Annotated in this window: 46 protein-coding genes, 2 tRNA genes, 2 pseudogenes and 1 riboswitch (1 of these 51 running past the window's edge); of the genes and pseudogenes, 26 read left to right on the top strand and 24 right to left on the bottom strand. The window is 34.1% G+C overall.

Annotated elements, in window-relative coordinates; genetic code table 11:
* From thiH to BOW57_RS03985, 11 genes are all read right to left on the bottom strand, one after another.
* A protein-coding gene (gene thiH / locus BOW57_RS04035) for a 2-iminoacetate synthase ThiH (protein ID WP_129053118.1) crosses the window boundary here: on the bottom strand, positions 1–543 show its start. The gene continues 594 nt to the left of window position 1, outside the view; 543 of the gene's 1,137 nt are visible here — the first part of the coding sequence; the start codon lies at positions 541–543; its stop codon lies off the left edge, out of view.
* Positions 544–581: 38 nt separating this feature from the next.
* Positions 582–959 (bottom strand): GxxExxY protein, encoded by a 378-nt coding sequence (locus tag BOW57_RS04030; RefSeq protein ID WP_089052676.1) that lies wholly within the window; start codon positions 957–959, stop codon positions 582–584.
* A 152-nt stretch (positions 960–1,111) separates the two neighbouring features.
* Positions 1,112–1,888, bottom strand: coding sequence for a thiazole synthase (locus tag BOW57_RS04025; RefSeq protein WP_089052677.1), 777 nt, complete (start codon positions 1,886–1,888; stop codon positions 1,112–1,114).
* Entirely contained in the window at positions 1,869–2,507 is a 639-nt protein-coding gene (locus tag BOW57_RS04020) for a thiamine phosphate synthase (protein ID WP_129053117.1), read from the bottom strand. Before BOW57_RS04020 ends, BOW57_RS04025 begins: the two co-directional genes overlap by 20 nt.
* The gene (locus BOW57_RS04015; protein ID WP_129053116.1) at positions 2,497–3,252 is read right to left on the bottom strand and encodes a hydroxymethylpyrimidine/phosphomethylpyrimidine kinase; all 756 of its coding nucleotides are present in this window, start codon (positions 3,250–3,252) and stop codon (positions 2,497–2,499) included. The genes BOW57_RS04020 and BOW57_RS04015 overlap by 11 nt, the downstream gene beginning before the upstream one ends.
* Complete coding sequence (locus BOW57_RS04010; protein ID WP_371413510.1) at positions 3,219–3,815, bottom strand: thiamine phosphate synthase; 597 nt, start codon at positions 3,813–3,815, stop codon at positions 3,219–3,221. The genes BOW57_RS04015 and BOW57_RS04010 overlap by 34 nt, the downstream gene beginning before the upstream one ends.
* A 37-nt stretch (positions 3,816–3,852) precedes the next feature.
* Positions 3,853–5,676, bottom strand: a complete 1,824-nt coding sequence (thiC, locus tag BOW57_RS04005; RefSeq protein WP_129053114.1) for a phosphomethylpyrimidine synthase ThiC — start codon at positions 5,674–5,676, stop codon at positions 3,853–3,855.
* A gap of 155 nt (positions 5,677–5,831) precedes the next feature.
* Entirely contained in the window at positions 5,832–6,038 is a 207-nt protein-coding gene (gene thiS, locus BOW57_RS04000; protein WP_053472622.1) for a sulfur carrier protein ThiS, read from the bottom strand.
* A gap of 65 nt (positions 6,039–6,103) precedes the next feature.
* A riboswitch (TPP riboswitch) is annotated at positions 6,104–6,200 on the bottom strand.
* A gap of 98 nt (positions 6,201–6,298) precedes the next feature.
* Entirely contained in the window at positions 6,299–6,868 is a 570-nt protein-coding gene (locus tag BOW57_RS03995) for a DNA-3-methyladenine glycosylase I (RefSeq protein WP_129053113.1), read from the bottom strand.
* Entirely contained in the window at positions 6,868–7,548 is a 681-nt protein-coding gene (locus BOW57_RS03990) for a hypothetical protein (protein WP_129053112.1), read from the bottom strand. Before BOW57_RS03990 ends, BOW57_RS03995 begins: the two co-directional genes overlap by 1 nt.
* A gap of 14 nt (positions 7,549–7,562) precedes the next feature.
* On the bottom strand, positions 7,563–8,228 hold the full coding sequence (locus tag BOW57_RS03985) for a queuosine precursor transporter (protein WP_089052684.1): 666 nt from the start codon (positions 8,226–8,228) through the stop codon (positions 7,563–7,565).
* Positions 8,229–8,399: 171 nt separating this feature from the next.
* Between BOW57_RS03985 and BOW57_RS03980 the strand changes: the two genes are divergently transcribed.
* Positions 8,400–10,520, top strand: coding sequence for a M3 family metallopeptidase (locus BOW57_RS03980; RefSeq protein WP_089052685.1), 2,121 nt, complete (start codon positions 8,400–8,402; stop codon positions 10,518–10,520).
* A 109-nt stretch (positions 10,521–10,629) separates the two neighbouring features.
* Here the strand turns inward: BOW57_RS03980 and tsf are convergent, their stop codons facing one another.
* The 6 genes from tsf to BOW57_RS03950 form a co-directional block, all read right to left on the bottom strand.
* Entirely contained in the window at positions 10,630–11,592 is a 963-nt protein-coding gene (gene tsf, locus BOW57_RS03975; protein ID WP_089052686.1) for a translation elongation factor Ts, read from the bottom strand.
* Positions 11,593–11,730: 138 nt separating this feature from the next.
* A complete protein-coding gene (rpsB, locus tag BOW57_RS03970; protein WP_089052687.1) occupies positions 11,731–12,510 on the bottom strand; it encodes a 30S ribosomal protein S2 in 780 nt (259 codons plus the stop codon).
* A 176-nt stretch (positions 12,511–12,686) separates the two neighbouring features.
* Positions 12,687–13,073: a 30S ribosomal protein S9 gene (gene rpsI, locus BOW57_RS03965; RefSeq protein ID WP_017497947.1), complete on the bottom strand. Its 387-nt coding sequence runs from the start codon at positions 13,071–13,073 to the stop codon at positions 12,687–12,689.
* Positions 13,073–13,528, bottom strand: coding sequence for a 50S ribosomal protein L13 (gene rplM, locus BOW57_RS03960; RefSeq protein WP_026983738.1), 456 nt, complete (start codon positions 13,526–13,528; stop codon positions 13,073–13,075). Before rplM ends, rpsI begins: the two co-directional genes overlap by 1 nt.
* 194 nt (positions 13,529–13,722) lie before the next feature.
* Positions 13,723–14,535 (bottom strand): ferritin-like domain-containing protein, encoded by an 813-nt coding sequence (locus BOW57_RS03955; RefSeq protein ID WP_129053111.1) that lies wholly within the window; start codon positions 14,533–14,535, stop codon positions 13,723–13,725.
* 26 nt (positions 14,536–14,561) lie between these two features.
* Positions 14,562–15,308 carry a ferritin-like domain-containing protein gene (locus BOW57_RS03950; RefSeq protein WP_089052689.1) on the bottom strand — a complete coding sequence of 249 codons (747 nt, stop codon included), beginning with the start codon at positions 15,306–15,308 and terminating at the stop codon, positions 14,562–14,564.
* Positions 15,309–15,502: 194 nt separating this feature from the next.
* Here BOW57_RS03950 and BOW57_RS03945 point away from each other — a divergent pair, with 194 nt between their 5' ends.
* Positions 15,503–16,528, top strand: a complete 1,026-nt coding sequence (locus tag BOW57_RS03945; protein WP_129053110.1) for a LacI family DNA-binding transcriptional regulator — start codon at positions 15,503–15,505, stop codon at positions 16,526–16,528.
* Positions 16,529–16,562: 34 nt separating this feature from the next.
* Here BOW57_RS03945 and BOW57_RS03940 read toward each other — a convergent pair whose 3' ends face one another.
* The 3 genes from BOW57_RS03940 to polA are packed head-to-tail and all read right to left on the bottom strand — an operon-like array spanning position 16,563 to position 21,684.
* Positions 16,563–17,681, bottom strand: a complete 1,119-nt coding sequence (locus tag BOW57_RS03940; RefSeq protein WP_129053109.1) for a hypothetical protein — start codon at positions 17,679–17,681, stop codon at positions 16,563–16,565.
* Positions 17,682–17,705: 24 nt separating this feature from the next.
* Entirely contained in the window at positions 17,706–18,833 is a 1,128-nt protein-coding gene (locus BOW57_RS03935) for a hypothetical protein (RefSeq protein WP_129053108.1), read from the bottom strand.
* Positions 18,834–18,843: 10 nt separating this feature from the next.
* Positions 18,844–21,684: a DNA polymerase I gene (polA, locus tag BOW57_RS03930; protein WP_129023973.1), complete on the bottom strand. Its 2,841-nt coding sequence runs from the start codon at positions 21,682–21,684 to the stop codon at positions 18,844–18,846.
* A 300-nt stretch (positions 21,685–21,984) separates the two neighbouring features.
* On the opposite strand from polA, the gene BOW57_RS03925 reads away from it, so the two are divergent.
* The 7 genes from BOW57_RS03925 (at position 21,985) to BOW57_RS03895 (ending at position 26,716) form a co-directional block, all read left to right on the top strand.
* Positions 21,985–22,236: a hypothetical protein gene (locus BOW57_RS03925; protein ID WP_241687376.1), complete on the top strand. Its 252-nt coding sequence runs from the start codon at positions 21,985–21,987 to the stop codon at positions 22,234–22,236.
* Between the two features lie 22 nt (positions 22,237–22,258).
* Entirely contained in the window at positions 22,259–22,441 is a 183-nt protein-coding gene (locus tag BOW57_RS03920; protein WP_089052694.1) for a hypothetical protein, read from the top strand.
* A gap of 186 nt (positions 22,442–22,627) precedes the next feature.
* Positions 22,628–23,302, top strand: a complete 675-nt coding sequence (locus BOW57_RS03915; protein WP_089052695.1) for a response regulator transcription factor — start codon at positions 22,628–22,630, stop codon at positions 23,300–23,302.
* Between the two features lie 9 nt (positions 23,303–23,311).
* Positions 23,312–24,646, top strand: coding sequence for a cell wall metabolism sensor histidine kinase WalK (locus BOW57_RS03910; RefSeq protein WP_241687375.1), 1,335 nt, complete (start codon positions 23,312–23,314; stop codon positions 24,644–24,646).
* A gap of 106 nt (positions 24,647–24,752) precedes the next feature.
* Positions 24,753–24,884 (top strand): hypothetical protein, encoded by a 132-nt coding sequence (locus tag BOW57_RS20955; RefSeq protein ID WP_256371861.1) that lies wholly within the window; start codon positions 24,753–24,755, stop codon positions 24,882–24,884.
* Positions 24,885–25,106: 222 nt separating this feature from the next.
* Complete coding sequence (locus BOW57_RS03900) at positions 25,107–26,342, top strand: metallophosphoesterase (RefSeq protein WP_129053107.1); 1,236 nt, start codon at positions 25,107–25,109, stop codon at positions 26,340–26,342.
* A 71-nt stretch (positions 26,343–26,413) separates the two neighbouring features.
* The gene (locus BOW57_RS03895) at positions 26,414–26,716 is read left to right on the top strand and encodes a co-chaperone YbbN (protein WP_089052699.1); all 303 of its coding nucleotides are present in this window, start codon (positions 26,414–26,416) and stop codon (positions 26,714–26,716) included.
* A gap of 22 nt (positions 26,717–26,738) precedes the next feature.
* On the opposite strand, the gene BOW57_RS03890 is transcribed toward BOW57_RS03895, so the two are convergent.
* Both BOW57_RS03890 and BOW57_RS03885 read right to left on the bottom strand, forming a co-directional pair.
* Positions 26,739–27,374 (bottom strand): polysaccharide deacetylase family protein, encoded by a 636-nt coding sequence (locus BOW57_RS03890; protein ID WP_089052700.1) that lies wholly within the window; start codon positions 27,372–27,374, stop codon positions 26,739–26,741.
* Positions 27,375–27,468: 94 nt separating this feature from the next.
* Entirely contained in the window at positions 27,469–30,750 is a 3,282-nt protein-coding gene (locus tag BOW57_RS03885) for a DUF2723 domain-containing protein (RefSeq protein WP_129053106.1), read from the bottom strand.
* A 245-nt stretch (positions 30,751–30,995) separates the two neighbouring features.
* Here BOW57_RS03885 and BOW57_RS03880 point away from each other — a divergent pair.
* Both BOW57_RS03880 and BOW57_RS03875 read left to right on the top strand, forming a co-directional pair.
* Positions 30,996–31,066 (top strand) — tRNA-Gln (locus BOW57_RS03880).
* A gap of 108 nt (positions 31,067–31,174) precedes the next feature.
* Positions 31,175–31,245: transfer RNA gene (locus tag BOW57_RS03875), tRNA-Gln, on the top strand.
* A gap of 83 nt (positions 31,246–31,328) precedes the next feature.
* Here BOW57_RS03875 and BOW57_RS03870 read toward each other — a convergent pair.
* Positions 31,329–32,153, bottom strand: a complete 825-nt coding sequence (locus tag BOW57_RS03870; RefSeq protein ID WP_129053105.1) for a universal stress protein — start codon at positions 32,151–32,153, stop codon at positions 31,329–31,331.
* A gap of 174 nt (positions 32,154–32,327) precedes the next feature.
* On the opposite strand from BOW57_RS03870, the gene rimP reads away from it, so the two are divergent.
* The 3 genes and pseudogenes from rimP (at position 32,328) to infB (ending at position 36,997) form a co-directional block, all read left to right on the top strand.
* A complete protein-coding gene (gene rimP / locus BOW57_RS03865; protein WP_164973666.1) occupies positions 32,328–32,792 on the top strand; it encodes a ribosome assembly cofactor RimP in 465 nt (154 codons plus the stop codon).
* Between the two features lie 13 nt (positions 32,793–32,805).
* Positions 32,806–34,058, top strand: a pseudogene (gene nusA, locus BOW57_RS03860) (transcription termination factor NusA).
* Positions 34,059–34,117: 59 nt separating this feature from the next.
* Positions 34,118–36,997, top strand: coding sequence for a translation initiation factor IF-2 (gene infB / locus BOW57_RS03855; protein WP_129053104.1), 2,880 nt, complete (start codon positions 34,118–34,120; stop codon positions 36,995–36,997).
* A 575-nt stretch (positions 36,998–37,572) separates the two neighbouring features.
* Here infB and BOW57_RS03850 read toward each other — a convergent pair.
* Positions 37,573–37,962 (bottom strand): SPOR domain-containing protein, encoded by a 390-nt coding sequence (locus BOW57_RS03850; RefSeq protein WP_089052706.1) that lies wholly within the window; start codon positions 37,960–37,962, stop codon positions 37,573–37,575.
* Positions 37,963–38,181: 219 nt separating this feature from the next.
* On the opposite strand from BOW57_RS03850, the gene BOW57_RS03845 reads away from it, so the two are divergent.
* The 12 genes and pseudogenes from BOW57_RS03845 to BOW57_RS20950 form a co-directional block, all read left to right on the top strand.
* On the top strand, positions 38,182–39,510 hold the full coding sequence (locus BOW57_RS03845; protein WP_129053103.1) for a c-type cytochrome: 1,329 nt from the start codon (positions 38,182–38,184) through the stop codon (positions 39,508–39,510).
* Positions 39,511–39,542: 32 nt separating this feature from the next.
* Complete coding sequence (locus BOW57_RS03840; protein WP_129053102.1) at positions 39,543–42,596, top strand: TAT-variant-translocated molybdopterin oxidoreductase; 3,054 nt, start codon at positions 39,543–39,545, stop codon at positions 42,594–42,596.
* Between the two features lie 34 nt (positions 42,597–42,630).
* Positions 42,631–44,034 carry an NrfD/PsrC family molybdoenzyme membrane anchor subunit gene (gene nrfD, locus BOW57_RS03835; RefSeq protein WP_089052709.1) on the top strand — a complete coding sequence of 468 codons (1,404 nt, stop codon included), beginning with the start codon at positions 42,631–42,633 and terminating at the stop codon, positions 44,032–44,034.
* The gene (locus BOW57_RS03830; protein WP_089052710.1) at positions 44,027–44,551 is read left to right on the top strand and encodes a DUF3341 domain-containing protein; all 525 of its coding nucleotides are present in this window, start codon (positions 44,027–44,029) and stop codon (positions 44,549–44,551) included. Before nrfD ends, BOW57_RS03830 begins: the two co-directional genes overlap by 8 nt.
* Before the next feature lie 8 nt (positions 44,552–44,559).
* Complete coding sequence (locus BOW57_RS03825; RefSeq protein WP_089052711.1) at positions 44,560–45,105, top strand: cytochrome c; 546 nt, start codon at positions 44,560–44,562, stop codon at positions 45,103–45,105.
* Between the two features lie 27 nt (positions 45,106–45,132).
* Positions 45,133–46,527 (top strand): quinol:cytochrome C oxidoreductase, encoded by a 1,395-nt coding sequence (locus tag BOW57_RS03820; RefSeq protein WP_129053101.1) that lies wholly within the window; start codon positions 45,133–45,135, stop codon positions 46,525–46,527.
* A gap of 19 nt (positions 46,528–46,546) precedes the next feature.
* Positions 46,547–47,737, top strand: coding sequence for a cytochrome c oxidase subunit II (locus BOW57_RS03815; protein WP_089052713.1), 1,191 nt, complete (start codon positions 46,547–46,549; stop codon positions 47,735–47,737).
* Positions 47,738–47,767: 30 nt separating this feature from the next.
* On the top strand, positions 47,768–49,570 hold the full coding sequence (locus tag BOW57_RS03810; RefSeq protein ID WP_089052714.1) for a cbb3-type cytochrome c oxidase subunit I: 1,803 nt from the start codon (positions 47,768–47,770) through the stop codon (positions 49,568–49,570).
* 104 nt (positions 49,571–49,674) lie between these two features.
* Entirely contained in the window at positions 49,675–50,697 is a 1,023-nt protein-coding gene (ruvB, locus tag BOW57_RS03805; protein WP_089052715.1) for a Holliday junction branch migration DNA helicase RuvB, read from the top strand.
* A gap of 5 nt (positions 50,698–50,702) precedes the next feature.
* Positions 50,703–52,052 carry a cytochrome P450 gene (locus BOW57_RS03800; RefSeq protein WP_129053100.1) on the top strand — a complete coding sequence of 450 codons (1,350 nt, stop codon included), beginning with the start codon at positions 50,703–50,705 and terminating at the stop codon, positions 52,050–52,052.
* Positions 52,046–52,972, top strand: coding sequence for a tRNA epoxyqueuosine(34) reductase QueG (gene queG, locus BOW57_RS03795; protein WP_164973665.1), 927 nt, complete (start codon positions 52,046–52,048; stop codon positions 52,970–52,972). The genes BOW57_RS03800 and queG overlap by 7 nt, the downstream gene beginning before the upstream one ends.
* 552 nt (positions 52,973–53,524) lie before the next feature.
* Positions 53,525–57,671 (top strand): annotated as a pseudogene (locus BOW57_RS20950) (hypothetical protein); the annotation flags it as partial.

The raw sequence follows: 57,671 nt of genomic DNA, 5'->3' as shown, positions 1-57,671 counted from the left end.
ATAAACCAAAACAGAATATACACCAGCATTGTGCAATCTTTCATAATCTTCTGTAGAAAGCGGTTGCACTTCAACAGAAATGATCGAAAAATTGTTTTTGATAAGATTTATCGCATTTAGAAAATAATTAATGTTTACAGTATAATTAGCTTCACCTGTAACGAGTAAAACGTGGTCAAAACCTATATTTTTTAAAGCTTCGACTTCGAGTTTTATTTCGGTATCAGATAATGTTTTTCTTTTGATTTTATTGTCTAAACTAAATCCGCAATAAGTGCAAATGTTTTGACATTCGTTGCTTAAATAAAGCGGCGCATACATTTGGATGGCTTTTCCGAAGCGTTTTTTAGTGATTTCATGGCATTTTTGCGCCATTTCTTCCAGATAATTTTGGGCAATAGGAGAGATCAAAACCAAGAAATCATCGAGACTGTATTTGGTTTTAGCCAAAGTTCGCTCGATATCTTTTGACGTGGTTTGGTATATTCTGGACTGGATATCATCCCAATTATATTGCTCAAAAATAGATTTGAATGTTTTCATTTTATTTTTTTTATTTCATGCAGATTTTCATGAATATATCAGATTTTGTTTGCGACTCGATGTATATTATCTAGGATGTTTATACAATTAAAATTGACTAATAATCCGAGTTTTTTGTTTGTTAGTTTTAAATAGGTATTTAGTTGTTTAAAGTGAATAGATTTAAGCTCTTCAACGGATTTTAATTCAACAATTACTTTGTGTTCGACTAGTAAATCTATTCGGAAAGTGATATCTAATTCTACATTATTATAATTAACCGGAATATTAACTTGTTTGATGGTATTTAATCCATCTTTATTTAATTGATAATATAAGGCGCTTTCATAAACTGATTCTAATAGTCCGGGGCCTAGGGTGTTGTATACTGTAAAAATAGCACCTCTAACTTTATATGAAATTTCATTTTCTGACATAATCGGGATTTTAATTTTGAATCAAATTTAACGAAATTTCCTACTTTTAAAGTGTTTTTCTCGCAGATTTGGCAGATTAAGCAGATTATTTTTTGAGCATTTTTTATCCAAATAAATCTGCTTAATCTGCCAAATCTGCGAGAGATTAAAAATTAATCATATAAAAATGAAGTCAAAGGACTAGAGGCCACAGCATAGTTTTGTTGATTAGCAATTTTGGCTTCAAAAGCTTTTCTTCCTGCAATAACCGCTTCTTTAAATGCTTCAGCCATTAATTTTGGGTTTCCTGCAACGGCAATTGCGGTATTTACCAAAACGGCATCAGCGCCAATTTCCATTGCTTTTGCAGCATCAGATGGAGCGCCAATTCCTGCATCAACAATAACCGGAACATTGCTTTGTTCGATTATAATTTCTAAAAAATCAATTGTTTTTAAGCCTTTATTACTGCCTATTGGTGACCCTAATGGCATAACTGCTGAAGTTCCTGCGCTTTCTAAATGTTTGCACAATACAGGATCAGCGTGAATATAAGGCAGTACAAAGAAACCTAGTTTAGCCAGTTCTTCTGTCGCCTTTAAAGTCTCGATGGGATCAGGCAGTAAATATTTTGGATCTGGATGAATCTCCAGTTTGAGCCAATTTGTTTCTAAAGCTTCACGGGCCAATTGTGCAGCAAAAACGGCCTCTTTTGCATTTCTTGCGCCAGAAGTATTGGGTAATAAATTGATATTTGGATGTTGTAAATGCAATAAAATGGCATCAGTGTCGGTTTCGAGATCAATGCGCTTTAAGGCAACCGTAACTAACTCACTTTCTGAAGCTAAAATAGCATCTTCCATTTCCTGATTGGAACCAAATTTTCCTGTTCCTAGAAATAAACGCGATTTAAAGGATTTGTCTCCAATATTAAACAATGACGTTTGCATATAATTTTTCGTTTAATTGTTGAATTAATAGTTCTTTTTCATCACTTTTTGTGATGATACCTGAAACTGCAATTCCGTGAATTCCAGTTTCAATCAACGGATTTAAATCTTTCAAGGTGATTCCTCCAATTGCATAAATTGGAATTTCAATGTTATTTTTTTTCAATTTTTCAAGGATATCATAGTAACCAGATAAGCCTAATATGGGACTTAATTTTTCTTTTGTATTAGTAAATCTAAAAGGGCCCAAACCAATATAATCGCAGCCATTTTTTGCATGATTTACTATGTCTTCAAATGTATTTGCAGTTCCGCCAATAATTTTTGTAGCACCTAAAATTGCCCTTGCTTCATCGATTTTCATGTCTGATAAACCTAGGTGAACGCCATCGGCAGCAATTTGCTGAGCGAGATATAAATTATCATTTACAATAAAGTTGGCGAGATATTCTTCGCATAAAAATTTTACAGCTTCTGCCAAAGCAAAGCTGTTTTTTGCAGTCTGATTTTTAAATCGCATTTGTATCCAGTCGCATCCAGCATCTAAAGCTTGATGAATGTTGTACAATTGTTGTTCGATCGTTTTTCCTTGTGAAATGTATTGCAGTTTATTGTACATGATGATATCCGATTAAAGTTGATGTTGAACTCAGGTATTTTTCTATGTAGGTTTTAGCATTTTTACAAGCTTCATATAAAGTTTGGTTTAATGCAAGATTTGAAGCAATCGCAGATGATAAGACACAGCCTGAGCCATGTTTTTCAGAACATTTTTTACCTGTAGGAAGCAAATCAAAAACTTCATTTTTTAGAAATAAATGATCTGTTCCAATGGCTTTTTTGTTATGCCCGCCTTTCAATAAAATATTGGTGGGAATTTCGTTTTGCAACCAAAGTTTCTTTGAAATAAACCCAGGATATAAAACTTCAATTTCATTATAATTGGGTGTGATTAGATCGATTTTTGATAAAATTTTGTTTAGATCTGAATAATCGTTAATTGAAAGAAATTCAAATTTTGTCGTTGATTTTAAAACAGGATCCCAAACTATTTGTGTAGTTGGAGATAACAGTTTTATGGTTGATAGAATTCGATTTAAATAATGTGCAGAAGGAACAATTCCGATTTTGACCACGCTGATTTTATAACTCAAAAAAAGAGTTTCAATTGAACGAATCACAAAACTTAAATCCGTCCACTGGATTTCATAAAATGTATCTTCAGTTTGAATAGTATTGGCAGTAATAACTGCAAAACCATTGACTTTATGCTGCTCAAAAGTTTTGATGTCGGCAAGAATACCAGCTCCTCCCGAAGGGTCAAGGCCGGCTATTGTAAGTGCGAAAGGACGATTTGCTGACATAATTTAAATTCTTTTACAGGGTTTATATTGCTCCAAACAGCACCTAAAAGTGCGATGTTATCAAAACCATTTTCGAGCGTTTTTCGAATATTTTCAGAATGAATTCCGCCTAAAGCAATGATTTTTGTTTTATAGTTTGTTCTAGATTTTAATGCTTTAAAGAGATCTGTTTTTGACTCATAATTTTCTTTTGAAATACTTTTAAAAACCGGACTTAAGAATGCATAATCGAAATCATTTTCCAGAGAATTAAAATCTTCTATAGAATGCGTTGATGTTGATATAAACTGGTTTTTACATTCACAAGGTTTTGAAAATCTTGAAGGAGAATTTCTGTCTTTTTTAGAAAAATGAATTCGATTAATACCAAAGTCTTTTGCCAAATCATGATGACTGTGTAAAACCAGTTTCGATCTAAATTCCATTTTTATCGGATTAATAAAATGCGCCATTTCCAAATTAGAAAAATCAGGTTTTCGAATGTGAAGCAAACACAATCCCTCTTCAAATAAAGAATGAATTATCTTGATTTCATCTTCAATAAAAGAAGGATTCGTAATCATAATCATAACTTTCTTATTGTTTCTTTTATCTTTTCACTTAAATATAAATCTCTTTTCCCTGCTCAATAAATTCTTCTGATTTTTCTTGCATTCCTTTTTCTGCGGCAGCGACATCTCTAATTTCCTGAGATATTTTCATAGAGCAGAATTTTGGTCCGCACATCGAACAAAAGTGTGCTACTTTTGCACCATCGGCAGGAAGTGTTTCATCGTGAAATTCTCTCGCTGTATCTGGATCTAAGGCTAGGTTAAATTGATCTTCCCAACGGAATTCAAAACGGGCTTTACTTAAAGCATTATCACGATACTGAGCTCCTGGATGACCTTTTGCTAAATCTGCGGCATGTGCCGAAATTTTATAGGTGATTACGCCATCTTTAACATCTTTTTTATTAGGTAAACCAAGATGTTCTTTAGGTGTTACATAACACAACATAGCACATCCGTACCAGCCTATCATTGCGGCTCCAATTGCTGATGTTATATGATCGTAACCCGGCGCAATATCTGTTGTTAAAGGACCTAAAGTGTAAAATGGAGCTTCATGACAATGTTCTAATTGTTTGTCCATGTTTTCTTTAATCATGTGCATTGGTACGTGTCCTGGACCTTCAATAAAAACCTGAACATCATGTTTCCAAGCAATTTTGGTTAATTCACCTAAAGTTTCTAATTCGGCAAATTGTGCGGCATCATTAGCATCTGCAATTGAACCTGGGCGTAAACCGTCTCCTAAAGAAAAAGCAACATCGTATTGTTTCATAATCTCGCAGATTTCCTCAAAATGAGTATACAAGAAGTTTTCTTTATGATGAAATAAACACCATTTTGCCATAATTGATCCACCTCGAGAAACGATTCCCGTTACACGATTTGCTGTTAAATGAATATAACGAAGTAAAACTCCAGCATGAATTGTAAAGTATGAAACACCCTGTTCTGCTTGTTCTATTAAAGTATCACGGAAAATTTCCCAAGTTAAATCTTCTGCAATTCCTTTTACTTTTTCTAAAGCCTGATAAATAGGAACGGTACCGATTGGGACTGGTGAATTTCGAATAATCCATTCTCTGGTTTCATGAATGTTTTTTCCTGTAGATAAATCCATGATCGTGTCAGCTCCCCAGCGGCAGGCCCAAACTGCTTTTTCAACTTCTTCTTCAATACTTGATGTTACAGCGCTGTTGCCAATGTTAGCATTAATTTTTACCAAGAAATTACGCCCAACAATCATAGGTTCACTTTCAGGATGATTAATGTTGTTTGGGATAATAGCTCTCCCGCATGCCACTTCAGAACGGACAAATTCGGGTGTTATTTTACTTTTTGGAGTATTTGCACCAAAACTATTTCCGCCGTGCTGGCATTGCATTGCTTTTGTTTGCTCATTTAAAAGCTCGATACGTTGGTTTTCGCGAATAGCTATGTATTCCATTTCAGGAGTAATAATGCCTTGTTTCGCATAATATAACTGCGTTACGTTTGCGCCTTTTTTAGCACGTTTTGGCTGATGAAGATATTCAAAACGAAGATGATTCAGGTTTTCGTCGCGCAATCGGCTTTGACCGTAATCTGAAGAGATTTCATTTAAAATTTCGACATCATTTCTATCTAAAATCCAACTTTCACGTAAGCGCGGCAGTCCTTTTCTAATATCAATTTTAACATTTGGATCGGTATAAGGACCTGATGTGTCATAAACGGTTACGGGAGGATTTTTTTCAATTCCTCCGTTTGAAAGTTTGGTGTCGCTAAGATGAATCTCGCGCATAGCTACTTTTATCGGATGAATTTCTCCGTCGATGTAAACTTTCTTAGAATTAGGAAATGGTGTTCTAGATATTTGTTCTTCTGTAGTCATAATATTTTTGTTTCAAGTTTCAAGTTTCAGGTTTCAAGTTTCAAGTTGATTCTGATTGTGTTTGTCTCACAAAGTTTTTCTGTAGAGGCGCACAACAGTGCGTCTACGCCCAGTATATAATAGGAATTTGGATATAAAAAAATTGAATTTAAATCTTAACCTCCCTGCGTAGCAGAAATAATTAAAATTTCGTCAGTTTCTTGTACGAGGAATTCGTTCCATTTGGTTTTTGGAACAACGGTGTTGTTAATAGCAACGGCGATTCCGTTTTGTTTGTGCGGAATTTCGAGATCGAGCAATGATTGAACGCTTAGCGATTCAGCATTGAAATGTTTGGTTTGTTGATTGATTTTTAGTTCCATTCCTTCTTGAATTAGTATAGAGTTATACTTTAGGAATGGCTGTAAGAACGCAAAAAAATGCGCGCAGTAGTCATCTTACTTTTCCCTACGCTAGTATGAACTAGATCAGGTTCAGAGGGTAAAATCTCAGCCTGCAAATTGCAGACACCCCTAAAGTGTGAAGCAAATGTAATAAAATTTGTTTAGAAGTTTCGGGTTTTAAGTTTCAAGTTTTTTGAAAAACGAAAACTGTGACTGAAAACTACGATTGTAATTGAAAGCTATTTAGTTCTCGTCCAGCAATCTTCAATATGATCGTTGACCATTCCTGTGGCCTGCATATGAGCATAGATAACGGTTGAGCCAACGAATTTAAAACCGCGTTTTTTTAGATCTTTGCTGATTGCATCAGAAATTGGAGTTGTTGCAGGAACATCTTTTAGAGTCTTTGGATTATTGTCAATAGGTTTCCCGTCTGTGAATTTCCAGATATAATCAGAGAATGTTCCAAATTCATCCTGAATTTTCATAAAGGCCTGAGCATTTGTAACTGCTGATCTAATTTTGAGTTTGTTTCGAATGATTCCCGTATTTTGAAGTAATTCTTCGATTTTATCTTCAGAATAGCTGGCGATTTTTTTATAATCGAAATTGTCAAAAGCTGTTTTGAAATTTTCTCTTTTGTTTAAAATTGTAATCCAGCTCAATCCGGCCTGAAAGGTTTCCAGAATTAAAAATTCAAATAGAGTAGGGTCGTCATAAACAGGAGTTCCCCATTCTTCATCATGATATTTTTTGTATAAATCGCTTGAGCTGCACCAGCCGCAGCGAATGATGTTTTCGTTTTTCATTATTTTCCAATTTGCCAGCTGTAGCCTTTTACAGTTGGTATGTAAGCCGAACGCCCTATTATAACTAAATTATTATAGATTTTTTTGTTGTATTTAATGCCAATTGCATTACCGGAAGTATATAGTTTATTTTCTTTAAATACCACTTTTAATCGCCCGTCTTGAAGTTTAGCATCAGATATTTTTTCAATAAACCAAGTTGAATGCCATTTAACTTCGATTTCATTTTGGGCAGTTTTGGTTACGCTTTTAACAAGTTTGACTGCTTCTTTTTGAATTTCAAAGTTTTGAGTAAGCTCTTTTTGAGTTAAGGTTTGACCAATTTTACAGTTACTTAATATTTTATGAAGGTTTGTAAAGCTTAATAATTTATTTTCGGTTGGGTCTTTTTTTTGTTCAGAAGCGGCGGTGCTAATCAGTGTTTTTGATTCTTGAGTACGCTTGTTAATTTTGATTGGCTTTTTTACAGCAAAAATATTTTTTCTACTAGAAAGGGAGTCAGTAAGAATTTCTTTCTGTACAATGGTTTTTGAAGAAGCAGAGGAAATTTCTTTTAGCGGTGCCGTTTTCAAAGAATTAACAGGGGAGACTTTTTTCTTAGGCTGTTTTTTCTCGTCATTTCCGCAGCCGAAAAAAAGGAAAGCGATAAGGAATACTAATATCGTATAGTTTTTTTTCATGGCTTCATTTTGGTTTATCCTTTGTGAGATGAGCCTTCCTCGTCCAAATATTTTTTTATCAAATGATGCCCCGCATAGATTAATGGGGTTAGTAAAATTGCAATTGATAATTTAAAGGTATATCCAATTAATGCGGAAGAAAGAAAAGTATCAAAATCAATTTTTCCAGGCAGCCAAAAAGCAATTCCAAGAACAATAAATGAGTCAAATAATTGCGAAACTACGGTTGAACCGGTTGTTCTAAGCCAAATTTTTCGCTCACCTGTACGTCTTTTAAAAAACCAAAAAATCCATACATCAATTAATTGCGATGCCATAAAAGCAATTAAACTTCCAACAATAATCCACATACTTTGTCCAAAAACAGCTTGAAATTGCTCATCGTTTACAGGACTTATCCCTTTTGCAGCAGGAATTACTATTGCCATAAACAGAATTAGAAAAGCATAAGCGATCAAACAAGCAGTTATAAAAGAGAGTTTTTTCACTCCTTTTTCTCCAAAATATTCATTAATCAAATCGGTCGTTAGAAAAACAACAGGCCATGGCAAAATTCCAATGCTCATTACAAAAGGGCCAATTTGAATTAGTTTTCCACCAATAAGTTCTGCAACAACTGCATTCGTTATAAATATTCCGGCAAGGACAACAAAAACAATTTCTTTTCGGGTTTTAAACATCTTAATTTGGTAAATGATGTTTCAAATTTAAACTATTTCTTTATAACTTAAAAAGGATTGATTTTAAATTAAGCTGTTGCATTTAAGAGAATCGGAAAGTTAAAATTCTATTTTGAACGCTGATTTTAGTTACATTTGGAACAATAATATATTAGTTAAAAAATAATGATAATGAAAAAATTAATGACAATTTTTCTCATGGGAACAACTTTTTTTGCGGCCACCGCACAATCAAATTCAGATAACCCATTGCTCAAAAATTGGACAGGGCCATATGGCGGAGTTCCTGCGTTTAATGAGTATAAGGTTGCGGATTTTAAGCCGGCAATTCAGTTTGCAATTCAAGAAAAACTGAACGAGATTGATGCTATTGCTAATAATCCGAAGGCACCGACTTTTGAAAATACAATTGCTGAGCTGGAACGTTCTGGAAAAACAATTACTAGGATTTTGACAGTATACGGAATTTACAGATCGAATTTGAGCACACCTGAGTTTAGTGCTGTAGATCGCGAGATGTCTCCTAAGTTTTCGGAATTCTCTGATAAGATCAATCAGAATAAAAAACTTTTTACAAGAGTTGAGGCTTTGTACAATTCTAAAGAAAGTAAAAAACTGACCAGTGAACAGCAACGTTTAATCTGGTTGTATTATACTGATTTTGTACGTGAAGGAGCTAAATTGAATGCGGCAGACAAAGAAAAAGTAGCTGATATTAATAAAAAATTGGCAAGTCTTTTTACTAAATTCAGTCAAAATTTATTAGCCGAAGAAAATAATCAATATGTAGCCTTAAAGACAGAAAGTGATTTTGATGGTTTACCGTTAGAAGTAAAAAATGCTGCTATTGCTGAAGCAAAGGAGAGAAAACTTGATGTTTTGGGCTGTATTGCCAATACACGTTCTTCAATTGAACCATTTTTAACTTTCTCGAATCGTAGAGAATTAAGAGAAAAAGCTTTCGATATTTTTGTGAAACGCGGTGATAATGGAAATGCAAATGATAATAACGCGACTTTGGTTTCTATTTTGCAATTGCGTACTCAAAAAGCGAAATTATTAGGATTCCCAACTTTTGCAGATTGGAGTTTGTCTAATAAAATGGCAAAAGATCCTAAGAAAACATTGGATTTGATGATGTCAGTTTGGGAACCTGCAGTTGAGAAAGTACATCAAGATGTTGCCGAAATGCAGAAAATTGTAGATGCCGAAGGTGGGAAATTTAAGATTCAGCCGTGGGATTATCGCTATTATGCTGAAAAAGTTAGAAAAGCAAAATATGATTTAGATCAAAATGAGGTTAAGCCTTATTTGCAATTAGAGAATTTACGTGAAGGAATGTTTTGGGTTGCTGGAGAATTATTTAATTTAAGTTTCAAACAAGTTACAAATGTTCCTGTTTATCATCCAGATGTTCGTGTTTGGGAAGTGAGCAACAAATTAACGGGTAAAACAGTAGGGTTGTGGTATTTTGATCCTTATGCACGTACAGGAAAACGTTCTGGTGCTTGGATGAATGCATATCGTGATCAGCAAAAAATGGATGGTGAAGTGCTTACAATTGTATCTAATAACTGTAATTTTATTAAAGGTGCAGCAAACGAACCTGTTTTGATTTCTTGGGAAGATGCAACTACATTGTTTCATGAGTTTGGACATGCGCTTCACGGATTATGTTCTAATGTAACTTATCCTAGTTTAGCAGGAACATCTGTGGCTAGAGATTATGTAGAGTTCCCGTCGCAATTATTGGAGCATTGGCTGGCTACACCAGAAGTGTTGAATAAATTTGCATTGCATTATAAAACAAATCAGCCATTACCTCAATCATTAGTGGATAGAATTGAGAAAGCGGCTAATTTTAATGAGGGGTTTGCTACTGTCGAAACAATTTCTAGTTCTTTAATAGATATGAAACTGCACTTGGCAACTACAACTATTGATCCTCATAAATTTGAGAAAGAAACTTTAGATGCGCTTCATATGCCGTCAGAAATTGTAATGAGACATAGAATCCCTCAATTTGGACACATTTTCTCTGGTGATGGTTATGCGGCTGGATATTACAGTTATTTATGGGCAGACGTGATTAATGCTGATGCTTGGGAGGCTTTTACAGAAGGAAAAGGACCTTATGATAAAGAAGTAGCTAAGCGTCTTTATGATAATGTTTTTAGTGTAGGAAACACTATAGATCAGGAGAAAGCATATGAGAATTTTAGAGGCAGAGCTCCAAAATCTGATGCGTTAATGCGTGCTAGAAATTTTCCAATTGTAGAAAAGAAAAAGTAAAAATACTTTGCAATTATAATAGGCGCACTGCGGTGCGTCTTTATAATTTGACAAACATAAAAAAGCCCGAATAAATTAATATTCGGGCTTTTTCTATTGAAATAATATATTAACCTAAAGTAACTCTTTTGAAACCTGTAATTTCAACGTTGAATCCTTTAACGTAATCACCAACTTTTTTACTGTCATCTTTGATGAAGTTTTGATCAAGTAAAGCTTTTTCTTGATCTAAAGTAGTGTTGTCAGAAATGAAACGTTGTACTTTTCCTGGAATAATTTTGTCCCAGATTTGTTCTGGTTTACCTTCTGCTTTTAATTCAGCTTTAGCATCTTCTTCAGCTTGTTTTAAAACTTCTTCAGTTAATTGAGAGAAAGAAATATATTTAGGAACATTTTTTAAAGTTTTTCCTAAACGTTTTGCTTCTTCGTTATCTTTTTCGATTACAGCAATACGAGCAGCAAGTTCAGATTCAACAAAAGCAGGATCAAAATCTTTGTAAGATAATGTATCAGCTCCCATAGAAGCAACTTGCATAGAAACATCTTTAGTTAAAACGTCAGCGTTAGGAATTGCAGCAGAAATTGCAGTTAATGCAGCGATTTTGTTAACGTGAACATAAGATCCAACGAAAGCACCTTCTAAAATTTCAAAACCACCGATTTCGATTTTTTCTCCGATAACTCCAGTTTGCTCGATTAATTTTTCAGCAACAGTAATTCCGTTGAAATCTGAAGCTAAGAATTCTTCTTTAGAAGAGAAATTGATAGCTCTTTCTACTAAATCTTTAGCTAAAGTTACGAAAGCTTCATTTTTACCGACGAAGTCAGTTTCGCAGTTTAAAGTGATGATAGCTCCTTTAGTGTGATCTGCATTGATAAAAGAAACAGCAGCTCCTTCAGAAGACTCACGGTCAGAACGGTTAGCAGCAACTTTTTGTCCTTTTTCTCTAAGGATTTGTATAGCTTTATCGAAATCTCCTTCAGCTTCAACTAAAGCTTTTTTACAGTCCATCATTCCGGCACCTGTAGATTGTCTTAATTTATTTACGTCTGCAGCAGTAATTGTTGCCATAATATTTTGAATTTTAATGTTAAAAGTAAAAATTCCATCTTCTAAATCCCAAACTCCAATTTTATTAAATTATCAACATAACGTTTTTAATTTTGTATTTGGAGTTTGGAATTTAAAATTTGGAATTTAAAATTTGATTTATTCTTCAGTTGCAGGAGCAGCTTCAGCAGCTGGTGCAGCTTCAACAGCAGCAGGAGCTTCTTCAGTAGCTTCAGTTTCTTTTTCAGAACCTCTGTCAGAAAGACCTTCGATAACTGCAGTAGTTACTAAAGATAAAATTTTGTCAATTGATTTAGAAGCATCATCATTTGCTGGAATTACGTAATCAACCTCTCTTGGGTCAGAATTCGTATCAACCATTGCGAAAACTGGAATGTTTAATTTTTGTGCTTCTTTTATTGCGATGTGTTCAGCTTTGATATCTACTACGAACAATGCAGCTGGTAGTCTAGACATGTCAGCGATTGAACCTAAGTTTTTCTCTAATTTAGCACGTAAACGATCAACTTGCAAACGCTCTTTTTTAGATAACGTCATGAAAGTACCATCTTTCTTCATTTTATCAATAGAAGACATTTTTTTAACTGCCTTTCTGATAGTTACAAAGTTAGTTAGCATTCCACCAGGCCATCTTTCAGTGATGTAAGGCATGTTTGCAGCTTTTGCTTTATCAGCAACGATGTCTTTTGCTTGTTTTTTGGTAGCTACGAATAAAATTTTTCTACCTGATGCAGCGATTTTTTTCAAAGCTTCGTTAGCTTCTTCGATTTTAGCTGCAGTTTTATATAGATTGATAATGTGAATACCATTACGCTCCATATAAATGTAAGGAGCCATGTTTGGATCCCATTTTCTAGTCATGTGTCCGAAGTGAACACCTGCTTCTAGTAATTCTTTTACTTCTATTTTGTTTGCCATTTTTGTACTAGTTTACGTTCTGTTGATTAGCAATGTATAAATGGCGATTTCTCTGGCTTTATACATTTAGATGCTAAACTATTTCCTACCTCGGTAGGAGAGCAACAATAACTGTGTTTTTTAATTTCAATAAATAATTGATAATGTCTTGTCCCATTTGAACAAGACAGGTAATATTAACGTTTAGAGAATTGGAATCTCTTACGAGCTTTCTTCTGACCGAATTTCTTACGTTCAACCATTCTTGGATCTCTTGTTAATAAACCTTCTGGTTTCAAGATAGCTCTGTTTTCGATGTTCACTTCACACATTACACGTGCTAATGCCATTCTTACAGCTTCTGCTTGACCAGTTGAACCACCTCCGTAAACGTTTACTTTTACATCAAAGTTACTTGCATTTTCTGTCATAGATAATGGTTGTAAAACTTTGTATTGTAAAGTTGCAGTTGGAAAGTAAGTTGCGAATTCTTTTTTGTTTACAGTGATTTTACCTGTTCCTTCAGAAACATATACACGTGCAACAGCGGTTTTTCTTCTACCGATTTTGTGAATAACTCCCATTACTTAAGATCGTTTAGGTTAACAGTTCTAGGTTTTTGAGCTCCGTGAGTATGCTCAGCACCTACAACAACATTTAGATTTCTAAAAAGTTCAGCTCCTAATTTGTTTTTAGGTAACATTCCTTTTACAGCTTTTTCTACTAATAATGCAGGGTTTTTAGATTGCAATACTTTAGCAGTTAAAGTTCTTTGTCCTCCTGGGTAACCTGTATGACGCATGTAAATTTTGTCATTCATTTTTGTACCTGTAAGGTTAATTTTTTCTGAGTTGATAACAATTACGTTATCTCCACAGTCAACGTGCGGTGTGTAACTTGGCTTGTACTTACCTCTTAAGATCATCGCAACCTTTGAAGCAAGACGTCCTAAGTTGTGACCTTCTGCATCAACAACAATCCACTCTTTAGTTACAGTGGCTTTGCTAGCTGAAATTGTCTTGTAGCTTAATGCGTCCATAATATTATTTTAATTAAACATTCCATCCCCAATAAAGGGGATGCAAAAGTACAATTAATTATTTTAAAACCAAATACCTTAAAAGAATATTTTATATCCTGAAAATCAGGCTCTCAGTTTTTATTTTTAAAACTAAAAAAAAACCAGCTTCACATTAAGGCGAAGCTGGTTTAATTTGTGGAGTGTTTTTGTTATTAAACAATAAAAATATTGGCAATATCTACAACTTGCTGCGTTGTTAAAGGTTCATCGTAAGCTTCTGATCCTGCGGAAGCTCCGAAGGCTGCAGCGGTATTGAATCCCGCTTGAGTGGTAACTCCTTCGCCATCGTAAACCGCTTGAGTTGCCGGCGGCATTCCCGCTCCTCGATCAGCATTCGAAATCCAGCCTTTTAATTTGCGGAGCCTTCGCACTTCAGATGCGTGACGTGCTTCGACAGAATGTATTTGCAGAGCTGCAGTTAATAAATCTGGTGTAGTTATTAAGTTTGCAGCTTGTCCTTTGTAAGCTCTTACGCCGGTATCTTCAAAAGCTTGTGCTAAGGCAAGAAAGGTTGGGTAATCATGAAAAGGGTCAAATGTACCGCCCACCGTAAAGTCAAAAGTAGGTTTAGCAACGAAGTTAGCACTTCCTGGGCCGCCTAATCCTGCGATTAAAAATTTAACGTGACTTGACTCATGAGCTGCTATTTGTTGAAAGACTTTTAAATCTCGTCCGCCATTTTCTAAAGCTGGAATGACACCAGAATCCAGCGCCATGGCATAAAACTCATTTTCTAGATATTCTAGTGTTAAGGCAAATTGTAAAGCCCCGATTGGGGTAGCGGGTGTTGGGGTGATATCTTTTGCTATTGCTTTATTTGCCAATGCTGATAATCCAAAAGGAATTGATGCCAGCGCCAGATTTTTACTGATATTTCCAAATTGTGAAAAACTGTCTCTTCGTGAACCTGTACTATTCATTATACTATCATCAGTAAAGGTTTCTATAAATTTTAAAATATTCATAATTTCTAAGTTTTAGCTCGTTAAGATTAAGGTAAATATTTGGCAGTAAATTTTGTAGTAATAAATCCGCCGGCAATTGGTAGGATTTTAGAAGGATCTTTTGCGACATCTAAACCGTTTGAAGGGTTTACAATATCGTCGCCTGCAAAATCTTTAGAGTTTGGATTGATCAAGCTTCTTATTGCAGAAGCGTGTCTGGCTTCAACCGAAACAATTTTTCCTGCCAGTAATAAATAATCTGGGCTTTTAATTAATCTGCCTGCGCCGTTATAAGCAGCAACGCCTGTATCTTCTAGTGCTTTTGCGGTGGCTAAAACTTCATTATGGCTGTTAAAATTTAAAGAGCCATAGTTGAAAGCTAAGGAAGGAAGTAATTGAGAGCTTGGATCGGGAAGCGCTCCAGTCAAGGCAGCTTTAAAAAAATCTCTATGAACTACTTCATGATGGTATAAATCTGTTAAGACTTGACGCTCAATGTCATTAAATACGGTATTGAAATTTGTTGAATTTACAACTTTAGTATAAAAATCAGCTTCTAACTGTTCTAAGGCGTAAGCATATGTAAGTACGCCAAAATCTCCAGAACCTAAATCAAAAACGCCATTTTTTATTCCGGGTAAGGAGTTGTCCTCCATATTATTATCGTTGTCATTGTCGCTGCAACCAGCTAAAACCAAACCTGCGGTAACTAATGTTAGTCCACTGAGCTTAAGGAAGCTCCTTCTGTTATTCAGTGAAGGATCAACTTCATGAATTTTAACTTCGTTTTTCATAATCTAGGTTTTTATTAAGGTTAATAACATGCTATTAAGTTATTAACGAAATTTTAGCACTAGTGGTTTTAAATAATCAATGTTTTTGAATATTATTTCGAAAAGACCTTGTGATTTCAAATAGTAGCAGCAGTTTTTTGTTTTATTTTCGGTAATTCTACTATATTTGTATTAATTACATAAAATATTAATAGATGAAAGCTAAAGCAACTCTAAAACAAATTGCGAAAGAACTTGGTGTTTCTGTATCTACGGTGTCTAAGGCGCTAAATGACAGTCCGGAAATAAGTGAGCAGACGAAGGTGAAGATTAAGGAGTATGCCAAACTCAAAAATTATAAACCAAATGTTATTGGTCTGAATTTAAAGAATCGTAAGACTAAAACGATTGGTGTAATTATACCTAATATTTTAAACTCTTTTTTCGCAAAAGTTTTTAGCGGAATCGAAAAAGTGGCAGATAAAAAAGGATATAACGTAATTACTTGTATTTCTAATGAATCTTTAGAGAAAGAAGTTCATACACTTGAAATGTTAAGCAACGGAACAATTGATGGTTTTATTCTTTCGGTTTCTGAAGAAGCGCAAAAACTTCAAGATTACAATCACTTTTCTGCTATCATAAATGACGGAACTCCAATTGTAATGTTTGATCGTATTGCTGATGAAGTAGAATGTGATAAAGTTGTTGTAGATGATTTTGATTCTGCTTTAAACTCAACTCAGCATTTAATTAATTTAGGATGCAAAAACATTGCTTTAATTTCTTCTGTAGATAATTTAAGTGTTGGGAAATTAAGAGCTGACGGATATTTAAAAGCGTTAAAAGACAATAATATTCCAATAAACGAAAAAATCATTCTTCGTACCGATTCAGAGGAAGATATGAAAGCTAAAATTGATGCTATTTTTGAAAATAAAATTGATGCGATTTTCGCTTTAGATGAAAATGATTCTGTTGCGGCTTTAAGAGTTAGTTTGAAAAAAGGATATAAAGTTCCTGAAGATATTTCGATAATTGGTTTTGCTGATGGAATTTTGGCTTCAAGACGTTTGTCTCCAAGTTTAACTACAGTAAGTCAGCATGGAATCGAAATTGGTGAAGTAGCTGCAAAAAGATTAATTCAGAGATTAGAAGAGCCAGAAGGCGAAACTTCAGACTATGAAACTATCGTTATCAAAACAAAATTGAAAGAGCGAGAATCGACTAGAAAAGTATAAATAAAAAATATCCGTCTTTAAGACGGATATTTTTTTATAAGGAATATGGGAATTTAGGATTTTTATACTTTTTTAATTTTTCGAAAGGAATTAAAAAAGATTCTTCGCAAGATCTTGCGGCTCTGTAAAAGATCGGTGTGAATTCTATGCCTTTTTCAGTGTAACTCCAAGACGGAAAATCCCAATATTCTTCATTAGTATAATCGCAAGGATCATCATCGTCATTTTTTGGTTTTTCGAAATGAAATTCAGAGTTAAGTACCGTTAGTAATTTAGGAGCGAAATAAGTGCTTCTGTATTTTGAATAGTTGTCAAAATTACTTTGTTCTTCGGTGGTAACACTCTTATCAAATGCAATGATGTCATCTATTTCATAATCTTTTCCATTGTTTAGATCAATCAAATAACCGCTTCCTCCAAAATCAGGATGCGCACCGCCACAGTAATAAGATGAAAACATTTCAAAGCCTAATAAGTTTGTATTGAGGAAATTTATGGTAGTTCTTCCTTCGATTCCTTTTCCCTCGCTATACTCAAAACTTGAGGAGCAGTTAAGCTGCGCTAATGTAGTTTGAATGTGTATATTTTCTAAAATTGGATTTATAACAGCCTTGTTTTTCTCTGAAAAATTATTTCCTAATCTAAAGAAATCTGAATCGCAATGTTTTTCAGAATACCAGACAAATTCCTTGTTATTGTAAATCGTGGTTTTTTGTTTTTTGAATTCCAGAAATTTATATTTTACCAGATTCAAACGTTCGTCATCAAACCTAATTGAGAGGTTTGATTTGTAATTATCAAAATTAACAGGCTCAAGGTGAACGGCTAGTTGTTTGTCTTTAGCATCATACCAATAACCATCGAAATTATTTCCTGATTTTTTCAAGTAAAACTTTTCAGTAACAATATCGCCGGGCTTAAAATAGAAAGTGTAATTATTATTGTCTTTTAATTTTGCTTCAAGTTTAATGTCTTTTAATGAGTTTTTATAGAAATATACGGCGTTTAGATTAGTCTCATTATCTGATTTATAAACTTGAAGAGTCATATAGATTGTGCTTTTACCTAAAGTTCCTTCTAGATAATAAATTTTGTCCTGACAAAATGAAATCGTTGAGTACATTATAAATAGAAACAAAAAAGCTTTTTTCATGATAGCCAATTTTAAAATGCAGTATTATTTTGTTTTTTTGACAATGTACAAGTTTTTACTTTCATCGTCAGAAATTAAGGTAAACTTCAAATTTGGATTTGAATAATAATTGTATTTTTTTTTCACAGCGTTTTCCATTTCTGTCCAGTTGTCTTTTGTAGTGCTGTATATTGTTTTTTCCTTGTTGCTGTAATCATCCAAAAAAATATCTTCTTTTTTAAATTTTAGGGTGTCTTTTGCAAAAGGTATATTGACATAAGCAATTCCATCCCAGTAATAATAAGTATAAGGGCTGTTGGACTGGGTTTGTCCTGCCATATTTGAATTATATTCTAATTTTTGATAATATTTAATCTTTATTTTATCATTTGGTATATCATGAAATAGATTTTCATTATCAATCTTTTTATGCTGCTTCGAGCTTAGGTCTCGGGCATTATTATATATATCTTCACCTGCGCCATAAACGACATACCATTGATTATTTGCGTAATATATTATAGATTCTCTTTTGTCAGAAGGTATAGAGTGATCTCTCCAGCTATAAAAAGATTCTAAGTAAATACAATTGGGTACAATAGTATCATAATAATATTTAGATAATTTTTCAGCAGACCAAGTTAAATCTTTGTTTACAGGAACAAATGCTTTTTTTGTTTTGTTTCCATCTGCAGGCCAAGTTTGGTAATAAAGCAGAGCTTTGTTTACTATTTGTTTGTTAAGCAAAACAATCTCGCCAAATTCAGATTGATCAGACGAGGAAGTTTTAAAGCCTATTGTATCTAAAACTTTTCCAAAGGAATCCATTTTAAATAATGTGTTGCTGTAATTACTGCCAGTATTTCCTCCTCCGTGATCATAAGGTTCAGATTTGGTAATTACTTTAACGATGATTTTATCACTTGAAATCTCAAGTATCTGAAACGTATAACAATATTCAGCTCCTTTTTGAAATATTGATATATCATGATTGCCAAATTTTTTAACTTCAGATAAATTTTTATAAGTCACAAATTCACTCGGCAGCTTTTTGCGAGGAAAAAGATTTATTACAAAAGTATCTAAGCCTAAAGCTAAGCTAACATTGATTTGATAGATTATAAATAAGACAACTATTGTTACAAGAGAATACGTTATCGTTTTTTGTTTCATTTCGGTCTTTCTAATGTGCTTCCAGCCAGTCTTTACCTAAGCCAAGTTCAACTTCTAAAGGAACAGAAAGTTTAAACGCATTTTCCATTTCATGTTTGATCATGGGTTGGATTTTTTCTAACTCGTCATTATGTACATCAAACACAAGTTCATCATGTACCTGAAGCAGCATTTTAGATTTCCAGTTTTCGTCTTGTAATTTTTTATGAATGTTAATCATTGCAATTTTAATTACATCGGCAGCGCTTCCTTGAATTGGCGCGTTTACAGCATTTCGTTCGGCTGCACTTCTTACAACTGCATTTGCGGAGTTAATGTCTTTTAGATAACGACGACGACCTAGAATGGTTTGTACATAACCTTTTTCTCTGGCAGAATCAATCTGCTCTTGGATATATGATTTTAATCTTGGGTAAGTTTTGTAATAAGCATCAATCAAAGCAGCACTTTCGCTTCTTGATAACGAAGTTTGGTTGCTTAATCCGAAAGCAGAAACACCATATATAATTCCGAAGTTTACAGTTTTAGCATGGCTTCTTTGCTCGCGGGAAACTTCTTCCAGCGCTACATCAAAAACTTTTGCAGCGGTTGCTTTGTGAATATCTTCTCCGTTTTGAAATGCTTTAATCATGTTTTCTTCACCACTTAAAGCGGCAATAATTCTCAATTCGATTTGCGAGTAATCGGCAGAAATTAAAGTATGATTTTCATCACGTGCTACAAAGGCTTTACGAATCTGACGCCCTCTTTCGGTACGAATTGGAATATTTTGCAGGTTTGGATTATTAGAACTTAAACGTCCTGTTGCTGCAACTGTCTGCATATAATCAGTATGAACACGTAAAGTCTTTTTGTCAACTTGTTCCGGTAAAGCTAAGATGTAAGTGCTTTGCAATTTTACCATCTGACGCCAATCTAAAATTTGTTTTACAATTGGATTGTCGTTTGCTAAATAAGTTAATACTTCTTCGCCGGTTGCATATTGACCAGTTTTAGTTTTCTTTTGTTTTGCTCCGCCAATTTTAAGTTTATCAAATAAGATATCTCCTAATTGTTTTGGAGAGGCTAGATTAAATTTTTCTCCTGCGGTTTCGTATATTTTTTGTTCTAAAGATTTGATCTCAACATCCATTTCTTTAGACATTGCATTTAAAAAATCAACATCTAATCGAATTCCTTCGGTTTCCATTGCAGCTAAAACGCTTACTAATGGAATTTCGATTTCATCAAATAATTTTTTAGTTTCGGTTTTGTCTAATTCTACAGTGAAAATTTCTTTTAATTGTAAAGTAACATCAGCATCTTCGGCCGCATATTCTTTAATGTCTTCAAGAGGAACGTCACGCATCGAAAGCTGATTTTTTCCTTTTTTACCTATTAAGGTTTCAATTGATTTTGGAGAATATTTTAAATAGGTTTCTGCCAAAATATCCATATTATGACGCATATCTGGATTAATCAAATAATGCGCAATCATGGTATCAAAAAGCTTTCCTTTTACGGTAACGCCATAATTAGAAAGAATCTTTAAATCGTATTTAAGGTTTTGCCCAATTTTTTCGATGTTTTCATTTTCAAAAAACGGAACAAATTTGTCTACTAATATTTTTGCTTCTTCTTGATTTTCTGGAAACGGAACATAAAATGCTTTTCCTTTTTCATAAGAAAATGACATACCCACAAGTTCTGCATGCAAAGCATCGATTCCTGTAGTTTCGGTATCAAAACAAACCGAAGTTTGGTTTTGTAAATTTTGTAAAAGCAATTTTACTCCTAAATCTCCTTGAATGGTTTGATAGGAGTGAGGTGTGTTTTCTAATGTGCTGTAAAAAGACGTTCTTGCAGTTTCTGTATCTTCATCTGCGGAAGCACTTCCAAATAAATCAAATTGTTCTTCGTTTTTTGGCTGTGGTTTTTTGTATAATTTGGCATCTGGAGCTGCTGCTGGAGCAGTTTGTGTTCCGTCAGTTTTAAACAAATTATCAAATTGTTCGGCCATTCTTCTAAATTCCAATTCTTGAAAAATCGCATCGGTTTTTTCAATATCAGGGCGCGTTAATTCATAATCATTCTCATCAAAAGTTACGGGACAGTCTAATAAAATTGTTGCCAGTTTTTTAGACAATAAGCCTTTCTCTTTATTAGCCTCAATATTCTCCTTCATTTTTCCTTTCAGCTTATCGGTATTAGCTAAAAGATTTTCCATTGTTCCGAACTCTTTCAAAAGCTTTTTGGCAGTAACTTCACCAACGCCTGGAAGTCCAGGAATGTTATCGGCAGCATCTCCCATCATTCCAAGAAAATCGATTACTTGTTCAGGGCGTTCGATTTCAAATTTTTCTAATACTTCAGGAACACCCCAAATTTCAATTCCATTACCCATACGAGCAGGTTTGTACATGAAGATGTTTTCAGAAACCAATTGAGCAAAATCCTTATCAGGAGTTACCATAAAAACTTTGTAGTTCTCTTTTTCGGCTTGTTTGGCAATTGTTCCAATTAAATCATCAGCTTCAAAACCGGCAACTTCGATAATCGGAATGTGCATTGCTTTTAATAATTCGCATATATAAGGTACCGCTATTTTAATAGCTTCAGGAGTAACGTCTCTGTTTGCTTTGTATTCTGGAAATAATTCATTTCGCAATTGGCTTCCGCCTTTGTCAAATGCTACGGCCAAATGGTCTGGTTTTTCTCTTTTAATAACATCTAAAAGTGAGTTCATAAAACCCATAATTGCAGATGTATCCATTCCTTTTGAGTTAATTCTAGGGTTTTTTATAAAGGCATAATAACCACGAAAAATTAATGCGTAAGCATCTAGAAGAAAAAGGCGTTTTTGAGTTGACATATAAAAAATATTAGTCTGTAAAAATAAACAATTGAGGTCTCAAAAATTAAACTAACAAGATTTTTTTTCCATCGTATAAGTTATATAAGTTCAATTTAGCATCCTGTATACTGTAGAGATGTCTAATATTTATTGAATTAGAATATTTAAAATGAACTTATATAACTTATATGGTAAAAAACGTAAAAGTTAATGTCGAGTTAAATTTTTTTTATTTCGGAGATTTCTTCATTTTCTCTTCATTTTATGAGGGTACTTTTGATCTGTAAAATAAAAGGAATTGAATACTAAATTTTAGAAATGATGAAATCGAAGATTCACGAAAACCAAAAAAGCAAACAGCTAAGCTTGAGTAGAAATTTATTAATGTTATTAGTCGCAGTTTTAGGAACAAGTGCAATGGTTCATGCATTTCCTGCAAAAGAGGGTAAAACGGTTCCTGCAAAAGAAATAAAAGCAACAAAACACAAAAGAAATACAGCTTTAAAAGAAGAGACAGTAAAAGTAAAAAATAAATATATAAGGTTAAGGTTATTAATAAAACAAGTGTAATTAATTTAAAAATTTAGAAATCATGAAAAATTTATTTATTGTATTAGCAGCAGTTTTAGGAACAAGTGTAATGGTTAGTGCTCAAACAACTCCAACTCAGGCAGCTCCTGCAAAAGAGGTGAAAGCTACGAAACACCATCATAAATCAAACAAAAAAGCAAAAGCTGAAACTCCAAAAGAAGAAACTGCCACCGTGAAAAAATAAACATTGCTAATGTTTTGTCTTCAAAAGATTGTAAGGAGACAAAGTAGGATTAATGATTGTGGAGAATGCGGTTGAAGAAAGCTGATGAAGAAATTTGTCAGCTTTTTTTGTTCGTTAATTTTTTAATAATGTGTCATTTGATTTTTGATAATTGATTAATTTTAGTTGCACCTAAAAGATGTTTTTATGAATGTTTTGATTGTTGAAGATAATAAGGAGCTTGCAGTTGAAGTTTACGACTTTCTGTGCAAAGCAGGTTATATCTGTAAAATAGCAAATAATTGTGCTGATGCTCTTGAAGAATTTGCAAGCAATGATTATGATGCCATGCTGCTCGATCTTGGTTTGCCTGATGGAGATGGTTTTGAAGTTTTACAGACTATTCGAAAAACAAAATCAAAAATTGCGGTAATTGTGCTTACAGCGCGTGGAGAATTAGATGATAGAATAAATGGGCTTCATTTGGGGGCTGATGATTATTTAACCAAACCTTTTGCTTTGACGGAATTAGCGGCCAGATTATTTGCTGTAATTCGTAGAATTCATGGTTTTACTTTGAATAATTTAAGTATTCACGGATTTTTGCTTCAGCTTCAGGATTATAAAGTGAGTTATAACGAAGTGCCTTTAAGTTTGACTAAAAAAGAATTTGATATTTTTCAATATTTAGTTCTAAATAAAAACCGTGTAATTACAAGATTGCAGTTAACAGAACATATTTGGGGAGATATTCTCGAGATAAATTCAGATTCTAATTTTATTGATGTTCATGTTAGAAATCTTCGAAAAAAATTAGACAAACATGCCCCAATCGATTGGTTTGAAACCGTTAGAAATGTGGGTTATCGTATTAATGAATAAACAAATATTGTGAAGATAAAACATCAATTAGCGATTTTTAATGCACTGACACGATTGTTGGTGATTTTAATTTTATGGTTGATGCTTCCTATTTTAGTCGAAAAGGTGGTTTATAGACATATCAATAATGGTCTTATTGAGAAAAAAGAAAAGTTTATAGAGCATTTAAATCAGCAGGAAATTAATGATTTTATCGAAAATGAAGGCGACTCGACTGAAACATATTCACAGTTTTCTACGCTTCACAGTGAGTTTTTAGTTCTTTCGAAAGCTCCGATCAGGCCTAATCAAAAGAAAACAACCTTTACAAATGAATTTCGCATTATTGAAGGCGAAGAAAACGAATATAGGATTCTGACACATCATTTTAGTTTTGGAAATGAAGGTTATCAACTCGAAATTGGAAGCAGTCTTGGAGAGGTAAATGATCTTACTTTTATAATTAGGTTTTTTATTATTATAGTGTTGTTTGTCATTCTTTTGGTGACTTTTTTAGCTGATACCGTTTATATCGAGTATTTATTAAAGCCATTTTATAAAATTATTGATACAAAAATAAGGCGCGTCAATGAACCTGAAGTTTTTGACCATACGCCTATAAAAGCAAAATCCAGAGATTTCAGAGAGTTGGATTTGGTTTTGAATCAGATGATGGATCGTATTGCGGAGCTTTTTAAAAAAGAAAAGCAGTTTATTTCGAATGTTTCTCATGAGCTTCTTACACCAATTGCTTTACTCAAAAGCAAGTTTGAGAATTTATTACAGAATGAATCTTTAGATGAGAACGCTTTTGATAAAATAGCTGGTTCGCTAAAGACCTTAGATATGCTGAAAAAAATCATCAATAATCTATTGTTGATTTCTAGAATAGAAAACAATCAATATGAAGCTAATGAGGAAATTAATTTTCATGAAATTATAAATGATGTAGAGGAGGATCTGCAAGATCGAATTGAAGATAAAGGAATTCGATTCGTAAATGAAATGAAGAATGATTTGATTTTTAGAGGAAATAAAACCTTAGTCCATATTCTTATTTATAATTTAGTAACAAATGCAATTAAGTATAATAAACCAGACGGAAGTATTATAGTGAGCGATGGTTTTATGCAAAATCAATATTATATTTCAATTGCAGATTCTGGTATTGGGATGAGTGATTCTCAAATTGAAAATATCTTTAATAGGTTTGCTAGGGTTAGTTCTGATCAAGAAGGGCAGGGGCTGGGTCTTGCGATAGCAAAAAGTATAGCTGTTTTTCATCATATTGAAATCAAAGTTCTGTCAAATATAAATGAGGGAACAATTTTTACTTTATCTTTCCCTAACATGGCTAAAATCTAATTATTTGTTAAAATTTTTCTTACTTGCAAAACTTCATGTTGTCTTCATTTTACGGTTTTATCTTTGGGTTATAAATAAGAGATAATAATCACAAAAAAAAACAATCATGAAAAAATTAGTAATGTTAGCAATTGCTGTTCTAGGAACAACTGCTATGATAAATGCTCAAATGACTCCAGCAAAAGCTGCACCAGTAAAAGAGGCTAAAGCTCCTAAAAAAAGACAAAAAAATGGATAAAAAAAGCGGCAAAACCAGAAGCAGCGAAGCCGGAAGCACTAAAAGCAAAAAAATAAAAAGCATTAGTTTGCTGAAGTAACCTGTACAAGGTTTTAGAAAAAATTGTAATAAAAAAGCTGGTAGAGTAATCTATCGGCTTTTGTTTTTGTTTGAGTTAAATTTTTGATAATAAAAAGCGATAAAATTTTCATTCTTTGTTACTTTGCTTAAAACTGTAAATAAATGATCCTTCGTTTTGTAATTCTATGTGCTCTATTTTTGCTTATTGAGTTCTATTCCTATCAAGCTTTCCGAACTTTAATTAAATTAAGATGGGTTTTAATTTCTTATCAAATTATTAGTGCACTGCTTCTTGTATTTATAATTTATTCTTTTTCTCAGGTAGATCGATCAGTTGGGCAAACCAAACAATTTATGTTTACAACAGGTTTAATGTTGCTTGTTTATGTACCGAAAATTGTAATTACGTTAGTTTTATTTAGTGAAGACATTTTTAGAATTGGTGCCAGCATCTTGAATTATTTTATTTATAATGCACCTCGTAAGGAAATGATGCCGGAGAGACGAAAGTTTGTAAGTCAGATAGCATTAGGATTGGCTGCAGTGCCTTTTTTATCGTTGATTTATGGAATATTTGAAGGGAAATATAATTTTAAGGTAATCAAGCAAACAATTTTTTTTCCAGATTTACCAGATGCGTTTGATGGTTTTAAAATTACTCAAATTTCAGATGTTCACAGCGGAAGTTTTGATAATCCTGAGAAGATAAATTATGCAATTGATTTAATAAATGAGCAGGAATCTGACATGATTTTGTTTACGGGAGATATTGTAAATACTCATGCTAAAGAAATGCATCCTTGGCTGGAAACATTCAATCGTATTAAAGATTATAAGTATGGTAAGTTTTCTGTTTTGGGAAATCATGATTATGGCGAGTATGTTACTTGGTCTTCTGAGAAAGAAAAAAGGGAGAACTTTGAGGGCATAAAAAATCTTTATGGTCAAATTGGGTTTGAATTAATGCTTAATGAGCATAGATATATTGAGAAAGGTGATGATAAAATTGCTTTAATTGGAGTAGAAAACTGGGGGGCAAATTTTAAGAAAGCAGGGGATTTAAATAAAGCTTCAGAGCAGGTGAATCAAGAGGATTTTAAAATTTTAATGAGCCATGATCCTAGTCATTGGGAACATGAAGTAAAAAAACATCCTAAAAACTTTCATTTAACCTTGTCCGGTCATACTCATGGCATGCAGTTTGGAATTGAAATTCCAGGATATTTTAAATGGAGTCTCGCACAATATATTTATAAACAATGGGCAGGATTATACGAAGAGTCTAAAAGATACGTTTATGTTAACCGGGGGTTTGGTTTTCATGCCTATCCAGGAAGAGTTGGAATTATGCCTGAAATAACGGTCATTGAACTAAAAAAGGGGAACAATGTGGCTTAATTCGTTAAAAATGCTACATTTGTATTAATTATCTTTTTTAACTAGATTAAAAGAATTAAATTTTTGGTTTTATGTCAAAATTTGGAGAACTTATAAATGCTCAGGTTCCAGTGTTAATTGACTTTTACACAGATTGGAACGAATCATCAGTATCGATGCATCCTGTTATTAAGGATGTTGCGGCTGCGCTAGGCGATAAAGCTAAGGTAATTAAAATTGATGTGGATAAAAATCAAGAATTAGCTGAAGCATTGCGAATTAAAGGATTGCCTACGTTAATGATTTATAAAGAGGGGCAAATGATCTGGAGGCAGTCTGGAGAACTTGATGCTAATACTCTTATCGGTATTGTTCAAGATCAATTTGATTTTTAAAAGGTTGCGATAGCGATATTGTTTAGTGAATAATATCAAACTTATAGCCGTTTTCTTTTAAGAAATGTAATGTTTTTGGAAGAGCAAATTTTAAATTTGGTGAGGCTTTTATGCTGTCATGAAATACAATTACACTTCCTGATTTCACGTTTTTTGTAACATTTTCAAGGCATTTTTCAGGAGTAATACTTTGGTCAAAGTCAGCGCTCAAAACATCCCACATAATTATTTTATAGCCTAACTTGCGTAAAATTTTAGATTGTGCTTTTTTTATTTTTCCATAAGGAGGACGAAATAATAAATTGCATGTTTTTTCTTCTTCTAAAATAGCAGCACAATTTTTTACATTTTCAATATAATCATCATTGTTACTTTTCCAGCCATTAACATGGTTCATGGTGTGATTACCTATGCTGTGTCCGTCAGTTATAAGCTTTTCAAATAAGGATAAGTTGGCTTTAATGTTTTTTCCAATACAAAAAAAGGTAGCTTTTGCATCAAATTTTCTCAATTCAGCTAATACCCAGTCTGTAATTTCTGGAGTTGGGCCATCATCAAAGGTTAGGTATATTTTCTTTTCGTTGTTTGGAATGTCCCAACAATATTTAGAAAACACCGTTTTTATGAATGAATTAGTTTTTACCCAATAAAAGCTCATGATTAACTTATTTTAGAGATAAGTAAATATAAAAAAATGCAGGACTGTTTATCAAGCAGTCCTGCATTTTTTTAATTAATATATTTTTCGTATATTATTCTTTTTCACGTCCAAAACGTTCAAAAATATTTACATATGTATTAAACGTTGTTTTATGTTTTTCGTAAAAAGCTTTGTCGTTGTTTTCTTTCATTACTTGCAATAAACTTCTGTATCGTTCAATATCAGTGATAATGTCAATAGCTAAATCTGTTTGATCTGAACCGCTCAAAGTTTTGTAATAGTCTAGATTTTCTCTGTACTTATTAACTAATTTTTCTAATAAATCGTGCGCTTTAGCTTTTTCTCCTACTTTGTAATATCCACCGGCAAACGGTTCAACTAAAGAGTAGTAACCAAACTTATCTAACGGCATTTTTGTAATCGCTAAATTGATAATATTTTTAGCTTTGTCAATTTTACCTTCAGCAATAAGTTCATTCATTAAGCGGGATAAATTTGTTCTATATGTAATGCTGTTTCTTCTGGTTTCTGGATCGTGATAGATTTTTTCACTTTCGCTGTTGCCCCAGTCCCATTTCATTACAATGTCATACATTTTATCAGCGTCAATTTGTCCCATGTCCATTGGTCCGCCATCTTTAGAAGGAACATTTTTAATAGGAACTAATTTGTATACCATTCCATCTAACTGTAAATAGTTTTTCAGCCATAAATAATCTTCGTCATCAAAAGCACCTCCACTAAAATAAATTGGTCGTTTCCAATTGTTATTAGCTAAGATGTCAAGCATCATTAATCTATTTTTGTAGATCGCACTTCCTTTAATGTCTATGTCCATATAAGGAACAATAGAGTCGTTGTATTTAGGATTAACAACTTTGTTTTTGATAATAGCATTTTTATCAATGTTTACTCTAATCTTATTTGTCGGGTAAAAATGAATTGTTTGTCCATTCTGTAATCCTACAGTTGATTTAGGGTTTTTGATAAAGTCTATAAAATCAGTGATGTTCCAGCGTGTTTCTATTTTTGGAATATGAGCCACGTAGTCTAATTTATCTCCAACATATTGTTCATGTGTGAATGAAATAGGCAGAGGGTCAGATTCGTATGATTTCATTTTCATTTGGTCAATATACCAATCTGTCATGAAAAGGCTCGTGTTTACAATTTTTACATCTGTTCTAAAGTGCTCAATTTCTTGGGCGTACCAGAGAGGGAAGGTGTCGTTGTCTCCAATAGTAAATAAAATGGCATCTTTATCGCACGAACTTAAATACGCTTTAGCCATTGCAACGGCTGTATATCTGTTTGATCTGTCGTGATCATCCCAGTTTTGTGAAGCCATTAAAACAGGTGCGGCTAATAAACTTCCGGCAATAATAATTGGTCCTGCAATTTTTGGAGCAATATATTTTTGAATGCTCTCATATAAAGAATAAACTCCAAAGCCAATCCAAATAGCAAAGACGTAGAATGATCCTACCAAAGCATAATCTCTTTCTCGTGGTTCAAAAGGTCTTTCGTTCAGGTAAATTTTTAATGCAATTCCGGTAAATAAGAATAAGGCTAAAAGCACATAAAAACTTTTAAGATCTTTGTTCGCGTGGTACATTAGTCCAATTAGACCTAAGATAAACGGAAGGAAAAAGTAAACATTTCTTCCTTTGTTATTTAAAACATCAGAAGGTAAATTGTCTTGAGATCCTAAATGTACAGAGTCAAGAGCTTTGATTCCGCTGATCCAGTTTCCGTCTAAATTGTCGTATTTTCCTTGAACATCACTTTGGCGTCCAACAAAATTCCACATTAAATATCTCCAGTACATATATCCAAATTGATATTCGAACATAAAACTGAAATTATCAACAGTTGAAGGTTTTTCGATTATTAAATAATCTTTATAGCTGTTTAAGAATTTAACATAGCCTTCGTTGTCAATTTGTTTTTGAGCAAAAGCATGTTTAAATTCAGAAATAGTTTTTTCCACTTCATTTCTTAATTGAGCAGTTGCTTTGTTGTATTCATCTTCGCTCAATTGGCTTGCGTCAATTCCGTACTTTGCTAAATCATCCTCATAATTATAATTTGGGTTGATTCTGAATTTAGGCGGGTTTGTAAAGCTGATGTAGTTCTGAATGTGTCCATTTTCGGTACTCCACATTCTTGGCAGAATTGTTTTTTGATTGTCATCTGAATTTTGATCTGCATTTTTATAATTGTTGGTAATGATGTATTTACCAGTTTTATCGTCTCTTTCGTAGTTAGGTTTTTTGTCTGAGTATGGGTTTTTAGCGTCTAAACCTGCAAAAACTTCGGTGTACTGCGGGCCGTAGAACAATGGATTTACACCATATTGCTCACGATTATAGTAAGCTAGAACTTCGGCAGCATCTGATGGCTTGTTTTCATTGATAACTGTATTTGCGTTAGCACGCACAGGAAGCATCATCCAAGTCGAAAAACCAATAAATATAAATAGGATGCAAAGTATAATAGTGTTGTAAAAAATTAAACCTTTTTGCTTGGTAAATTTTAATCCAAAATAGAAGAATGCAACTAGAAGTAAAACAACAAAGATAGTTCCTGAATTAAATGGTAATCCCATGCTGTTTACCATGAAAATTTCAGTTTTACCAAAGAATGCCATTGTTAAAGGCAAGAGTAATTTAAAGATAAACAACAAAATCCCAATTACAACAACATTTGCAATAAGGAAATTTTTAATAGTAACTTTTTCGTAATGTTTAAAATAGTAAAGAAACCCAATTGATGGAATCGTTAATAGTGCCATAAAGTGCACGCCAAACGAAAGTCCGACAACTAAAGATATGATTAATAGCCATTTGTTTCCTTTTGGTTTGTCCATATCTTGTTCCCAACGTAATCCCAGCCAGAAAAGTAATGCGATTAGTAATGAGGCCATTGCATATACTTCGGCTTCAACGGCATTAAACCAAAAGCTGTCTGAGAAAGTGTAAGCTAATGCTCCAACAAAAGAGCTTCCTAGAATTACGATAGAATTGTTTTGGTCAATTTCGGCAAAACGAGCTACAATTTTCTTTAAAATCATAGACGATGACCAGAACATGAATAATATTGTAAAGGCACTTGAAAAAACAGACATCATGTTTACCATTAAGGCTACATGTTGTGCATCTATGGCAAACATTGCAAAAAAGGCACCCATCATTTGAAATAAAGGCGCTCCTGGCGGATGCCCCACTTCTAATTTTGCCGCTGTGGCTATGTATTCCCCGCAATCCCAAAAACTCATGGTAGGTTCAACTGTTAATGTATAGGTGATTAAAGCGATTGCAAATGCAAACCAACCAATAATTGTATTCCATTTATTGAAATTGAATTGTGCCATATTTAGGTGTTAAAATTTTGTATGTTTTTAATCCTACAAAGAAAATGTTTTTTTGTGTAAAGAAACGAGCATTAACAAAAAATTCTATAAAAGTATGAGTGAAGAGTAATTTGTTGTTTATGAGTGTCTTCTGATGTTTTGAATAAGTGTGAAGTTGAAAAATGAAAAAAAAATGATTTTTTTTGATGAAAAAGCTTGTGCAAATTAAATAAAGGCTTAAATTTGCACTCGCTTAACAGCACTGCTGGTCTATGGTGTAATGGTAACACAACTGTTTTTGGTGCAGTCTTTCTAGGTTCGAGTCCTAGTAGACCAACATAAAAAGCCTCTCGTTTGAGAGGCTTTTTTTATGCAAAAAAAATATCTGTAAAAATTTGCATAAACTAAATAAAGTTATAATTTTGCACCCGCTTAACAGCACTATTGGTCTATGGTGTAATGGTAACACAACTGTTTTTGGTGCAGTCTTTCTAGGTTCGAGTCCTAGTAGACCAACATAAAAAGCCTCTCATTTGAGAGGCTTTTTTTTTATTTTATTATACCATAAATTTAAGTGAGTTGATTTTGTTTGGTTGTTTTTATATTTTAAAAGTGATAATAGGTTTAATGGCGTGATTTACTAAGCCTTCGCTGATACTTCCGTTAAAAAAGTGTGCAAAACCAGTTCTTCCGTGTGTGCACATTCCAATGATGTCTGCGTTTATCTTGTTGGAAAAGTTTATGATTCCTTTTTCGATATTAGTATCGTTGTAAATATTTGTAGTGTAATCTGAGAGGTTAAATTCCGTGATGAAATCGGTTATGGCTTTTTCTGCTGCGTGTGTAGTTTTAAAGCTGTTTGGTGTGCAAATTGTAACTAAATGTAATTTTGATTGGAATGTTTTGGCAAAGTCAAGGAGTTTTTTGAATGGTTTTTTTGCTTCTTCTGAAAAATCAGAAGCAAATACGATATTAGATGTATTAAAATTTTTGATGTCTTTTTTGATTACCAAAACAGGAATGTCAGAATTGCGTACTACTTTTTCAGTGTTAGAACCTATTAGTAATTCTTCAACGCCAGAAGAGCCGTGAGAACCCATTACAATTAAATCTATATTGTGATCTTTGCTTACTTTAGTGATTCCGTGAATAGGTCTATCTATTTTTACGATTTCAGTCACTTGAATGCCGTCTAGGTATGGCTTTGATGAAATTTCATCCAGCATTTCGTTCGCTTTTTTCATGAAAAGCATGGTTTCGGGAATGCTGGTGCCGCCTAAAACGGCGTCGTTCATTTGGCTTGGAAGTTCAAGCATATGCAGGATGATGATTTCGGAGTTGTTTTTTTTGGCAATTTGGGCAGCGACTTTTAAGGCGTCTTCTGCATGTTCAGAGAAGTCAGTAGGTACTAGAATTTGTTTCATGGTTTTTGGGTTAAATAATGAGAAATTCTGTTAAATTAATGCTTCTATAAAGATAAGAAATATTTTTAGAGCGATCTATTTATTTTGATTTATAAAAAAATCACTATATTTGCACCGTTATTTATTAAAATCTAAATAATGAGGGGACTAAGTGTCCCCTCTTTTTATAAAATTATGACATTTAAAGAAAAAGTAAACGGATTAATTGCGGAGGCTCTTTTAGAAAAGCCGTCAATCTTTTTGATTGATCTGGCTGTTTCTGATGCTTTTAAAATTAGTGTAGGTTTAGATGGTGATACAGGAGTGGCACTGCAGGATTGCATCGATATTAGTCGAGCAATTGAGAATAACTTGGATCGTGAAGAGCAAGATTTTTCTCTTGAAGTAGCATCAGTTGGAGTAGGGTCTCCTTTGAAATTGGTAAGACAATACAAGAAAAATATTGGTAGAACATTGATTGTTACTACAAATACTGAAAAAATTGAAGCAGAATTAGTAGAAGCTAACGATGTTTTTATAATTTTGTCTTGGGAAGCAAGAGAACCGAAAAAAATAGGAAAAGGAAAAGAAACAGTTCAAAAAGAGCAACAAATACCTTATACAGAAATTAAAGAGGCAATTGTTACAGTAACATTTTAATTAAAGAATTCGCATGGAAAATTTAGCATTAATCGATTCATTCTCAGAGTTTAAAGATAATAAACTTATTGATCGTGTAACGCTTATGGCAATTTTAGAGGACGTGTTTAGAAATGCATTAAAGAAAAAATACGGTTCTGATGATAACTTCGACATCATTATAAATCCTGATAAAGGAGATATGGAGATTTGGAGAAGAAGAGTAATTGTTGCTGACGAAGATCTTGATTTTGAAAACGAAGAGATTACTTTGACTGAAGCAAGAATGATTGAAGCGGATTTTGAAATTGGCGAAGAAGTTTCTGAAGAGGTTAAATTGATTGATTTAGGGAGAAGAGCTATTTTGGCTTTGCGTCAAAACTTAATATCTAAAATTCACGAACACGATAATACAAATCTTTATAAGCAATTTAAAGATATTATTGGTGATATATACACTGCAGAAGTACATCACGTACGTCCAAGAGTAGTTATCTTAGTTGATGATGAAGGGAACGAAATTGTACTTCCGAAAGAAAACAAATTCCATCTGACTTTTTCCGTAAAGGAGATAATGTTCGTGGGATAATTGAAAGCGTTGAATTGAAAGGAAACAAACCTCAAATTATTATGTCTAGAACTTCTGAGAAGTTCTTAGAAAAATTATTTGAACAAGAAATTCCTGAAGTATTTGACGGTTTGATTACGGTTAAAAATGTAGTGCGTATTCCTGGTGAAAAAGCAAAAGTAGCGGTAGATTCTTATGATGATAGAATTGATCCAGTTGGAGCTTGTGTGGGTATGAAAGGATCTCGTATTCACGGAATCGTTCGTGAGTTAGGAAACGAAAATATCGACGTAATCAACTACACAAACAACATTCAATTGTTTATTACAAGAGCATTAAGTCCTGCGAAAGTTTCTTCAATCAAAATTGATGAGGAAAACAAAAGAGCTGAAGTATTCTTGAAATTAGAAGAAGTTTCTAAAGCAATTGGTAGAGGTGGTCACAATATTAAATTGGCAGGTCAATTAACGGGTTATGAATTAGATGTTATTCGTGAGGGTGATGTTGCTGGAACAGTTGCAGATGAAGACGATGTTGAATTAACAGAGTTTTCAGATGAAATTGAAGAATGGGTAATCGAAGAATTTGCTAAGATAGGTTTAGATACTGCAAAAAGTATTTTAAAACAAGAAGTAGAAGATTTAGTAAGAAGAACAGATTTAGAAGAGGAAACGATTCTGGATGTTATGAAGATACTAAAAGAAGAGTTTGACAGCTAGTTAATAGCTGAAGTCTGGCTCTAACAACACAACGAAAAAGGTAATAATAAAAAGGTTATATGTCTGAAGAGAGAGTAATAAGAATAAATAAGGTTTTAAGGGAATTAAATATCTCGTTAGAAAGAGCTGTTGATTATCTAAAAGATAAGGGTATTGCTATTGATGCAAATCCAAACGCGAAAATTTCTGATAGTGAGTTTAATATCCTGCAAAGCCAATTTGCGGGCGATAAGGGGAATAAGGAAGCTTCTAAAGAGGTTGGAGAAGAGAAAAGAAAAGAAAAAGAAGCATTACGTGTAGAGCGTGAGAAAGAAATTGAAGACAAACGCAGACAAGACGAGGAGCGCCAAAAGCAACAGGAGATTATAAAAGCGAGAGCGGTTGTAACTGGACCTGTGCAAGTAGGTAAAATAGATTTAAATCCGAAGAAACCTGCAGTTGTTTCTACTCCTACTGAGGAGCCAGTTAAAGCTGAAGAGCCAAAAGCAGTTATTACTCCAGCTCAACCAGAAAAACCAGTTCAGAAAGAAGTTGTACAGCCTGAGCCATCGGCTCCTGTAGTTTCTGAAGAGAAAAAGGTAGAGAAGCCTATTATTACAGAGAAAAAAGAAGTTAAAGCTGAAGTTTCAAAAACAGCGCAAGAGCCTATTGTTTCAACAGATCCTGCAACTGCCGAAGAAACGATCACTACTCAATACCAGAAATTATCTGGAACAACTCTTACGGGACAGACAATTGATTTGTCTCAATTTAATAAACCTAAGAAAAAGAAAGAAGATCCTAAAATTACGCCTAATAAACCTGGTGCTCCAGGTGTTGGAAATAATGCCAATAAAAATAAGCGTAAAAGGATTGCACCTAAGCCAGGAACTCCAGGGGCGCCAAAACCTCAAGGAGCTGGGAATGCACCGGGAACTCCAAATCCTAATAAGATAACGCCAAACAACGGCGGAGGCGGATTTAATGCAAACAGAAGTGCGAGACCTGGTTTTGTAAAAGGAAACCGTCCGGCTATTGTAGCTAAAGTTGAGCCTACTGAAGAAGAAGTAAAAAACCAAATTAGAGAGACTCTTGAAAAACTTCAAGGTAAAGGAGGGAAATCTAAAGCGGCTAAATATAGAAGAGATAAAAGAGAAACGCACCGTCAGAAATCTGATGATGAGCAAAGAGCTCTTGACGAAGGAAGTAAAACAATTAAAGTTACTGAATTTGTTACTGTAGGTGAAATTGCAATCATGATGGATGTGCCGATTACAAAAGTAATTGGAACTTGTATGTCTTTAGGTATCATGGTTACGATGAATCAGCGTTTAGATGCTGAAACATTAACAATTGTAGCTGATGAATTTGGTTACGAAGTTGAGTTTATTACTGTTGATATCGAGGAAGCTATCGAAGTAGTTGAAGATAAAGAAGAAGACTTAGTAACTAGAGCGCCTATTGTTACTGTAATGGGTCACGTTGACCACGGTAAAACATCTTTACTGGATTATATTCGTAAAGAAAATGTTATCGCTGGAGAGTCGGGTGGTATTACACAGCACATTGGAGCTTATGGAGTTACTCTTGATAATGGTCAGAAAATCGCATTCTTAGATACACCAGGTCACGAGGCGTTTACCGCGATGCGTGCACGTGGAGCTCAAGTTACAGATATTGCTATTATCGTAGTAGCTGCGGATGATGACATCATGCCACAAACAAAAGAAGCGATTTCTCACGCACAAGCTGCGGGAGTGCCAATTATATTTGCGATCAATAAAATTGATAAACCGAATGCTAATGTTGAGAAAATTAAAGAGCGTTTGGCTAGTATGAATTTACTTGTTGAAGATTGGGGTGGAAAAATTCAGTCACATGATATTTCTGCGAAAGTCGGAACAGGGGTAAAAGAATTATTAGAGAAAGTTTTATTGGAAGCTGAAATCTTGGATTTAAAAGCAAATCCAAATAAAGCAGCACAAGGAACTGTAGTTGAGGCTTTCTTGGATAAAGGAAAAGGTTATGTTTCGACAATTTTAGTACAACAAGGTACATTGAAAATTGGAGATTATATGCTTGCTGGAAAACACCATGGAAAAGTTAAAGCAATGCATGATGAAAGAGGGCATACAGTTTTAGAAGCTGGTCCTTCGACTCCGGTATCTGTTTTAGGTTTAGATGGAGCAGCAACAGCAGGTGATAAGTTTAATGTATTCGAAGACGAAAAAGAGGCTAAGCAAATTGCATCTAAACGTTCTCAATTAATGCGTGAACAATCTGTACGTACACAACGTCATATTACACTTGATGAAATTGGTCGCCGTATTGCACTTGGTCAGTTTAAAGAGTTGAACGTAATCCTTAAAGGAGACGTTGATGGATCTGTTGAGGCATTATCAGATTCGTTCTCTAAACTTTCTACAGAAGAAATTCAAATTAATATTATTCATAAAGGTGTTGGAGCAATTACTGAAACTGACGTTATGTTGGCTTCTGCTTCTGATGCGATCATTATTGGATTTAACGTTCGTCCTGCTGGAAATGCTAGACAGCTTGCAGATAAAGAAGAAATTGACATCCGTTACTATTCTATTATTTATGCAGCGATCGATGACTTGAAAGATGCGATGGAGGGAATGTTAGCTCCTGAAATGAAAGAGGAAATTTTAGGAACAGCTGAGATTCGTGAGATTTTCAAAATTTCTAAAGTTGGCTCAATTGCAGGATGTATGGTAACTGATGGTAAGATTTTGAGAAGCTCTAAAATTAGAGTTATTAGAGATGGAGTTGTAGTGCATACAGGAGAATTAGTTGCTTTAAAGCGTTTCAAAGATGATGTTAAAGAGGTTTCTAAAGGTTATGACTGTGGTATACAAATAAAAGGATTCAATGATATTGAAATGAATGATGTTATTGAGGCTTATCACGAAGTTGCAATTAAAAAGAAACTTAAATAAGAGAATTTCTTTTAAAATATAAATCCCGATTTTTTCGGGATTTTTTTTGTTTAGAACTGTTTGGTTTTGATAAGAGAATGAGTTTTTTTAAAAAGATTGAGTTTTTTTGTGGTAGTGTTTTCTTTTGATATTTTTTTGTGAGGTAATCTGTTTTGAAGTTTTCTTTGTTGGATATTTTGTTATGTGTTGTTGGGTTTTTGACTAGCAGGGGTATTGACGTGTTCGTACTAAAGAAAACAGATTGTGTTTTAAAGGCTGAAAAAGAGTAGTGGTAAGGGTGGTGTAGAAATTTGATTTATAAGGTGGTTTTTCAGATAAAAAGCGCTGTTTCGCTCTGGTAACAAGTTGGCGGAAATGTTTTTTTAGGAGTGGTGATTGAGTTGTAATGTTTGTGTGTAATGTAGTGAAGTAGTTGTTGCTGATGATGAAAAAATAAATTTTGAATTTGGGCTTTGTGTTTAGATGTTAGTTTTTGTTTGGTATTTAATGCCTTGTTATAATAAAAAACCACAAAAGAAACTCCGTAGAGAGTTGCTTTTGTGGTTCTTTATTTCTTGTCGTTTTGGTTTCTTGTTTTATTTATTCGGCTTTAGCAGGAATACATTTTTGTATTTTTTCTTGATGTCTGCTAAATTTCTTTCTGCTTCGATTCTTGATTTAAAACTGCCTACAATGACTTTGTAATTTGGGGTATTGAAAATTATAGTGCCATCAATGTTTGAGTATTCTCTTTTAAAGTCGGCTAGTGTTTTTTTTGCTTCTTCGCTTTTTCCGCTAAAAATTTGAATTCTATAGGAATCATTTGTACTTATTGATGTGTTAAATTTACGTTTCTCGTTCATTAATTGCTCAAATTTGGGATCTTGATTTACTGTTAAATTTTGATCTTGAGCATGAATATTGTTTGCTAAAGCAAAGATTACTAATGTTAAGAAAACGTTTTTTGAAGGAGTTAAAATTCTCATAATGTGATGGTTTTTGTGCAAAAATAATATTTAAAGTTTGTATGGAAAATTTTAATATTATTTAGAATTGATATAAATTGATATTTAAGAGTATTTTAAGGTTTTGAGAATAGTTCATAAGTCGTATTTTTGTGCAAGTTTTAAAAGAAGGTATTAATTTTAGTCTGATTTACTACAGAAAAAATCATACCAAAAATTAGTAGATAATTATTATACTATATGAAAAAGGTGGGTAACCATAATTCGATCTCCAGAAAATTATTACTTAGTTTATCGCTAACGTTAATTTTCTCCCTAACTTCATTTGCTCAAGATCCTGCTGCTCCTGCGGCTCCTGAAGCTGCTGCTCCGGCTGCGACTACAGGTGGTGATCCAGTAAAAGGGAAAGAACTTTTTAATGCAAATTGCGCTGCATGTCACAAATTAGATGCTAAATCAACAGGTCCTGCTTTGAGAGGAATTGCGGATAAGCACGATAAAGCTTGGCTTTATAAATGGGTGCATAACAGTTCTGACATGATTAAGTCAGGTGATCCTGTTGCGGTTAAACTTTTTGAGGAAAACAATAAAGCAGTAATGACTTCTTTTCCTCAATTATCTGAAGGCGATATTGATAATATTATTGCTTTTACTTCTGAGAAAAAAGCTGAGCCTGCTGCTGGTGCGCCAGGAACTGTTCCTCCTGGGCAAAAAGCTGAAGGCGGCGGTATTTCTAACAATATTATTTTAGGAGCTCTTGCTCTTGTAATGGCTATTTTAGTTGTTATGTTGTTCATGGTGAACAAAGTATTAACTAAAGTTGCAAGTAATAACGGAATTGAAGTTGCGCCAAAAGAAGGCAGAACTCCAATTTGGAAAGCTTTTGCTAAAAATCAATTTTTAGTTTTAGTTACTTCTATATTTTTACTTTTAGCTAGTGGTTATTTTGTATACGGTTACTTGATGCAGGTAGGTGTTGATCAAAATTATGAGCCAATTCAGCCAATTCACTATTCTCACAAAATTCACGCTGGAGATAATGAGATCAATTGTAAATATTGTCACTCTGCTGCACGTGTAAGTAAAACTGCTGGTATTCCTTCATTGAATGTTTGTATGAACTGTCATAAAAATATTTCTGAAGTTGCTGAGACTACTGCTACTGCAGAGTACAGTAAGGCATTCTACGATGGAGAAATTCAAAAATTATATGATGCTGTTGGATGGGATAAGACTAAACAAGCTTATACTGGAAAAACTAAGCCTGTAAAATGGGTTCGTATTCATAATCTTCCTGATTTTGTTTATTTCAATCACTCTCAACACGTTTCTGTGGCAGGAGTTGAATGTCAAACTTGTCACGGTCCGGTACAAGAATTTGAAATCATGAAGCAATACTCTAAATTAACAATGGGATGGTGTGTTGATTGCCATAGAAAAACTGATGTTAAGATGGAAGGAAATGCATATTATGATAAAATTCATGCTGAACTTTCTAAAAAATACGGTGTAGAGAAATTAACTGCAGCGCAAATGGGAGGTTTAGAATGCGGTAAATGCCACTATTAATCGAATTATTAAGATTTTAATATTTATATACAATGTCATCAAACAAAAAATACTGGAAAAGTGTTGAAGAACTAGAAAATAGTTCTATTGTTGAGGCGCTTAGAAATAACGAATTTGTTGAAGAAATTCCTACTGATGAATTCTTAGGAAATGCAGATGCTTTAGCTACATCTGGAACTTCACGTCGTGACTTTTTAAAGTACGTAGGATTTAGTACTGCGGCAGTTACACTTGCTGCTTGTGAAGGTCCTGTGCACAAGTCTATCCCTTATGTATTACAACCAGAGCAAATCATTCCTGGTGTTGCAGATTTTTATGCAACTACTGTTTTTGATGGTTTTGATTTTGCAAATCTTTTGGTAAAAACTCGTGAGGGTCGTCCAATTAAAATTGAGAACAATACTATTTCTGGAGCTAAATTTTCTGCTAATGCTAGAATTCATGCATCTATCTTAGGATTATACGATAGTATGCGTTTGAAAGAGCCTAAATTAGATGGGAAAAATAGCAGCTGGTCAGCAGTTGATTTAAAAATTAAATCAAGTTTAGCTGATGCAAAAGCAAAAGGAGGTCAAGTAGTATTATTAACAAATACATTAGCAAGTCCATCTACTGAGAAATTAATAGGTGAGTTTATTGCTAAAAATCCAAATGCTAAACATGTAGTTTACGATGCGGTTTCTTCATCTGATGCGTTAGATGCTTTTGAAACTGTTTATGGTGAAAGAGCTTTAGTAGATTATGATTTTTCAAAAGCTTCATTAATTGTATCTGTTGGTGCTGATTTCTTAGGAGATTGGCAAGGTGGTGGATATGATGCTGGATATGCAAAAGGACGTATTCCTCAAAACGGAAAAATGTCTCGTCATTTTCAGTTTGAATCAAATATGACATTATCTGGAGCTGCAGCTGATAAGCGTATTCCAATGACGACAGCTGATCAAAAACAAGCTTTAGTTCAAATTTATAATGTTATTGTTGGAGGTTCAGTTCCAGTTTCTTTAGATGCTAAGTTTAAAGCGGAAGTTGAAAAAGCGGCACAACAATTAAAGGCGGCTGGTTCTAAAGGAATTTTAGTATCTGGCTTAGAAGATAAGAATGCGCAATTATTAGTTTTGGCTATTAATCAAGCATTGTCTAGTGAGGCTTTTAATACAGCTGAAACAAGACAAATTAGAAAAGGTTCTAACGCTGTAGTTGCTCAATTATTAAAAGATATGAATTCGGGAAGTGTTCATACTTTAATTATGAGTGGTGTTAATCCTGTTTATACTTTAGCTGATTCTGCTTCTTTTGTTTCTGGATTGAAAAAAGTTAAAACTTCAGTTGCTTTATCTTTAAAAGAAGATGAAACTGCTGCTATATCAACAATTGCTGCACCAGTTCCTCATTATCTAGAGTCTTGGGGAGATTTAGTGATTACAAAAGGAACATATAGTTTAACACAACCTACAATTCGTCCAATCTTTGATACAAAACAACTTCAAGACGTTTTATTGTCATTGAATGGTGTTGCAGGAAATTTCTACGATTACCTTAAAGCTAATTCAGGGTCAATTATCGCAGGATCTTCTTGGAATAAAGTTTTACACGATGGTGTTTTTGTATACGGTTCAAGTGTTTTAAATGGTGGTTCTTTTGATTATGTAGGTGCTGCAAGTGCACTTTCAAAATCAAAAGCTGCTGGAGAGCTTGAATTAGTTTTATATACTAAAACTGGAATGGGAGACGGACAACATGCAAACAATCCTTGGTTGCAAGAGTTTCCAGATCCAATCACAAGAGTTTCATGGGATAACTATATTACAGTTTCTAATGCTGATGCGAAGAAATTTAATTTATCAAACGAAATTGTTGCAAACGGTGGTTTAAATGGTAGTTATGCTACTATTACTACTGCAGATGGAACTAAATTAGAAAATGTACCGGTAATTGTTCAGCCAGGACAAGCAGTTGGTACAGTTGGTTTAGCTGTAGGTTATGGTCGTAAAGCGGCTTTAAAAGAAGAAATGCAAGTAGGTATTAATGCTTACGCTTTATATAAAAACTTCAATAATGTTCAAGCTATTTCTATTGTAAAAGCTAATGGAGAGCATGAGTTTGCTTGTGTTCAAGGGCAAAAAACATTAATGGGAAGAGGGGATATTATCAAAGAAACAACTTTGAAAATATTTAATACTGAAGATGCTAAACATTGGAACGAACAACCAATGGTATCTTTAGATCACCAAGAGGTTGAAGCTACTACTGTTGATTTGTGGGAGTCATTTGATCGTTCTACTGGACATCACTTTAACTTATCAATCGACTTGAACGCTTGTACTGGATGTGGAGCATGTGTTATTGCTTGTCATGCAGAGAATAACGTTCCTGTAGTAGGTAAATCTGAGGTTAGAAGAAGTCGTGATATGCACTGGTTGCGTATTGACAGATATTATTCTTCTGAAAGTACTTTTGCTGGAGATAACGAAAGAAAAGAGGGTATTGCTGGTTTGTCTAGCTCATTGTCTACATTCAATGAAATGGAAAAACCTGGAGATAATCCACAAGTGGCATTCCAACCTGTAATGTGTCAGCACTGTAATCACGCACCTTGTGAAACAGTTTGTCCGGTTGCTGCGACTTCTCATGGTCGTCAAGGTCAAAACCACATGGCATACAACAGATGTGTTGGTACTCGTTACTGTGCTAATAACTGTCCTTATAAAGTTCGTCGTTTTAACTGGTTCTTATACAATAAAAACAGTGAATTCGATTATCATATGAATGATGATTTAGGTCGTATGGTATTGAACCCAGACGTAAATGTACGTTCACGTGGTGTTATGGAAAAATGTTCTATGTGTATTCAAATGACACAAGCTACTATATTAAATGCTAAAAAAGAAGGTCGTTCAATTGTTGATGGAGAATTCCAAACAGCTTGTTCAAGTGCTTGTTCTTCTGGAGCAATGATATTTGGTGATGTTAATGATGCCGAAAGTAAAGTTGCTAAATTAGCAGCTGATGATAGATCATATCATTTATTAGAGCATGTAGGAACAAAACCTAATGTGGTTTACCATGTTAAAGTTAGAAATACTTAGAATAAATTATTAATAAGAAACAATATAAAGGATTATGTCGTCTCACTACGAAGCACCCATTAGAAAACCTTTAGTTATAGGTGATAAATCATATCACGATGTAACTGTAGATGTGGCAGCACCTGTTGAAGGTCCTGCAAATAAACAATGGTGGATTGTATTTTCAATCGCATTAATAGCCTTCCTTTGGGGGTTAGGTTGTATAATTTACACCGTATCTACCGGTATTGGAACATGGGGATTAAATAAAACAGTTGGTTGGGCTTGGGATATTACTAACTTCGTTTGGTGGGTTGGTATTGGTCACGCTGGAACTTTGATTTCTGCAGTACTATTACTTTTCCGTCAACGTTGGAGAATGGCTATTAACCGTTCTGCAGAAGCAATGACTATTTTCTCAGTAGTTCAAGCAGGTTTATTTCCAATTATTCACATGGGACGTCCATGGTTAGCATACTGGGTTTTACCTATTCCAAACCAGTTTGGATCTTTATGGGTAAACTTTAACTCACCATTACTTTGGGACGTATTTGCAATTTCTACTTATCTTTCAGTGTCATTAGTTTTCTGGTGGACTGGTTTATTGCCTGACTTTGCAATGCTTCGTGATAGAGCTATAACTCCGTTTAACAAAAGAGTTTATTCTATCTTAAGTTTTGGATGGAGTGGTAGAGCTAAAGATTGGCAGCGTTTTGAAGAGGTATCATTGGTATTAGCTGGTTTAGCAACTCCTCTTGTACTTTCTGTACACACAATTGTATCGATGGACTTTGCTACTTCTGTAATTCCAGGATGGCATACAACTATTTTCCCTCCATACTTCGTTGCTGGAGCGGTATTCTCAGGATTTGCGATGGTAAATACATTGTTAATCGTTATGAGAAAAGTTTCTAATCTTGAAGCGTATATCACGTTACAACATATCGAATTGATGAATATCATTATTATGATTACAGGTTCGATTGTAGGTGTTGCTTATATCACTGAGTTATTCGTAGCTTGGTATTCTGGAGTAGAATACGAGCAATATGCATTCTTAAACAGAGCTACTGGACCTTACTGGTGGGCATATTGGTCAATGATGACTTGTAATGTTTTCTCTCCACAGTTTATGTGGTTCAAGAAACTAAGAACAAGTATCATGTTCTCATTTATTATTTCGATTGTTGTAAACATCGGAATGTGGTTTGAAAGATTCGTAATTATTGTTACTTCTTTACATAGAGATTATCTTCCATCTTCTTGGACAATGTTCTCACCAACATTTGTTGATATTGGAATTTTCATCGGAACAATTGGTTTCTTCTTTGTATTGTTTTTATTGTACTCTAGAACATTCCCTGTAATTGCACAGGCAGAGGTTAAAACAATTCTAAAAGGAACAGGAGATAATTACATTAGAGAAAGAGCAAAAAATAAAGATTCACATCATGAGTAATAAAGTAATATACGCCATTTATAATGACGATGATATTTTGATGGATGCAGTAAAGAAAACTAGAGCTGCACATCATCATATTGAAGAGGTTTTTACTCCATTTCCTGTTCACGGATTGGATAAAGCAATGGGTTTAGCACCAACAAGATTAGCAATTTGTTCTTTTCTTTACGGATGTGTTGGTATTTCATTTGCTACATTTATGATGAGTTATATCATGATTCACGATTGGCCGCAAGATATTGGAGGTAAGCCAAGTTTCAGCTTCATTCAAAATATGCCTTCTTTTGTGCCCATTATGTTTGAGATGACTGTATTTTTTGCTGCGCACTTAATGGTTATTACTTTTTATATGAGAAGTAGATTGTGGCCTTTTAAAGAAGCTGAAAATCCAGATGTAAGAACAACGGATGACCATTTTTTAATGGAAGTTGCTGTGAATAATAATGAGGCAGAGCTAGTTACTTTTTTTGAAGGGACTGGAGCTGTTGAAGTTAAAGTAATTGAAAAGAATTAATTGTAGCTATGAAAAGGATATATAAAATAACACTTTTAGTTGGTATAACTATTTTAGTTTCATCTTGCCACAATAATTCGGCACCAAACTATCAGTATTTCCCTAATATGTATGAATCTTTAGCATATGAGCCATATGCAGAAGCAAAAGTATTTAAGGGTGGTAAAGAAGGACAGCTTCCTGTAGAAGGAACTATAAATAGAGGTTTTGAGCCTTATGAGTATGAAAATTCAACTGCAGGTTATGAATTGGCGAAAGCTAATTTAAAATCGCCTTTGACTGAAGCAGAAAAAAGTTCTGAAAAAGGAAAAGAACTTTTCGATATTTACTGTATTAGCTGCCATGGTGCAACTGGAAATGGTAAAGGTAAATTAGTTGAAAGAGAGAAATTTCTTGGAGTACCTAGCTATAAAGACAGAGAGATCACTGAAGGAAGTATCTTTCATGTTGAGACTTATGGTTTAAATGCAATGGGTTCGCATGCAAATCAATTAAGTGCCCACGAACGTTGGTTAGTTGCTGACTATGTTCTAAAACTAAAAAGCCAATTATAATTGTTGAACAAACTGATCGTAATAGATATGTATACATTTTCAAGTAAATTAAAAACTTTCTCTTTCATCCTAATGATCGTTGGTATATTAGGAATAGGATATGGTTTTTTAACTGCTCCTAAAGATATTCAAGAAGTTGAAAAAATTCTTGCTGCAGATGCACATGGTTCTCATGGTGCTGCACATGAAGCAACAGCAGAAGCTTCTCATACAGAAGCTGGGCATCACGAAACTGCTGAGGCATCTCATGATTCACATAAAGGTGGTGAACATGCAAAAGTTAATGCCGCTGATGAACATACAGAACATTTAAACCATGTACTGCACCAACTACAAAATAAACCATGGTCTGCATTATATGTAGCTTGTATTTTCTTTTTGTTGCTTTCAATGGGGGTTTTAGCATTTTATGCTATTCAACAAGTTGCACAAGCAGGTTGGTCTCCAGTTTTGTTTAGAGTAATGCAAGGTATTACGGCTTATTTGCCAGTTGGTTCTGTAATTTTCTTTATTATTTTGGTTCTTTGCGGACTGCATTTTAATCATATTTTTGTATGGTTAGGTGAAGGTGTTACGGATCCAAAAAGTCCTAATTATGATGCAATTATCGCTGGTAAATCAGGATATTTAAACTTCCCATTTTGGATTGTTAGAGCAGGTATCTTTTTATTAGGATGGAATTTATACAATTATTTCTCTAGAAAAAATTGTTTAGCTCAAGATGAAGCTAATGATGATTTGTACTATAAAAAGAATTTTAAGGCATCAGCTGGATTTTTAGTGTTCTTTATTGTATCTGAATCTATTATGTCTTGGGATTGGATTATGTCATTTGATCCACACTGGTTTAGTACATTATTCGGATGGTATGTTTTTGCTTCTTTCTTTGTAAGTGGAATTACTACTATCGCTTTAGTGACTATTTATTTAAAATCTAAAGGATATTTAGAGTTTGTTAATACAAGCCACATTCATGATTTAGCTAAATTTATGTTTGGTATTAGTATTTTCTGGACATACTTATGGTTCTCTCAGTTTATGTTAATCTGGTATGCAAATATTCCTGAGGAGGTTACTTATTTCATCACAAGAATTCAATTGTATAACTTGCCATTCTTTGGTGCTGTGGTTATGAATTTTGTTTTCCCATTGTTAATCTTAATCAATACTGATTTCAAACGTCTAAGCTGGATTATAGTAATGGCTGGTATTGTTATTTTATTAGGACATTATATTGATTTCTTTAATATGATTATGCCTGGTACAGTTGGAGATAAATGGTTTATTGGAGTTTCTGAAATTGCGTCTATTCTTTTCTTTTTAGGATTGTTTATTTTTACAGTGTTTACTGCATTAACTAAATCTCCTTTGCTTGCAAAAAGAAATCCTTTCATAGAAGAAAGTAAACATTTTCATTATTAATATTTAAAGAAATAAACAGATGACAAGTTTGTTGGTAATTGTAGTTTTAGTTTTATTAGCAGTTGCATTATGGCAATTGACCAAGATATTTGATCTTACTCAAGTAGGATCTTCTTCGGACGATTCTCAGGTTGCATCAGATAATGATAATAATATTCAGGGATATATTATGTTTGGCTTTTTAGCTTTCATTTATATATTTACTATTTATGGTTTACTAAAATGGGGTAATTTAGTGCTTCATACACCAGCTTCTGAGCATGGGCTTTTAGTAGATAGTTTGATGAATATTACCTGGGTATTAATCTTTACAGTTCAAGTTATTACTCAAGGCTTATTACATTGGTTTTCTTTTAAAAATAGAGGACATAAAGATAAAAAAGCTTTATTCTTTGCAGATAGTAATAAATTAGAAGCAATTTGGAGTATCATTCCATCTGTAGTTCTAGCTTGTTTAATTCTTTATGGATTATATGCTTGGAATAACATCATGTTTGTTGATAAAGATGAAGATGTTGTAGAGATCGAATTATATGCTCAACAGTTTAAATGGACTGCAAGATATGCAGGTCAGGATAATGTTTTAGGAAAAGCAAACGTTCGTTTAATTGAAGGGATAAATACATTAGGAGTTGATATGTCTGATCCTAATTCTCAAGATGATATTGTAGTTTCTGAACTTCATATTCCTAAAGGTAAAAAAGTACATTTCAAAATGCGTTCTCAAGACGTACTGCATTCTGCTTATTTTCCTCACTTTAGAGCACAAATGAACTGTGTTCCTGGTATGGTTACTGAGTTTGCTTTTGTTCCAACTTATACTACTGCTGAATACAGAGAGTTACCATTTATGGTTGAGAAAGTTGCAAACATCAACAAATTAAGAGCTGAAAAAAGTATTGAGTTAGTTGCAAAAGGAGGTACAGCTTTAGATCCTTACACATTTGATTATTTATTATTATGTAATAAAATTTGTGGAGCTTCACATTATAACATGCAAATGAAAGTTGTTGTAGATACTCCAGAAGAATATAAAAAATGGTTAAGCGAGAAAACTACTTTAGCTCAGGATATTAAAGCGGCAGCAGCAGCTAAAAAACCTGAAGCAGAAGGTGCTGCACCAAGTGATACTACTGCAAAAGTTATCGATACTGTAAAAGCAGTTGTAGATACAGTTAAAGCAGCTGTAGCTAAAGTTGCGATGAAATAATATTATTAAGAAAATTTAAAGTACACATATATGTCAGCAGAAGCGCACGGTCACGATCACGGACACGATCACGAGCACGAACATCATCATAAAGATACGTTCATTACTAAATATATTTTTAGTATTGATCACAAAATGATTGCTAAGCAATACTTGATTACAGGTATTATCATGGGGATTATTGGTATTGCTATGTCTTTGCTTTTCAGAATGCAATTGGCTTGGCCAGAAGAGTCTTTTAAAATCTTTAATGTTTTATTAGGAGATAAATTTGCACCTGATGGTGTAATGGCAAATGATATTTATCTAGCTTTAGTTACAATTCACGGTACCATTATGGTATTCTTTGTACTGACAGCTGGTTTGAGTGGAACTTTTAGTAACTTACTTATTCCGCTTCAAATTGGAGCGCGAGATATGGCTTCTGGATTTATGAACATGATTTCATACTGGTTGTTCTTTTTATCTGCTGTAGTTATGTTATGTTCTTTATTTGTTGAAGCTGGACCAGCTTCTGCAGGTTGGACAATTTATCCACCATTAAGTGCTTTACCACAAGCGATCCCTGGATCTGGAACTGGTATGACTTTATGGTTAGTTTCGATGGCTATCTTTATTGCATCTTCTTTAATGGGATCATTAAACTACATCGTAACTGTTATTAACTTAAGAACAAAAGGAATGTCTATGACTAGACTTCCACTTACAATTTGGACATTTTTCGTAACAGCTATTATTGGTGTTATCTCTTTCCCAGTATTATTATCTGCAGCATTATTATTGATTTTCGATAGAAGTTTTGGTACTTCATTCTTCTTATCTGATATCTATATTGCAGGAGAGGTTTTACATTACCAAGGTGGTTCTCCAGTATTGTTTGAGCACTTATTCTGGTTCTTAGGTCACCCTGAGGTTTACATTGTAATCTTACCAGCAATGGGTCTTGTTTCTGAAATTATGGCTACGAACTCTCGTAAACCAATTTTTGGATACAGAGCGATGATTATGTCAGTTCTTGCAATTGCATTTTTATCAACTATCGTATGGGGTCACCATATGTTTATTTCTGGAATGAATCCTTTCTTAGGATCTGTATTTACTTTTACAACTTTATTAATTGCAATTCCATCTGCTGTAAAAGCATTCAACTGGATTACAACTTTATGGAAAGGTAACTTACAATTTAACCCTGCAATGTTGTTCTCTATTGGTATGGTTTCTACTTTCATCACTGGAGGTTTAACTGGAATCATTTTAGGAGATAGTACTTTAGATATTAACGTTCACGATACTTACTTCGTAATTGCTCACTTTCACTTAGTAATGGGTATCTCTGCACTTTATGGAATGTTTGCTGGTATTTACCACTGGTTCCCTAAAATGTATGGAAGAATGTTAAATAAAAACTTAGGTTATATTCACTTCTGGATTACAGCAGTTTGTGCTTATGGTGTTTTCTTCCCAATGCACTTTATCGGATTAGCAGGTTTACCAAGACGTTATTATACAAATACTAACTTCCCATTATTTGATGATTTACAAAATGTGAATGTTTTAATTACAACATTTGCTCTTGTAGGAGGAGCTTTCCAATTAGTATTCTTGTACAACTTTTTTAGTAGTATTTTCTACGGTAAGAAAGCAGTTCAAAATCCTTGGAGATCTACAACATTAGAATGGACAACGCCAGTTGAACATATTCATGGAAACTGGCCAGGTGAAATTCCTCACGTATATCGTTGGCCGTATGACTACAGTAACCCAAATCATGATGTAGATTTTGTTCCTCAAAATGTACCAATGAAAGAAGGTGAAGAAGTTTTACACCACTAAAATAATAGAAGACTGTCAGAGATGACAGTCTTTTTTTATGTGTTATTTTAAATAGTTAAATTGTTACTGTTTACATACTGATTTACTTTGTATATCTTTGTAAAATGAATGAGAATTTAGATCCAACAACCAAAGGATATAACCCAGAAGAATTAGATCTTGAAAAGAGATTACGCCCATTGTCATTTGATGACTTTGCTGGACAAGATCAGGTTTTAGAAAACTTAAAAGTTTTTGTTGCTGCTGCAAATCAACGTGGTGAGGCGCTTGATCATGCGTTATTCCATGGGCCTCCAGGGCTTGGAAAAACGACTTTAGCTAATATTCTGGCAAATGAATTAGAGGTTGGAATAAAAATTACTTCTGGACCAGTTTTAGATAAACCTGGTGATTTAGCAGGTTTGTTAACAAATCTTGATGAGCGAGATGTTTTATTTATTGATGAAATTCATCGTTTGAGTCCAATTGTTGAAGAGTATTTATATTCGGCAATGGAAGATTTCAAAATTGATATTATGATTGAATCTGGCCCAAATGCTAGAACAGTGCAGATCAATTTGAATCCGTTTACTTTGATTGGCGCAACAACTCGTTCAGGATTATTAACGGCTCCAATGAGAGCACGTTTTGGTATCTCATCTCGATTACAATATTATTCTACTGAACTTTTGACAACAATTGTAGAAAGAAGCGCAGGGATATTAAAAATGCCTATAGATCTTGAAGCTGCAATTGAAATTGCAGGCCGCAGCCGCGGAACTCCTCGTATAGCAAATGCGCTACTGCGACGAGTTCGTGATTTTGCACAGATAAAAGGTAATGGTACTATTGATATTGAGATTTCTCGTTACGCATTAAAAGCTTTAAATGTTGATGCGCATGGCTTAGATGAAATGGATAATAAAATACTATTAACTATTATAAATAAGTTTAAGGGAGGGCCGGTCGGGCTATCTACTTTGGCTACAGCAGTATCGGAAAGCAGCGAAACTATTGAGGAAGTGTACGAACCTTTCTTGATTCAAGAGGGATTTATTATGCGTACGCCTCGTGGTCGTGAAGTTACAGACAAAGCATATAAACATTTAGGTAAGTTAAATACAAATATTCAAGGAGGTTTGTTTTAGCAGTTATGTCTAATAATGTAAAATATAAGTACCCAAATAAATTATCAATAGTTCGATTTTTTAAAGATGCTGAAGGGGTTAGAAAAAATCCGATTCCTTTTCATAATAGATATTTTGAGAAATTTGGAGATTCTTTTTCCATTAGAATTGGTTTCTCAAAGCACATCATTTTGTCGAGAGATAATGAAATTGCGCAATATATTTTAGTTAAAAATCAAAAGAATTATCATAAATCTAAATTTCAATCTGTATATCTTTCTAAGTATTTAGGGAAAGGTCTTTTAACCAGTGATGGTGATTTTTGGTTAAAGCAGAGACGTCTTATCCAACCGGCATTTCATAAACAAAAAATGAATCAGTTGGTTGATAATATGAATATAACTATTTGTGCAGAATTGGATAATCTCGGTGAAGAAAAGCCGATAGATCTTTTTCCAATAATGAGTAATCTGGCATTTAATGTTGTGGCAAAATCTTTGTTTCAGCTTGAAACTGCGGAAAATAAATTCGAACGAATTAAATTTATTATTGAAGAAGTACAGCATTTTTTAATTAAAGAAATTCGGCTTCCGCATAAGGCTTGGTGGTTCTCATTAAGTGGTCAAGTAAAAAAGCATCTTAAGTTAGCAGAAGAGAATAATAGTATTATTCGTGAAATTATAGAGGAACGAAAAGCTTCAAAGGGAGAAATAAATGATTTACTAAATATGCTTTTAGATACCAGATACGAAGATACTGGTGAAAGCATGTCTGTAGAGCAATTGATTGATGAAATTAAAGTTTTGTTTATTGCAGGACATGAAACAACTGCAAATGCTTTAACATTTACACTTCATTTGTTAGGCAGTAATCCAGAAGTACAGGAAAAAGTTTTTGAAGAAATTTGTCAAATTGAGTTGCAAACTGAAAATGTTATCGAGCAACTTCAAAAAATGACCTATTTAAATGCCGTTTTGAACGAATCTATGCGTTTATATCCGCCAGCTTGGATTACAGACAGGCAGAATCTTGAAGATGATTCTTTTGGGCAGTTTAAAATAAAGAAAGATACTCTTATCGGTATTTCTTTTTATGAATTGCATCGTAATCCTAAGTACTGGAAGAATCCAGATGAATTCATTCCTGAACGATTTCTAGGTGAGCAAAAAAAAGAGTCAATGCAATATTTTTATCCCTTTGGTGCAGGACCAAGGATGTGTATTGGAACTGGCTTTGCCATTTATGAAATGTGTCTTACAATATCTCAAATTGTAAAAAAATATGTGATTAAATCTAATGATAGTGTAATACTGTTTAATCCATTAATTACTTTAAAACCTGTTAACGTTAAAGTTTCATTCTCTAAAAGATGCTGATTAATTCTAAAGAGACATATTCAAAATTTATAAAATCAGAAGCTAAACGACTTGGCTTTATTTCGTGTGGAATATCGAAAGCTGGTTTTTTAGAACAAGAAGCTCCACGGCTTGAGAAATATCTAAAAAACAATTACAATGGTCAAATGGCTTATATGGAGAATCATTTTGATAAGAGACTTGACCCAACTTTATTGGTTGATGATGCAAAAAGCGTTGTTTCTCTTTTGCTTAATTATTATCCTTCGGAAGTTCAAAATGAGGAAAGTTTTAAGATTTCCAAATATGCATACGGTCAGGATTATCATTTTGTTATAAAAGAAAAATTAAAAGAATTTCTTCATTCGATTCAAGAGAATATTGGCGAAGTTTCTGGTCGTGCTTTTGTTGATTCTGCACCAGTTTTGGATAAGGCTTGGGCAGCAAAAAGCGGTTTAGGATGGATTGGAAAAAACAGTAATTTAATTACTCAAAAAGTTGGTTCTTTCTACTTTATAGCAGAACTTATTTTAGATTTAGAATTAGAATATGATCACGCAGTAACAGATCATTGCGGTTCTTGCACCGCTTGTATTGATGCTTGTCCTACACAAGCAATAGTCGCACCATATGTAGTCGATGGCAGCAAATGTATATCTTATTATACTATTGAATTGAAAGAAAATATGCCACATGAAATGAAGGGAAAATTTGACGAATGGATGTTTGGATGCGACACTTGTCAAGATGTTTGTCCTTGGAATCGATTTTCTAAACCACATTCAGAACCATTGTTTAATCCGAACCCCGAATTACTTTCTTTTTCTAAAAAAGAGTGGCTTGAAATTACCGAAGAAACCTTCCGTTTAGTTTTCAAAAATTCGCCTATTAAAAGAACCAAATTTGATGGACTTAAGCGAAATATTAATTTCCTAGAATAAATTTACTCTTTCTATTTTACATTCATATTTAAAGAAATTTCTCTTCTTATAAAACAAAAACACACAATATTGATTTTTAATTAGTTATGTGTGTTTTGTTTGTTTTGACACCATATGTTTTGTAAGATAAATTTACAGATTAATCACTCAAACCTTGTCATGCTGTTTTTTCTGTAAAATTTTAAGAAATTTCTGCTATTTTATTGTCGGATTGTTATGTTTTTAAGGTTTAAAGGTTAATTTGTTTTTAAGGATTGTGCATTTCAACGTTTTTTCATGTAGTTTATCGACTAATGTAGTTAGTATTGAGGTCTTTGTATACTTTCGCAGCACCAAATTTACTTAACTAACCCCCAAAGACATTGTGTCTTGAACCTAAATGCATTATGGTCCAAACGCTTAACTATCTTTTATGCGATTTTGAAAAGCCCTTTTTCAATTATCCAAAATCCGTTTACCTTATTTTCTCGTATTTATATTATAATCTGAAAGCCAAATTTTGGTTTTCAGATTCCAAATTTTCTATACTCCCAACTAATACCCTGTTTGTCTATGCGTAACTTTACTTTTAATGTATCTAGTTTTGTTAGGTCAAGTTTTTTTCTTTTATTATTTCTATTAGTATCATTAAGTTCTGTTGCTCAGGTTTGTGGAACACCAGGAGGTGATGGCCCTATAGCGATAACAGGTTCTGTAAATACTTATTTCCCAATTAGCGGTGATATTAATTTAAATGCTGGAGCACAGGCAATTTTATTGGCGGCATCACCGGGATCAGATGGTAAAGGGAACAACTTTGGTACTATTCCGATTTCAGCAGGAGATCTGATTTTGATTATTCAGATGCAAGATGCAACAATTGATTATAGTAACAATTCAGCGTATGGATCTGGAACAACAAATAGTGGTAAAGACGTTTTAGGGGGTACTGGGTTTCTAAATATTAATAATACGGGGATTTTTGAGTACGTTATTGCGACAAATAATGTTCCCCTGGGAGGAGGAAATCTGACTTTTAAAGGAACAGGTTCTAATGGCGGTGTTCGAAATAGTTTTTTTAATGCAAAAGCAACGCCAACTAGAGGACAGAGAACATTTCAAATCGTTAGAGTACCACAATATTCTAATCTAACGTTAAGTTCCTCTATTACAACTCCGCCTTTTAATGGTGTTGCAGGAGGGGTAATTGCTTTTAATGTTTCTGGTACGTTTAATTTTAACGGTAATACAATTGATGGGTCCGAAAGAGGATTTAGAGGAGGCTACAGTCCAGTAGCATATACTGGTGAAAACAATGCTACAACTTATGTCGGTCCCTCAAGTAATACAGCAATTTCAGGAAAAGGAGAAGGAATTGCTGGTACACCAAGATACATGTGGGATGGTTTTAGTCAAGTTGATAATGGGGCCGCTAATGAAGGATTACCGGGAGGATCTTCAGGTAGAGGAGCTCCTGCAAATGCAGGTGGTGGAGGAAATGATCATAATTCCGGCGGTGGCGGTGGTGGAAATGGTGGATACGGAGGTTTAGGAGGTAAAGGTTGGCAAGGCGGCAACGGTGCTACAAGTCCTAGTACTGGAGGAGGAAGACCAGGTTTTACTTCTTTTAAGACACCAGAACCAGAACTGACTCGACTAATTATGGGAGGTGGTGGTGGAGCCGGTGATGCCAATAACGCTGTAGATGGAGTTAAAGGAGGAGTTGGTGGAGCTATAATTCTTATTAATGCGGGTAATATTCAAGGAAATGGATTTATTAAAGCAAATGGAGGGCCTGGTGCCCCAGGTTCTTTCGCAGGATCTCCGGATGGAGCTGGTGGTGGTGGAGCTGGAGGGAGTGTTTTTTTAAATATTTCGAATACTAATGCTATAGCTACAAATGTTACTATTGAGGCGAATGGAGGAAAGGGAGGTAATACACTTAATGATTTAGGAAATTCACATGGACCAGGTGGTGGTGGTGGTGGTGGAATTATTAGATATAATGTTCCAGGAACAGGAGTAACGATAAATCCTTCTGTTACTGCTGGTGCCTTTGGTAAAACAGATAACGGCAGTCTTAATGGAGTAGATCATGGTGCGCAACCAGGTGAAGCTGGATTTGTAAAATCATTTATTTCTTCTGATGTACCGCCTAATTTACAAGTAAATGCAAGTTGTTTTCCTATTTTAGAGACAACAGTAAAGGCATTAACAACAAGTGACGTATGTGGTTCGATTGGTGAGAAAGTTACATATGAGATTCAAATAAAGAATACTGGAGCAGGAAATGCAGCTGGAGTTTTATTAGATTTCTCTTTTCCAGCAAATATTGAATTTGATGCTGCAACAGCATCTTATTCAACGGAGGCTTCAGGTCCTTCTGGGGCTTTGTCTAGTACAGGTTCGGCTAATAATCCTTTAATTGGAAATTTTAATATTGCACAAAACGGAGTTGTCACTATAACTTTAGTTGGAAGAATATCAGGTACAATTGCTGCAGGGAAACATAGTTCTAGTGCGCAAGCTCAATACTTAGATCCAACTCGCAGGCTAGATGGCACTAGAAAAATAACTGCTGCTTTAAATGGATATGGTACAGTAAATAAAAAATATGAAGGAGCTAACCAAGCAGATGTTCCGGGAACAAATTTTAATGGGGCTGGTCCAACAATAACAGTTGATGATATTACAATTTTGGCACTGCCAGCAGCTCCAACAGTTAACAGAACTCAGGGAAATTGTACAACTCCAACTGGAACTATAACGGTTACAGCACCTGCGAATGGTCCGAACGTAAGCTATACTTTAACAGGAACAAATCCAGTAACTGCATCAACAAGTAATGCAACTGGTGTTTTTCCTGGCTTGGTATCAGGAACTTATCAAGTAACCACAACCAATGCACAGGGATGTACTTCGCTTCCAACTACAGGAATACAGATTACGACTGTTCCGGGAGCCCCTACAACCACTGGAGTTTCAATGTGTGTTGGGGACTTGGGATCATTAACGGCTACTTCTTGTTCTAGTAATTTTGTAAATTCTGGAACTACAATATCAGGAGCATGGAATAGAGATACAGATCCTACAGCTTTAAGACCTATTACTAGTATGACTAATTCTGGTGCTTGTGGGTTTGATAGTAGTAGTATTAGAAATTACGTTGCCATTCCTTTCCAAGTAAGTGTTTCTGGGAATTATATATTACAGATGAATGCTAGTGATAATGGTGATCCTATGGGGTATATTGTTTCGGGAGCTTTTGTGCCAGGTAGTTGTTCAACAGGTAATTGGATTAAAGGAGATGATGACAGTGCTGGAAATAGGCTCCCTCGTTTAGGCGCTAGCTCTAGTCAAGGAATTATGCCTTTATACGCTGGAACTACTTATACGTTAATATCTACTACTTATGCAAGCGGTACAGGTAGTATTTCAGGTACTTTTTCTTGGGTAGTAACATCTAGACCAAACGGAGGTGAGATTATGTTGCAGACTCCTGGAACAATAAATTGGTACAAAGCAGCATCTGGAGGATCATCAATAGGTTCTGGAAATTCTTTTGATCCTGTAGGAGTTCCAAATTCAGGTGTAGCTAATAGAACAACACCTATATCAACTATTTTTTATGCTGAATGTTCTAATAATCCGGGTTGTAGAACAGCAACGAATTTTGTCATTAATGCAAAACCTACTATAACAGCAGTCGCTGGTGGATCACGATGTGATTCAGGAGAAGTAACTTTGGGAGCAACGGCCTCATCAGGAACAATCAATTGGTATACTGCAGCGACAGGAGGATCTATAGTAGCGACAGGAACAAGTTATAAAACACCAAGTTTATCTACAACTACAGATTATTATGTAGAGGCTGTAGCTAACGGATGTACTTCTGCAGCTAGAACTAAAGTTACAGCAACAGTAAATACGACACCAACAATTACTAGTACAACTCCTAGGTCAGGATGTGCAGGAGAAACAGTTATTTTGTCTGCATCAGCCTCGGCAGGGACAATCAACTGGTATAGCAACGTGACAGGCGGAATCTCGTTAGGAACAGGTACAAATTTTACTACACCGAATTTATCTGCAACTACTACTTATTATGTAGATGCTACTAATAATAATTGTACTACCGGATCTAGAGTTGCAGTAGCAGCTACAGTATATCCGCTTCCAACAGCATATGCGGTTACAGGTGGTGGAACATATTGTACAGGAGGAACAGGATTCGCAGTTGGATTAAGCAATTCAGATAGTGGAGTAAGCTATCAATTACAATTGGGAGGAGCGAATAATGGAACTCCTGTTATAGGAACGGGTACTGCGATCAGTTTTGGAACAAAAACAGCAGCAGGAACTTATACTGTTGTTGCGACTAATACTAATTCTGGAATATCTTGTACTGCTACAATGACAGGAAATGCTGTTATTACTATAAGTACTTTTCCAGCTGCATTAGCATTAACAGGAAGTACTATTTGTGTTTCACCTGGAGGAAACGGTACAATTACCTCTTCAACTTCAGTAAGCGGAGTAAATTATCAATTATATAATTCAAGCAATACAGCAGTTCAAGGATCAATACCTGGAACTGGATCAGGCTTAACATGGTCAAATCTTATTGCAGGAAATGGATATTATGTAACGGCTACTAATGCATCAAACTGTTCAACAAATAGTAATACAGTTAATGTAGCGACTACTCCAAATCCTGCAG

Origin of the sequence: Flavobacterium sp. YO64 (genome assembly GCF_004119505.1) — a bacterium.
In the GTDB taxonomy this organism is placed as follows: Bacteria; Bacteroidota; Bacteroidia; order Flavobacteriales; family Flavobacteriaceae; genus Flavobacterium; species Flavobacterium oncorhynchi.
Note: the sequence above shows the minus strand (reverse complement) of the source record. Positions and strands in the feature narration are given on the sequence as shown.

Excerpts from the sequence above, each read along its gene's own strand:
- BOW57_RS04030 (WP_089052676.1), bottom strand. The coding sequence starts at position 959 with ATGTCAGAAAATGAAATTTCATATAAAGTTAGAGGTGCTATTTTTACA.
- BOW57_RS04025 (WP_089052677.1), bottom strand. The coding sequence starts at position 1,888 with ATGCAAACGTCATTGTTTAATATTGGAGACAAATCCTTTAAATCGCGT.
- BOW57_RS04020 (WP_129053117.1), bottom strand. The coding sequence starts at position 2,507 with ATGTACAATAAACTGCAATACATTTCACAAGGAAAAACGATCGAACAA.
- BOW57_RS04015 (WP_129053116.1), bottom strand. The coding sequence starts at position 3,252 with ATGTCAGCAAATCGTCCTTTCGCACTTACAATAGCCGGCCTTGACCCT.
- BOW57_RS04010 (WP_371413510.1), bottom strand. The coding sequence starts at position 3,815 with ATGATTACGAATCCTTCTTTTATTGAAGATGAAATCAAGATAATTCAT.
- thiC (WP_129053114.1), bottom strand. The coding sequence starts at position 5,676 with ATGACTACAGAAGAACAAATATCTAGAACACCATTTCCTAATTCTAAG.
- thiS (WP_053472622.1), bottom strand. The coding sequence starts at position 6,038 with ATGGAACTAAAAATCAATCAACAAACCAAACATTTCAATGCTGAATCG.
- BOW57_RS03995 (WP_129053113.1), bottom strand. The coding sequence starts at position 6,868 with ATGAAAAACGAAAACATCATTCGCTGCGGCTGGTGCAGCTCAAGCGAT.
- BOW57_RS03990 (WP_129053112.1), bottom strand. The coding sequence starts at position 7,548 with ATGAAAAAAAACTATACGATATTAGTATTCCTTATCGCTTTCCTTTTT.
- BOW57_RS03985 (WP_089052684.1), bottom strand. The coding sequence starts at position 8,228 with ATGTTTAAAACCCGAAAAGAAATTGTTTTTGTTGTCCTTGCCGGAATA.
- BOW57_RS03980 (WP_089052685.1), top strand. The coding sequence starts at position 8,400 with ATGAAAAAATTAATGACAATTTTTCTCATGGGAACAACTTTTTTTGCG.
- tsf (WP_089052686.1), bottom strand. The coding sequence starts at position 11,592 with ATGGCAACAATTACTGCTGCAGACGTAAATAAATTAAGACAATCTACA.
- rpsB (WP_089052687.1), bottom strand. The coding sequence starts at position 12,510 with ATGGCAAACAAAATAGAAGTAAAAGAATTACTAGAAGCAGGTGTTCAC.
- rpsI (WP_017497947.1), bottom strand. The coding sequence starts at position 13,073 with ATGGGAGTTATTCACAAAATCGGTAGAAGAAAAACCGCTGTTGCACGT.
- rplM (WP_026983738.1), bottom strand. The coding sequence starts at position 13,528 with ATGGACGCATTAAGCTACAAGACAATTTCAGCTAGCAAAGCCACTGTA.
- BOW57_RS03955 (WP_129053111.1), bottom strand. The coding sequence starts at position 14,535 with ATGAATATTTTAAAATTTATAGAAACCTTTACTGATGATAGTATAATG.
- BOW57_RS03950 (WP_089052689.1), bottom strand. The coding sequence starts at position 15,308 with ATGAAAAACGAAGTTAAAATTCATGAAGTTGATCCTTCACTGAATAAC.
- BOW57_RS03945 (WP_129053110.1), top strand. The coding sequence starts at position 15,503 with ATGAAAGCTAAAGCAACTCTAAAACAAATTGCGAAAGAACTTGGTGTT.
- BOW57_RS03940 (WP_129053109.1), bottom strand. The coding sequence starts at position 17,681 with ATGAAAAAAGCTTTTTTGTTTCTATTTATAATGTACTCAACGATTTCA.
- BOW57_RS03935 (WP_129053108.1), bottom strand. The coding sequence starts at position 18,833 with ATGAAACAAAAAACGATAACGTATTCTCTTGTAACAATAGTTGTCTTA.
- polA (WP_129023973.1), bottom strand. The coding sequence starts at position 21,684 with ATGTCAACTCAAAAACGCCTTTTTCTTCTAGATGCTTACGCATTAATT.
- BOW57_RS03925 (WP_241687376.1), top strand. The coding sequence starts at position 21,985 with ATGATGAAATCGAAGATTCACGAAAACCAAAAAAGCAAACAGCTAAGC.
- BOW57_RS03920 (WP_089052694.1), top strand. The coding sequence starts at position 22,259 with ATGAAAAATTTATTTATTGTATTAGCAGCAGTTTTAGGAACAAGTGTA.
- BOW57_RS03915 (WP_089052695.1), top strand. The coding sequence starts at position 22,628 with ATGAATGTTTTGATTGTTGAAGATAATAAGGAGCTTGCAGTTGAAGTT.
- BOW57_RS20955 (WP_256371861.1), top strand. The coding sequence starts at position 24,753 with ATGAAAAAATTAGTAATGTTAGCAATTGCTGTTCTAGGAACAACTGCT.
- BOW57_RS03900 (WP_129053107.1), top strand. The coding sequence starts at position 25,107 with ATGATCCTTCGTTTTGTAATTCTATGTGCTCTATTTTTGCTTATTGAG.
- BOW57_RS03895 (WP_089052699.1), top strand. The coding sequence starts at position 26,414 with ATGTCAAAATTTGGAGAACTTATAAATGCTCAGGTTCCAGTGTTAATT.
- BOW57_RS03890 (WP_089052700.1), bottom strand. The coding sequence starts at position 27,374 with ATGAGCTTTTATTGGGTAAAAACTAATTCATTCATAAAAACGGTGTTT.
- BOW57_RS03885 (WP_129053106.1), bottom strand. The coding sequence starts at position 30,750 with ATGGCACAATTCAATTTCAATAAATGGAATACAATTATTGGTTGGTTT.
- BOW57_RS03870 (WP_129053105.1), bottom strand. The coding sequence starts at position 32,153 with ATGAAACAAATTCTAGTACCTACTGACTTCTCTGAACATGCAGAAGAC.
- rimP (WP_164973666.1), top strand. The coding sequence starts at position 32,328 with ATGACATTTAAAGAAAAAGTAAACGGATTAATTGCGGAGGCTCTTTTA.
- infB (WP_129053104.1), top strand. The coding sequence starts at position 34,118 with ATGTCTGAAGAGAGAGTAATAAGAATAAATAAGGTTTTAAGGGAATTA.
- BOW57_RS03850 (WP_089052706.1), bottom strand. The coding sequence starts at position 37,962 with ATGAGAATTTTAACTCCTTCAAAAAACGTTTTCTTAACATTAGTAATC.
- BOW57_RS03845 (WP_129053103.1), top strand. The coding sequence starts at position 38,182 with ATGAAAAAGGTGGGTAACCATAATTCGATCTCCAGAAAATTATTACTT.
- BOW57_RS03840 (WP_129053102.1), top strand. The coding sequence starts at position 39,543 with ATGTCATCAAACAAAAAATACTGGAAAAGTGTTGAAGAACTAGAAAAT.
- nrfD (WP_089052709.1), top strand. The coding sequence starts at position 42,631 with ATGTCGTCTCACTACGAAGCACCCATTAGAAAACCTTTAGTTATAGGT.
- BOW57_RS03830 (WP_089052710.1), top strand. The coding sequence starts at position 44,027 with ATGAGTAATAAAGTAATATACGCCATTTATAATGACGATGATATTTTG.
- BOW57_RS03825 (WP_089052711.1), top strand. The coding sequence starts at position 44,560 with ATGAAAAGGATATATAAAATAACACTTTTAGTTGGTATAACTATTTTA.
- BOW57_RS03820 (WP_129053101.1), top strand. The coding sequence starts at position 45,133 with ATGTATACATTTTCAAGTAAATTAAAAACTTTCTCTTTCATCCTAATG.
- BOW57_RS03815 (WP_089052713.1), top strand. The coding sequence starts at position 46,547 with ATGACAAGTTTGTTGGTAATTGTAGTTTTAGTTTTATTAGCAGTTGCA.
- BOW57_RS03810 (WP_089052714.1), top strand. The coding sequence starts at position 47,768 with ATGTCAGCAGAAGCGCACGGTCACGATCACGGACACGATCACGAGCAC.
- ruvB (WP_089052715.1), top strand. The coding sequence starts at position 49,675 with ATGAATGAGAATTTAGATCCAACAACCAAAGGATATAACCCAGAAGAA.
- BOW57_RS03800 (WP_129053100.1), top strand. The coding sequence starts at position 50,703 with ATGTCTAATAATGTAAAATATAAGTACCCAAATAAATTATCAATAGTT.
- queG (WP_164973665.1), top strand. The coding sequence starts at position 52,046 with ATGCTGATTAATTCTAAAGAGACATATTCAAAATTTATAAAATCAGAA.